This window comes from Rugamonas rivuli (assembly GCF_009380165.1).
Lineage (GTDB): Bacteria > Pseudomonadota > Gammaproteobacteria > Burkholderiales > Burkholderiaceae_D > Rugamonas > Rugamonas rivuli.
Window position 1 is genome coordinate 515,689 of record NZ_WHUF01000002.1, and the last position, 54,797, is coordinate 570,485.

Here is a 54,797-nt window from a genome sequence, read left to right on the forward strand (position 1 = left end):
GCTGCGCTTCGTCACCGGCGTCGGCCTCGGTGCCATCATGCCGAACGTGATGGCGCTGGCCGGCGAATACAGCCCGCTGCGCCGCCGCGTCACGCTGATGATGCTGGTGTCCTGCGGCTTCACGGTGGGCGCCGTGGTGGGCGGCCTGGCCTCGGCCGCGCTGATTCCTTCGTATGGCTGGCAGTCGGTGTTCTACGTCGGCGGCGTGCTGCCGCTGGCGATCGGCGTGCTGATGATCTTCATGCTGCCGGAGTCGATGCAGTACGTGGTCCTGAGCGGCAAGCGTGTCGAGCGCGTGGCGCAGTGGCTGCGCCGCATCGATCCAACGTCCACCGTGCATGCGGGCAGCCGCTACCTGGTGCACGAGAAGACCGGCAAGCGCGGCTCGGTGGCGGAGCTGTTCCGCGAAGGCCGCGCGCGCACCACCGTGCTGCTTTGGCTGGTCAACTTCCTCAACCTGCTCAACCTGTACTTCCTGTCCAACTGGCTGCCGACCATCCTCAAGGACGCCGGTATGTCGACCAGTATGGCGGTATTGGCGGGCACCATCCTGCCTGTCGGCGGCACCATCGGCACGTTGATGATGGGCCAACTGATCGACCGCTCCAGCTTCGGCCGCGTGCTGATACCTGGCTTCCTGGTGGCGTCCGTGGCGATCGTGCTGATCGGCCGTCCGGAGGCGTCGCTGGCCTTCCTGTTCCTGGCGATTTTGGTGGCGGGCTTCTGCATCGTCGGCGGCCAGCCGGCCGTCAACGCGCTGGCGGCCAACTACTATCCGACCACGCTGCGCTCGACCGGCATCGGCTGGAGCCTGGGTGTGGGCCGCGTCGGTTCCATTATCGGCCCGGTGCTGGGCGGTGAACTGATACGCATGAACTGGCCGAACAGCACCATCTTCGTGATCGCCGCTGTGCCGGCGCTGTTGTCGGCGCTGATGTTGTGGATGATGGACCGTCCGCAGCCGGCTCAAATTTTTGAACGAGAACTTGCATGAAGCTTTATACCTACTTCCGTAGCTCCGCCGCCTACCGCGTTCGCATTGCGCTGAACCTGAAGGGGCTGGCCTACGACGCCGTGCCGGTCCACCTGCTGCGCGACGGCGGCGAACAGCTCACCGATAGCTACCGGGCGCTCAATCCATCGGCGCTGCTGCCGACGCTGGACGACGACGGCAGCGTGATCGGCCAGTCGCTGGCCATCATCGAATATCTGGAGGAGACGCGTCCGCAAGCGCCGTTGCTGCCGTCCGGCGCAGCCGACCGCGCCCGCGTGCGCGCGCTGGCGCTGACGGTGGCCGCCGACACGCACCCGCTGGGCAACCTGCGCGTGCTGAAGTACCTGAAAGGCCCATTGAAGGTAAGCGAAGAGGTCAAGCTGCAATGGCAGCAGCACTGGCTGCAGATCGGCCTGGAGACACTGGAGCGCCTGCTGGCCGATGACGCGCGCACCGGCCGCTACTGCCACGGCGACACGCCGACGCTGGCCGATTGCTGCCTGGTGCCGCAAGTATTCAGCGCCCAGCGCTTCGGCGTGGACATGGCGCCGTATCCGACGATCATGCGCATTCACGCCGCCTGCGCCGAGCTGCCTGCCTTCCAGCAGGCGCACCCGTCGCAGCAGCCGGACGCCGAATAAGCGCCCGTTGGATCAGAACCGGCTGGTCAGCGTCACGCTCGCATTGCGCGACGCGCCCGGCTGGATCTGCACGTTGTTGATGGCCGATTCGTAGAAGCGCGCATTGCCGACGTTATTCAACTTGAAGCGCACCTCATACTGCTTGCCGTGATAGCCTATCGCCGCATCCACGCGGCCGTAGCCTGGCAGCCGCACGGCGTTGTCCGACAGCGCGAACTGGTCGCCGCTGAGCAGCACGCCCAGGCCCGCGCTCCACGCGCCGCCCAACTCCTGGTCCACCCACAGCGATGCGCGATGGCGCGGCGTCATCTCCGCCCGGTTGCCGCTCGGGATATCGTTGGATGCGACGATGCGCGCATCGTTGTAGGTATAGGCTGCGTTCAAGCGACCGCCTTGCCACAGAGTGCCTTGCAGCTCCAGCTCCACACCCTGGTTGCGCTGCTTGCCGACTTGCAGCTGGCGCAGGCCGGCCGGATCGCTCGGGTCCAGCGTCAACTGATTGCGCTGTTCGATGCGGAACAGCGCGGCGGTGGTGGAGAAGCGTCCGCCCAGCCATTCCTGCTTGTAGCCCACTTCCTGCAAATCCGTCTGCAACGGCTTGACTTGCGACAGCGGCGTGCTGCCGGTGTACAGCAGGTCGCCGCCGCCCGGCTGCGACGAGCGGCTCAGGTTCAGATACCACGACTGGCCGTCCAGCGGCTGGTACACCAGGCCCGCGCGCGGCGAGACGACGTTATCGGTGCGCTCGCTGAACACCTTGGTCAGGCGATTGTCCTGCTCCTGCTGGAAGCGGTCGAAGCGCACGCCCGCCAGCGCCTTCCACTTCGGCGCGATGCTGATCTGGTCCTGCAGGTACAGCGCCTGCGTCTTGGCCGTGAACGCGTTGTTCAGCGAGACTGGCAGGGTGCTCAGATTCGGTGCAGGCAGCACATGCTGCGGCGCGTACAGGTTCACCGGAAAGGCGATGCCGGTCTGCGCGGTGACGACATCGCGCTTCTGGTCCGACAGCTCCAGTCCCACCAGCAGCGCATGCCGGTCCAGCGTGTACGCCAACTCGGTTTGGTTGATCAGGTTGCGCTGCGTCTGCGGGAAGTAGGTGATCTGGCGCGACACGGTCTTGTCGGCGTTGACGCGGCGGTTGCGTGTATTCACGCCTTCAAGCTCGGTGCGGCTGTACTGGAAGGTGTTTTCCAGCCTCAGGCGATCGTTGAAGCGGTGTTCCAGCTTGGCCTTCGCCATGTCGCTGTCGGTGCGGGTGTAGTCGTAGCTTTCGCCGTAGTAGGTCGAAGGCGATACATCGACCGGGCGGCCCGCCAGCGACGGCACGCCGCGATCCGGCGTGCGGTCTTCGCGCTGCACCTCGGCTTGCAGCAGCAGCGAGGTGTCCGGCGACAGCGCAAACTTCAGCGAAGGCGCCAGCAGCTTGCGCGTGTGTTCGACCACGTCGCGATAGCTGTCGCCGGTGTCGTACACGGCGATCAGGCGGCCGTTGATGCCGCCGCCCAGCGCACCGCCGGCGTCGACGCTGATGCGCCGCTCGTTGTCCGACGCCAGCGTGGCGGAGACTTCGGTTTCCTGTTTGGCGCGCGGCTGCTTGCTGACGCGGTTGATCAGGCCACCGGCCGAGCCGCGTCCGTACAGCGCCGCAGCGGCGCCCTTGATCACTTCGATCTTCTCGACCGTCGCCAGGTCGCGCGAATACAGCGTGTCGTCGCGCACGCCATCGAGGCTGGTGTCGCGCAGCGAGTAGAAGCCGCGGATGTAGAACTCATCGCGCCGGCCTTCGCCCTGGCCGGCCACCACGCTGCTGACGTAGTCCAGCGCATCCTTGCTGGTGAGCGCGGCGCGGTTGCGCAGATTTTCCTGGTTGACGATGCTGACCGATTGCGGCGCGTCGAGCAGGCTGCCCTGAGTCTTGGCGCCGGCCGCGCCGCTGGCCAGGCCATCGCTGGCGCCGGTCACGACGACCTGCTGCATGGTCTGGATGTCTTCCGCATGGGCGTTGAAAAAGAGGCCTGCCAGCAGCAGGGGCACTGGTTTGAGAACAGTTTTCATTGAACGGGAACGTGGTTGTGTAAAAAGCGGCACAACCTTATCTTGCAAAAACGCAAATGTCAACGCAAATGATAATGATTCGCGTTAATTTATTGCAGCGAGACGGTCTGGCGCGGCCGCCGTGTCAGGCGCTCACCACCCGGTCGCGGCCTTCGTGCTTGGCCTGGTACAGCGCCTTGTCGGCCCGCGAGATCAGCGAGGAGGCGCTGTCCGGCGGCCCCTCCGGCAGCGATGCCGCCACGCCGATGCTGACGGTGAGCGCGATCTGCTCGCCGTTGTCGCCCTCGATGCGCAGCGCCGCCACATCGCAGCGCAGCCGTTCGGCGGCGCCGCTGGCGACATCGACATCGGTCTCCGGCATCAGCAGCACGAACTCCTCGCCGCCGAAGCGCGACGCCATGTCGATATTGCGCATGCCGCCCGCCAGCGCCCGCGCGACCGCCACGATGGCGCGGTCGCCCGCCTCGTGGCCATAGATGTCGTTGACGTTCTTGAAGTGGTCGATGTCGACCATCAGCAGCGACAGCGGATGCTTGAAGCGGCGGCTGCGTTCCAGCTCCTTGTTGATCTGCTCCGTCATGCGGCGGCGGTTGCCGATGCCGGTCAGCGGGTCGGTGGTGGCCAGCTGTTCGAGCTTGGTGTTGGCCACCATCAGTTCCAGCGTGCGCTGAAGTACGCGTGCTTCCAGCTGGTTGCGTTCATCATGCAGCGCGCACAGCGTCTGGCGGCGGCTGCGCAGCGCCACGATCAGCGCCGAGATCAATATCCCTTCCAGCACGATCAGCGTGGCGCCGGCCAGGATCTGCCACAGGTATTGTTCGAACATGCTCTGCGGCCGGTTGACCCACTGCGCGGTCGGCGGAATATTCTGCAGATGGAAGCGCTGCACCGCGCCGTAGTCAAACAGGTAGCCGGGGATGCCGGCGATGTCGGGCGGCTGCTGCATCAGGATCTTGGCGATGGCGCGGCCGATGCGCTCGGCGCTGACCACATAGCCGCCGACCACGCCGGGCACCACGATGGCTTCCCAGTTGGTGAAGATCGGCACCTGCGTGGTGGCCGCCAGCTGGCGTGCGATGTCCACCGGCCGGCGCCGTGCGCCGGTGCTGTCGTGATAGGTCGGCAGCAGGAAGATGGCGCTGCCCGGCCGCAGCAGCGCGGCCTGGCGGAAGATCTCGGCGTAGCTCAGCTGGTCCCAGTATTCAAAGCTCATCTGCCTGGCGTAGTCGCCGGCCACCTGGCGCACGCCGTTCACCGACTCCTGCATGCGCTCCGTGCTGTCGCCGATCACCACCACGTGCCGCACATCCGGCGCCACCTGCGGGATGATGCCGATGGTGCGGCCGAAGTCTGCCTGCACCTGGTAGGCCGTGCCGTCGGGCGGCTGCCAGTTCAGGCGCCCGTGGTTCAAGTAGTGGCGCGGCACGCCGCGGAACAGGTCGGGGCGCTCGCTGAGGAAGCGGGCCGCCACATAGTTTTCGGTGATGATGGCGTCGAACTGGATGTGGGCGTACTTGGTGCGCAGGTACTGCTCCATGCCGGCCTGCGCCTGCTCGTCGCCGACGCGCACGGCGTCGAAGCGCTCTTCGAAGACGCCCAGCACCGAGGTCAGGTTCTTGTCGGCCAGTTCGGCGGACAGGCCCTTGTGGATCAGGCGCTGCCAGGCCGACGCCGAATCGGCGCCCAGCGAATACAGCACCAGCACCTTGCGCTCCCTGGCCGCCCACGACGGCGCCGGCAGCGCCAGGATCAGCAGCGCGCAGCACAGTAGCAGCCGGTGCCAGAGCTGGTGCGGCACGGCGGCTTGCGGGGCAGGTGGGCGGTCCCGGGGAGGCATGATCGGCGGCGTATCCGAAGGCAAAAAAGCATGAATAGCGAAATTTGCATTCAGGCAAGTCTAGCATGCTTTCTTTTCACTACTGTTGCTTGGCCGGTACATATCGCCCCGCCTTTTTTTCATGCCGCCCGCAGTGCATCGACGATTTTCATGCGGGCTGCGCGCAGCGCCGGCAGGAAGCCTCCGACCACGCCCATCGCCAGCGAAAACATGAGCGTTTTGACCACGATGGCGGGCGTCAGCCGGAAGCCGAAGGCCAGTTCGGAGAAGGACTGGAAATTGGTGGTCGAGAAGGACAGGAACTGCATCAGCGAGGCGCAGGCCAGGCCCAGCGCGCCGCCCACCACCGCCAGCAGCATGGACTCGGCCAGGAAGGCGGCCAGGATGCTGCGGCGCTGGAAGCCCAGCGCGCGCAAGGTGCCGATCTCGCCGACGCGGTTGGCGACCGAGGCGTACATGGTGATGGTGGCGCCTATCATCGCGCCGATCGAGAAGATCACCGACAGGATCAGCCCCAGCACGCTGATGAAGGTGGACAGTGCCTTCGACTGGTCGGAGTAGAAGGTCTGTTCGCGCTTGGCGTCCAGCGTCAGGCGCGGATCGCTTTCGATGTCCTTCTTGAAGCCGTCGAACAGCGAGGTGCCGGCCAGGCGCAGCACCATGGCGGAGTAGGCGTTGCGGCGGAAGGCCGGCATCAGCTGGTCGGCGTCGCCCCAGATCTCGGAATCGAAGCCGCTGTTGCCGGCGTCGAACAGGCCGACCACGGTCCATTCGCGCTGGCCGAAGCGCAGCGTCTCGCCGATGCCGGCGCCCTCGAAGCGGCGCGCGATGCTGGCGCCGGCGATGATCTCGGAAGCGCCGGGCCGGAACATGCGGCCGGCCGTCAGCTTGACCTGCGGCCGCAGCATCATGCCGCGCTCCGAGATGCCGCGGATGATGACGTTGGACGGCTTGGCCGAACCGCGCTTGTTGAGCGAGATGAGCACCACGGTCTCCTTCGACAGCAGCGGCTGGCCGTCGGCGCCGCGCGCGATGGCCGGATGGCTGGAGGCCACGCTGGCCTGGGTGCGGTCGATGCCGCTCTGGACTTCGGTGTCGGCGGAGCGGCGTATCAGGATCACGTTGTCGTATTCGCCGGTCGTCACCATGGTGTTGCGCAGGCCTTCGTCCAGCATCAGCACCGTGGCGAACACGAACACCACCAGCGCCAGGCCGGCGCCGGTCAGCGCGGTGGTCAGGCGGCGGGCCCACAGGTTGCGCGCTACGTAGGAAAGAGGAATCTTCAACCTATGCTCCTCAAGCCGTCGACGATGTTGATGCGCACCGCGCGCACGGTCGGCGCGATGGCGGCCACGGCGCCGATGGCCAGCGCCGCCAGCACCTGCTGGATCACCGTCAGCTGCGACACTTCGAACACCGGGAACATGGTGCCCATCACCTTGCCGAGGAAGGCGGCGAACGGGAACAGGATGACGATGCCGATGGCCGCGCCGAAGGCCGACAGCAGCAGCGATTCGCCGAAGATCATCAGCGTGAGGAAGCCGGGGCCGAAGCCCAGCGCCTTCAGCGTGGCGTATTCGCTCAGCCGCTCACGCGCGCTCATGGCCATGGTGTTGGCCATCACCGCCGCGATAATGATGATGACCACGAACGACACCACACGGATCGCCACCACGATCGCCTCCGACATCGACACAAAGCCCAGCTGGAAGGCCTTCTCGGTTTCGGTCAGCGTCTCGGCCAGCGAGTTGGCGAACTCATTGTCGACCGCGGCCGAGATTGCGGCGGCGTTCTCGGGCTGGTCGATCTGCACCACGTATACGCCGATCTGGTTGGCGCGGCGCGGCACGGTCCTCTTGACCGTCTCGTTGACGTAGTCCCAGTGGAAGAAGAGAGTGGCGGTGTTGGTGGTGCTTTGCTTGCCGTCGTAAATGCCGCGCACCACCAGCTCCCAGTTGCCCGGATAGATGGTGCCCTTGAGCGGAATGATGTCGCCGACCTTGAAGCCGTATTGGTCGGCCAGCTTGCGGCCCACGATGCAGCCCTTGCGGTCGCGCAGGAAGGCAGCGCGGTCGTCGGGCGGCAGCAGGTAGTCCGGGTAGATGTTCAGGTAGGTCTCGCCGGAGATGGCGAACTGCGCGAAGAAGTTCTTCGGATCCTTGTACGTCCCCTGGAACCAGTTGGCGAAGCCGACGCCGGATACGCCCGGCACCGCGCGGATGCGCGCCTGGTAGGACAGCGGCAGCGGGAACACCAGCGAGGTCTTGTTGCGCGTGACCAGCGTGGTGTTGGATGCGCCCTCGGCGCCGGCGTACCATGCATCGACCACCGTCTGCAGCAGGCCGAAGGAAAAGATCGCCACCACCAGGCCAAGGATGGTCAGCGAGGTGCGCAGCTTGTGGCGCATGGTGTTCTTGAAGATCAGCCGCAGCGTGTACATGGCGTTGGTGGCGTTACGCGTGCACGGCCGGCAGGCCGTCGAGCAGTTCGCCCTTTTCGAGATGGATCATGGTGCGCGCCTGCGCCGCCGCGTGGGCGTCGTGCGTCACCATGATGATGGTCTTGCCCAGCTGCTGGTTCAGCTGCTGCAGCAGGGCCAGGATCTCGGAGGCCGAGTTTCGATCCAGGTCGCCGGTCGGTTCGTCGGCCACGATGATGGTCGGATCGGTGACGATGGCGCGGGCGATGGCCACGCGCTGCTGCTGGCCGCCGGACAGTTCGTTCGGCGTGTGGTCCATGCGGTCGGCAAGGCTGACCATCTCCAGCGTCAGCTCGACGCGCTCGCGCCGTTCGCGCCGCGACAGGGGCGTGAGCAGCAGCGGCAGTTCGACGTTCTCGAACGCCGACAGCACCGGCATCAGGTTGTAGAACTGGAAAATGAAGCCGACGTTGGATGCGCGCCAGCGCGCCAGGTCGGTCTCGCCCATGCCGGCGATATCGAGGCCGGCGATGCGCAGCACGCCGCGGTCCGGTTTGTCGATGCCGGCGATCAGGTTGAGCAGCGTGCTCTTGCCGGAGCCGGAAGGCCCCATCAGCGCGGTGAAGTCGCCGGCCGGTATCGCCAGGCTGATATCGCGCAGCACCTCCACCACCTGGTCGCCACGGCGGTAGGATTTGACCAGGTGTTCTATCAGTACCAGAGGATCACTCATGTCATTTCTTCGCCAGGCTGACAAGGGCGCCGTCGTGCAGCTTGGCGTCCGGTGCCAGCACCACCTTGTCGCCGGGCTTGACGCCTTTGACTTCGGTGAGCTCGCCGATCTTGCGGCCCTGCGTGACGGCGACCTGCCTGACCTTGTCGCCTTCGAGCAGGAACACCACCGGCTTGCCGTCGCGCGTGACGATGGCGGCCGGCTGCACGGCGGTCACGGCTTGCTTGTCCTCAGGCGGCACGGCCTTGGACAGGAAGGCCACCTTGGCGCTCATGTCCGGCAGCACGCGCGGATCGCGGTCGACGAAGCGCACCTTGACCAGCAAGGTCGCCTTGCTGCGGTCCATGGTCGGCACCATGCGCGAGACGGTGCCGGCCAGGTGCAGCTCGGGGAAGGCGTCGAGCAGGATTTCGGTCGGCTGGTCCACGCGGATCTTGCTCAGGTTGGACTCGGAGACGTCGGCTTCCACCTCCAGCGTATCCATGTCGGCGATGGTGACGACCGCGCCCTTGCTGTCGGCGGCTGAAGAGAAGGGCGTGATGTTGTCGCCGACGTTGGCGTTCTTGGTCAGGATCACGCCGTCGAACGGGGCGCGGATCACGGTCTGGTCCAGCGCCACCTGGGCCGCCTGCGCGTTGGCCCTGGCGGCGGCGATGGCGGCGTTGTAGCCGGAGATGTTGGCCTTGGCCTTGGTCAGCCGCGCCTGCGCGGTGTCGTAGGCGGAGGCGGTGATGAATTTTTGGTTCAGCAGTTCGGCCGTGCGTTTGAAGTTGGCCTGGGCGTCGAGCAGCTCGGCCTGGCCCTGTTCGAGGTTGGCCTGCGCGACCTTGACGTTGGCCTGTGCCTGGCCCAGCGTGGCGCTGACGTCGCGGTTCTCCAGCCGCGCGATCACTTCGTCCTTCTTGACCTTGCTGCCTTCGAGCACGCCCAGCCACTCCAGCCGCCCGGTGGCCTTGGACGACAGCGCCGCCTTGCGCTGCGCCACCACGTAGCCGGTGGCGTTGAGCAGGGTGTAGCTCTGCGACGGCCAGGTCTGCGCGACGGTGACGGTGTCCACGCTGGCCTTGCCGCTGAACTGGCCCATGGCGACCTTGCCGCCGATGCCGGCGACGATCACCACCAGCGCGATCTTGATCCAGCGGCGGCGCTTGGATCGCTGGCCCGGTACCTGGGTGGTCGCGCCGCGCTCGATTTTCAGCCGGGAGATGTCGGGAGTCGCCACAAAAGCCTCGCAAGGTTTGGGTTGCACATAAGTTGACAGGAAGGTTAGCAAATAGTGCTAGAAAATTTCAATCGCTGCAAGTTGAATTGCAGTAACATATCGTGCATGACTTGGAATACTTTGACTCTGCTGCGGGCCCTGCTGCTGTCCCTGCTTTTGTTTCTGGTTTTGTCGCTGCATGGCGCGGCGCAGGCCAACGATATCGTTGATGCCAGCGCGCTCCCGCGCGGCATGCTGGTGCTGACCTCGCATCTGGATGTGCTCGAAGATCCGGCGCAACAGCTCTCCATCGATGACGTGCTGGCCGCCGGCGCCCGCTTTCAGGCCAGCGGCCAGGCCGACGAGGCGCTCAGTTTCGGCTACACGCGTTCGGCTTACTGGTTGCGGTTGGATCTGCGCAATCCCGGCGCCGTGCCGCTGCAGCGCATGCTGGAGATCAGCAACGCCCGCCTGAGTTCGATCACCTTGTACACCCTCGGCGCCGACGGCCGCTACCAGGCGCTGCACACCGGCAGCGCGCAGCCGTATGCGACGCGGCCTTATCACAACCGGTATTTCGTTTTTCCGCTGGAGCTGGCGGCGCATACGCAGCAGGTGGTTTATCTGCGCATCGCCTCCAACGGCGCCAAGCTGATCCCCGCGCGCTTGTGGTCGCCCGAGGCTTACCTGGCCTACGAGGGCCAGGACTATCTGCTGCAAGGCGTGTACTTCGGCATGGCGCTGGCCATGATGATGTTCAATCTGGTGCTGTTCGCCACGCTGGGCGACCGGCTCTACCTGATGTATGTGGCTTTTGTCGGTTGCGTCGCGCTGGGCCTGGCGGGGCAGAACGGCCTTGCGCATGAGTGGCTGTGGCCGGGCGCGCAGGGGGCGTGGCCGAACCTGTCGGCATCCATCCTGTTCTCGCTGTCGGCCGCGCTGCTGCTGGTGTTCATGCGCAGCATGCTGGGCACGCGCACGCTGGTGCCCCGGCTGGACAAGGTGCTGCTGGCCTTGCTGGCTTTCTTCGTGCTGTCGCCGGTGGCCATGGTGGTGTTCTACACGCACGTCGCAAGGCCGATCACCACCATCTGGAGCGTGGCGTCGCCGCTGATCATGATCGTCAGCCTGGCTTGTGCGTTCAAGCGGTCGCGCAGCGCCTACTATTTCAGCGGCGCGTTCTTCGTGCTCCTGATCGGCAACATGAGCAGCTCGCTGGCGGCGATGGCGCTGCTGCCGCACAATCTGCTGACCAATCACGGCAGCCAGATCGGTTCGGCCTGCGAGATGATGTTGCTGGCCTTTGCGCTGGCCGACCGCGTCCACGTGATGCGGCGCGAGAAGGCCGAGGCCCAGCGCGCCGCCTACGAAGCCCAGTCCAGCCTGATCGCCAGCCTGCAATCGTCGGAGCGGCTGCTGGAAGAGCGGGTGGCGCAGCGCACCTCGGAGCTGAACGAAGCCAATGCCCGCCTGGCGGAGTTGAGCATGACGGATAGCCTGACCGGCATCGCCAACCGCCGCCGCTTCGATGCCGTTCTGGCGACGGAATGGTCGCGCGCGGCGCGGCTGGAGCGGCCGTTGGCGGTGGGCTTGCTGGATATCGATTTCTTCAAGCGTTACAACGATCACTACGGCCATCAGGACGGCGACGAATGCCTGCGCCGCGTGGCTGCCGAATTCGCGGCCCAGTTGCAGCGCACCGGCGACATGGTGGCCCGCTACGGTGGTGAAGAGTTCGCGTTCATCGCCCCGGCCACCGACGCCGACAGCGCGCTGACCATCGCCCGCCGCGTGTGCGAGGCGCTAGAGGCGCTGGCCCTGCCGCACGCGCAGGCGCCGGGCGGCATGCTGACGGTCAGCATCGGCGTGGCCGCATGGACGCCCAAGGCCGGCGAATCGGCCGAACAACTGCTGCGCGCAGCCGACGCCGCGCTCTACCGCGCCAAGCAACTGGGCCGCAACCGCGCCGAGCTGGATGCCTGAGATGGTGTGGTCGACCGATTACAGATAAGCTGTCTCTGACTGCACGAAAGCACTAGCTCTAGCTGAAGGAGGTTACGGTGAAAAAAAGTATCCTCGCCGCTGAAGTACCCACGTATGACGTTGGCGTCTTTGTCTTCGGCTACCGGCCAATACCTGACGCTCACTTGAGAACACCAGGGCAATAATTTAACCCAAGTTGCCAGAAAGCCCGAAATAATGGTAAAGCTCCGAATTCAACTTCAACTGATACTAGCAACTCTATTTTTCCTGGCCTCCACAGTCAGCGCGGGGCAGGCCAATGAAGATTCGTTGATCGCGACAGCAATTTGCGACGAGGCTAAGTCCAGAGCAACTGCGATAAAGCTGTTCGACTATTCCAACAAGCTATTCGCCAAATACAAGAAAGTGAAGCCGCGTAACGAACAGATTTCAGTTGGAAAAATGTACGAAGAAGATGCCGAATTTCATGACGCGACCTTTGATACTTTCCAGGCCACCTTCATTCTTGAACCAAACGGCGATAAGAATCTTTTGACGCTTTCAAGCAAATCTGCCAAATTTAAACTGCCGTGGGGTTTGAGATTTGCTCAATCCATGGAACAAGTCCGTAAGATCCTGGGGCCGCCCAGCGCTATCAACTCCAACACCCTTCTGTATCAAATTACCGGCGAAGCCATCAGTGAAGTGTTTTTCAATTTTGAACGTAATAAGTTGATTGAAGTGAACTGGAGTTACGGCTGGGCTGACTAGCTCTTTCGGTAATCATGTCAACGCCCACTTCTGGGTGGGCTGGACATTATGGGACAGGCCGAATCGCCGATTTGCTTCTCGCGTGGAGCAATGGGACTGGGCGTTCACCGGAGTTACACCGGCTGCTGTTGCGTGGCGCAATGGATGCCGCCGCCACCGGCCGCGATGGCGTCGATATTCAACTGCACGATATCGCGCCCGGGGAATTGCTCGCGCAGGATGGCTTTCGTGTTGCGGTCGGCCTTGGCGTCGCCGAATTCCGGGCACAGCACGGCGCCGTTGCAGACATAGAAATTGATGTAGCCGGCGGCGAACTCCTTGTTGCTGTATTGCGGGCGAATGTCGGCCGGCCCCGGCAAGACCACCACCTGTAGCGCACGACCTCGAGCATCGGTGGCCTTGCGCAGGATGGCGAGGTGGCGCTGGGTAACGGCGTGTTCAGCCGAGGACGGATCGCTTTCGAAACCGGCCACGACCACGCCGGGCGCGCAAAAACGCGCATAGAAATCGGTATGGCCATCGGTGATATCCTGGCCGGCGATGCCGGGCAGCCAGATGACCTTGTCGATGCCCAGCACGCGGCGCAGCTCCTGCTCGCACGCCACCTTGCCGACGCCGGGATTACGGTTGGCGTTCAGTACGCAGCTTTCCGTGATGATGGCCGTGCCACGGCCATCGACTTCGATGCCGCCGCCTTCAAGCACCAGGCTGCTTTCCAGCGCGACAGCGCCGACGCGCGTGGTGACGAAAGCGGCCACCCGCGCATCGTCCCGGTAGTCCTGCTTTTCACCCCAGCCATTGAAGTTGAAGTTCACGCCGGCCAGCGCGCCGCCTGGCTTCCTGACGAACACGGCGCCGGTGTCGCGCATCCACAGGTCGTCGATCGGCTGCACCAGCAGCTTGACCTTGTTGCCACACAGGCGGGCGGCCAGGTCGTAGTCCTCCTCGTTGACCAGCATGTGCACCGGCTCATAGTTGGCGATGGTTTGCGCGATGCGCGCCAGGTTCGCCTGGGCGCCGGCCTTCAGACGCTTGCCCCACACCTCGTCGTTGGCGCCGAAGGCCATCCAGGTGGCGGCATGGCGTTCGCCTTCGTCGGGCATGCGCCAGCCTTCGCCTGCGGCCAGGGCCGGCAGCGCGGGCAGGCCGATGGTGGCGCCTGCCGCCAGGCGCATCGCACGGGTGAGGAAATGTCGACGTAGCATGGTCTTCTCCTGGCTTATGCAATTTCCTGCTGCGTGGTGCAATGGATGCCGCCGCCACCGGCCGCGATGGGATCGATATTGATCTGGACGATCGCGCGCCCCGGGTACAGCTCAGCATATTGCGCCTTCGCTCTGGCATCGGCCTGGGCATCGCCGAACTCGGGTATGAAAATGGCGCCCCTGGTCGCATAGTAATTGATGTAGCCGGCGGCGAAGGTATTTGGATTGTTGCCCGGCCGGATCCGGCCGGGACCATCGACCACGACGATCTGCAATGGCTGGTTGTCGGCATCGGTGGCGGTACGCAGGATGTCCAGGTGGCGGCGGGTCAGCGCGTAGTCGTACGAGTCCGGGTCCATGTCGCGGTGTGCCGCCACCACGCCGGGGCGTACGAAGCGCGCGTAAAAGTCGGTGTGGCCGTCCGTGATGTCCTTGTTCATGATGCCGGGCAGCCAGATCACCTTGCGGATGCCCAGCAGGCGGCGCAGTTCCGCTTCGCACTCGGCCTTGCTCCAGCCGGGGTTGCGGTTGCTGTTCAACACGCAGCTCTCCGTGATGATGGCCGTGCCTTTGCCGTCGACTTCCAGCCCGCCGCCTTCAAGCACCAGACGCGTGGACAGCAGCGGCACCTGGGTACTCGCGCAGACCAGGTCGGCCACCCGGCCGTCTTTGCCGAACTGCTGCTTGTTGCCCCAGCCATTGAAGTTGAATTTGACGCCGGCCCGCTCGCCGCCAGGCTTGCGTACGAAGACCGGGCCGGTATCGCGCATCCACAGGTCGTCCAGCTCGGCGGGAATCAGCGTGACGCGTGCGTCGAGCAGTTGCCGCGCGCTAGCCAGTTCGTCCTGGCGCACCAGCATGTTGACGGGTTCGTAGGCGGCGATGGCGTTGGCGATACGCGCCAGCGCCAGTTGCACCTGCGGCACCTGGGTCCGCGTCCAGATGGCGCTGGAGGCGCCGTAGGCCATCCACGTCGCCTTGTGGGCTTCGGCCTCGTCGGGCATGCGCCAGTTGTCGGTGTTGCTTGCCGAGCCGTTGTTGCCGCCGCCGCTGGTTGCCGGCGGCGTGACCGGTGCGGTGCCGTCGCCGCCACCGCCGCAGGCAGCCAGCAGACCGCCAAGAGCCACTGCGCCGCCGCCAGCCACGCAATGACGCAAGAAGTATCGACGTGTATTCATCATCTATCCCTTTATTGAGTAACAAGAACGGCATTGTGGATGGATAGAGGCATGAGAACAAATGATATGATTTGCTTTAATCTATTAAGTTTCCTCATATGTCAGAACATCGCATTCCTTCGCTGAAATTATTGATGGGCTTCGAGGCAGCGGCTCGTCACGGCAATTTCTCGCGTGCTGCCGACGAATTGCATGTGACACAGTCGGCCATCAGCCATCAGGTACAACTGCTGGAAGAGCAGATCAAACAGCCATTGTTTCGCCGGGCGGGGCGGGGCGTCGAGCTGACGGTGGCCGGCGAGGTGCTGCTGCGCAGCGTGCAGCGCTCGCTGACCATCCTGCGCAGCGGCCTGGGGCGCATCGCCACTTACCTCGATCCGGGGCTGGTCGTACTGGTGTGTCCGGCGCCGCTGCTGCATGGCTGGCTGCAGCCGAGGCTGCGCGCGCTGGAAGCGCAGTTGCCTGAGCTGTGCCTGTTGCTGTCGGTGGATGAGAGCGCGCGTTTTGTCGACGAAATCGATGTCGACATATCCATCAGCGACCGGCCCATCCTGCAGCCAGACTTGCAGGAAATCCCGCTGTTGCAGGATGAATGGTTGCTGGTGGCGAACAGTGAGCTGGCGGCGCGGCTGGACGGCGTGCCGCAGGCGCAGCACCATCTGCACGTGGATCTGGTCTGTCTGGAGGAAAGCCTGACCGGCGACGCCACTGCGCCGCTATTTCTGGGGCCGTTGGCGCACTTTCGCAAGCGGGCGATTTATGACGATGCGCGTCTGCTGCTGGACGCCACCCTGGACGGGCGCGGGATTGCCTGCCTGCCGCGCCTGCTGGCGGACGCCGGCCTGGCGTCCGGCCGGTTGCACGTCCTGCCCGACTACCCGCGCGTGCCCGGCACTACTTGGTGGCTGTCCGGCGTGGCGGAGCAGCCCCGTTCGGAGATCGTCGGGCAGGTCTTCGAATGGCTGCGCGCACAGGGGGCGTCGCAGAAGGAGGCATGAGCCGTCGCATTTAGATGTTGGGCTGCGGTGCCGTTCGGCGCTACAATCTCGCCTTTCCCCAAAAGCTTTCCTCTCATGACGATCCCGACTTCGATCCTCGATGCGCTGGCGCGCGCAGATGCTTCCTGGCGTCCTTTGCTGGTGCAAGGCCTGGAGGCGATGATGGCCGCCACGCCCGACTACCTGCCGCAACTGGCCAGCGACCAGTACCTGCCGACCGAGCAGCGCCTGTTCGCCGCCTTCGCGCTGCCGCTGCAGCAGGTGCGCTACGTGCTGGTCGGCGAAGGCCCGTATCCGCGCGCGGAAAGCGCCACCGGCGTCTGCTTCATGGACGGCGCCGTCGGCAGCCTGTGGTCGAACGAGGAGGGCGGTGGCCTGTCCAAACCGGTCAACAAGGCCACCTCGCTGCGTAACTTCATGAAGATGCTGCTGGTGGCCGATGGCCAGCTGAGCCTGGAAAACACCGCCGGCGAAGCGATGGCCGCCGTTTCCGCCCGCGCCCGCAGCGGCGCCGGCAGCCACATCCAGACCCTGGCCGACATGCAGCAGAAACTGACCGAACAGGGCTTTTTGCTGCTGAACGCCTCGCTGGTGTTCCGCAGCCACGTGGCTCCGGCCAAGGATGCCAAGGCCTGGTTGCCGTTCTTCGAGACCGTGATGGCCGGCTTGGCCGCGCAGGCGTCGACGACGCCGACGATGATTCTGTGGGGGAAGATCGCTGAGTTGCTGAGCAAGTTGCCGGTAATGAAAGAATTCCCGCAGATCGCTGCGGAACATCCTTACAACCTAAGCTTCATCGGCAATCGGGACATGCACCAGCTGTTTAAACCGATGGAGTTGTTGAAAAGCTAAGCAACCCTTTGGGCACAAGGGGCTCCGGGCAAACTTTGTTAAAGTTTGGTATACTTGACTAAATCGATCAACTAATCAGCCTTTGTGATTAGCGACAAGGTCGATATTTTAACCCAGTTGAACCGAGGTAGTGATGCGTCTGACCACCAAAGGCCGTTTTGCTGTGACTGCGATGATCGATCTGGCTTTGCGCCAAGGCAAAGGCCCGGTCACGCTCTCCGGCATCAGCCAGCGCCAGGCCATTTCGCTGTCCTACCTGGAACAGTTGTTCGGCAAGCTGCGCCGCCATGAGATCGTCGAGTCGATCCGCGGCCCGGGCGGCGGCTACAGCCTGGCCCGTCGCGCCGACAAGGTCACGGTGGCCGACATCATCATCGCCGTGGACGAGCCGCTCGATGCGACCCAGTGCGGCGGCAAGGAAAATTGCCACGGCGCGGACGCCGCCAGCGGCGCGCGCTGCATGACTCACGAGCTGTGGGCCACGCTGAACGAAAAAATGGTGGATTACCTGGATTCCGTTTCGTTGCAGGATCTGGTCGATCAACAGAAGCAAAAGAATGCTGAACAAAACGTGGTCGTGATGCACCGTAACCACGCCGCGCTTGGTTAAGAGATTACACAGAAAACCCGGAGTTACCAGATGAATGCCCCAGAAAAAAACATCGCGCCAGTGAAGTTCCAGACCGCCCCGCATTTCCCGATCTACATGGACTACTCGGCCACCACGCCGATCGATCCGCGCGTTGCCGACATGATGATTCCTTACCTGCGCGAGCAGTTCGGCAATCCTGCGTCGCGCAGCCACATGTACGGCTGGACGGCGGAAAAGGCGGTGGAAGAGGCACGCGGCCACGTCGCGGCCCTGGTCAATGCCGACCCGCGCGAAATCATCTGGACCTCCGGCGCCACCGAGTCGAACAATCTGGCGATCAAGGGCGCGGCGCAGTTCTACAAAACCAAGGGCAAGCACATCATCACCGTCAAGACCGAGCACAAGGCTGTGCTGGACACGGTGCGTGAACTGGAGCGCGTCGGTTTCGAAGCGACCTACCTGGAACCGCAGGACAACGGCCTGATCACCATCGAGCAGCTGACCGCCGCCATCCGTCCGGACACCATTCTGGTTTCCGTCATGCTGGTCAACAACGAGATCGGTGTGATCCAGCCTATCGACGAAATCGGCACGCTGTGCCGTTCGAAGGGCATCATCTTCCACTGCGACGCCGCACAAGCGACCGGCAAGGTGGTGATCGACCTGCAAAAAACCAAGGTCGACCTGATGACCTTCACCGCGCACAAGACCTACGGCCCTAAAGGCATCGGCGCGCTGTACGTCTGCCGCAAGCCACGCGTGCGCATCGAAGCGCAAATGCACGGCGGCGGCCACGAGCGCGGCCTGCGCTCCGGCACCCTGCCTACCCACCAGATCGTCGGCATGGGCGAAGCCTTCCGCCTGGCGAAAGTGGAAATGGACAGCGAGATCGCCCGCATCAAGGGTCTGCGCGACCGCCTGGCCACCGGCCTGCAAGAGATCGAAGAAACCTACATCAACGGCGACATGGAACACCGTGTGCCGCACAACCTGAACGTCAGCTTCAACTACGTCGAAGGCGAGTCGCTGATCATGGCCGTGAAAGACCTGGCCGTATCGTCCGGTTCGGCCTGCACCTCGGCTTCGCTGGAGCCATCGTATGTGCTGCGCGCGCTGGGCCGCAGCGACGAGCTGGCACACAGCTCGATCCGTTTCACCATCGGCCGCTTCACCACCGAAGAGGACATCGACTTCGCCATCAACCTGATGAAGTCCAAGGTACACAAACTGCGTGAGCTGTCGCCACTGTGGGACATGTTCAAAGAAGGCATCGACATCAGCTCGATCCAATGGGCAGCCCACTAATTTTTAAGATTACAGGAGCATCAAAATGGCTTACTCGGAAAAAGTGTTGGACCACTACGAAAATCCACGCAACGTGGGCGCGTTCGAAAAGGGCGATGAAACCGTCGGCACCGGCATGGTCGGCGCACCGGCATGCGGCGACGTGATGAAGCTGCAAATCAAAGTCGGCGCCGATGGCCTGATCGAAGATGCGAAGTTCAAGACCTACGGCTGCGGTTCGGCCATCGCTTCCAGTTCGCTCGTGACCGAATGGGTCAAGGGCAAGACGCTGGATCAGGCGCTGGCCATCAAGAACACCCAGATCGCTGAAGAACTGGCGCTGCCGCCAGTGAAAATCCACTGCTCGATCCTGGCGGAAGACGCCATCAAGGCAGCGGTACTGGACTACCAGACCAAGCACCCAGTCGCGGCCTAAGTCTGTTTTACACCGGCGGCGCATGTCGCCGCCGGTACGGAGAATCAAATGGCAATCACCCTGACCGAAAAAGCAGCCAAGCATATCAACCGCTACATCGAACGCCGTGGTAAAGGCGTCGGTTTGCGTTTTGGCGTGCGTACCACCGGCTGCTCGGGCCTGGCCTACAAGCTGGAATACGTGGACGAAATCGCGGAAGAGGACAGCGTCTTCGAATCGCATGGCGTGAAGGTATTCGTCGATCCGAAAAGCCTGCCGTACATCGACGGCACCGAGCTCGATTTCGCGCGCGAAGGCTTGAACGAAGGCTTCAAGTTCCATAACCCGAACGAGAAAGACGCTTGCGGTTGCGGCGAAAGCTTCCGCATCTGATAAGCCATGCAAAATCACTTTGAGCTGTTCAATCTGCCGCAGCAGTTTGCCGTAGACGCGGGGGCGCTGGACAGCGCCTACCGCGACGTGCAGAGCCGCGTTCATCCCGACAAATTCGTCAATGCCACCGACGCCGAAAAGCGCGTGGCGATGCAGTGGGCCACCCGCGCCAACGAAGCCTACCAGACCCTGAAGAATCCGCAGAAGCGCGCGCAGTACCTGTGCGAGTTGAATGGCGTCGATTTGCAGACCGAGTCGAATACGGCGATGCCGATGGCCTTCCTGATGCAGCAGATGGAGTGGCGCGAAGAACTGGGCGACGCCCGCGCCGCCAAGGACAGCGACGCGCTGGACGCGCTGGACAAGCAGCTGCGCAACGAGCGCAAGGCGCGCCTGGCTGATATCGAACAGCAGATCGGCGGCGGCGATTTCCACGCGGCGGCGCAAGGCGTGCGCGCGTTGATGTTCCTTGAAAAATTCGGCGAAGAAGTCCGCTTCGCCTTCGAAGCAATCGAAGCCTGAGCGCCGCGCCTCGTGCGCGCACCCTCAGCAGACAAGATAAGAATACAGGTCCATCCATGGCACTTCTGCAAATCTCCGAACCAGGCATGTCCACCGCACCGCACCAGCATCGGCTGGCGGTAGGTATCGACCTGGGCACCACCAATTCGCTGGTCGCCACGGTGCGCAACAGCATTCCAGAAGTGCTGAACGATGAGGATGGCCGCCCGTTGCTGCCGTCCGTGGTGCGCTATCTGCCGAACGGCCATGCCAACATCGGCTACAAGGCGCAGGCCGCCCAGACCACCGATCCGAAGAACACCATCGTTTCCGTCAAGCGCTTCATGGGCCGCGGCCTGGCCGATATCGCCTATGCGGAAAACATGCCCTACGATTTCCAGGACACCCCTGGCATGGTGCAGCTGAAGACCATCGCCGGCATCAAGAGCCCGGTCGAGATCTCGGCGCAGATCCTGGCCACGCTGCGCCAGCGCGCGGAAGATTCGCTGGGCGACGATCTGGTGGGCGCGGTCATCACCGTGCCGGCGTACTTCGACGACGCGCAGCGCCAGGCTACCAAAGATGCGGCGCAACTGGCCGGCATCAACGTGCTGCGCCTGCTGAGCGAGCCGACCGCCGCCGCCATCGCCTACGGCCTGGATAACGGTTCGGAAGGCCTGTACGCCGTCTACGATCTGGGTGGCGGCACCTTCGACATCTCCATCCTCAAATTGAGCAAGGGCGTGTTTGAAGTACTGTCCACCGGCGGCGATTCCGCGCTGGGCGGCGACGACTTCGACCACCGCCTGTTCTGCTACATCCACCAGCAGGAAAAACTGGCGCCGCTGTCGGACGAAGACACCGCCGTGTTGATGGTCAAAGCGCGCGAAGCCAAAGAACAGCTGTCGACCAAAAACGATGTGACCGTCGACGCCATCCTCGGCTCCGGCGAAGAAGTGCATCTGAAGATCACCGCCGAGACCTTCCAGGAGATCACCAAGCACCTGATCGACAAGACCATGAAGGCCATCAAGAAAGCGCTGCGCGACGCGAACGTCGATGCGGACGATGTCGATGGCGTGGTCATGGTCGGCGGCGCGACGCGCATGCCGCACGTGCAGCGCGCGGTCAGCGAATACTTCCACACCATCCCGCACGCGAACATCGATCCGGACAAGGTCGTGGCGCTGGGCGCTGCCGTGCAAGCCAATCTGCTGGCAGGTAACCGCGCGCCGGGCGACGACTGGCTGCTGCTGGACGTGATCCCGCTGTCGCTGGGTATCGAAACCATGGGCGGCCTGGTCGAGAAGATCATTCCCCGTAACTCCACCATCCCTTGCGCCCGCGCGCAGGAGTTCACCACGTTTAAAGACGGCCAGACCGCGCTGGCGGTGCATGTACTTCAGGGCGAACGTGAGCTGGTATCCGATTGTCGTTCGCTGGCGCGCTTCGAGCTGCGCGGCATTCCGCCGATGGTGGCCGGCGCGGCGCGCATCCGCATCACCTACCAGGTGGATGCGGACGGCTTGCTGTCGGTATCCGCACGCGAGCTGCGCTCCGGCGTGGAAGCATCGATCACCGTCAAGCCGGCCTACGGCTTGGGCGACGACGACGTTGCGCGCATGCTGCAAGATTCGTACAAATCCGCCGATACCGACATGGTCGCCCGCGCACTGCGCGAAGAGCAGGTCGAGGCCGAGCGCATCATCCTGGCCACGCAGTCGGCGCTGTATGAAGACGCGGGCTTGCTGTCGGACGAAGAGCGCGTTGCGGTCGACGCCTTGATGAACAAGGTGCGCGACGTGGTCGCGCAATCGCAGACCGGCGCAGCCGATCACGCGGCGGTGAAGTCGGCCGTCGAGGCGCTGGCGCACGGCACCGAAGAATTCGCATCGCGCCGCATGGATCGCAGCGTGCGCAGCGCACTGGCCGGCAAGACGCTGGACCAGGTAGTTTAAACAAAACCTAGAGGTTACAAGTGCCACAAATCGTATTCCTGCCCCACGCAAAACTGTGCCCGGACGGCGCCGTCGTTGAAGCCGAAGTCGGCAAGACCCTGTGCGACATCATGCTCGAAAATGACATCCACATCGAGCACGCCTGCGAGAAGTCCTGCGCCTGCACCACCTGCCACGTGCTGGTGCGCGAAGGCTTCAACTCGCTGAGCGAAGCCAGCGAGACCGAAGAAGACCTGCTGGACAAAGCCTGGGGCCTGGAAGCCGTGTCGCGCCTGTCGTGCCAGGCCGTGGTCGCGAACGAAGACCTGGTCGTCGAGATCCCGAAATACACCATCAATCACGCAAGCGAAGGCGGGCACTGATATGAAATGGACCGACATCACCGCGATTGCGGAAGCGCTCTACGATAAGCATCCGGACATCGATCCGCTGACTATCCGCTTCACTGATCTGCACAACTGGATCGTCGACCTCGAAGAGTTCGACGACGACCATACGCGCGGCGGTGAAAAGGTTCTTGAAGCGGTACAGCAGGCGTGGATCGATGAAGCCAAGTAAGCAAGCCACCAAGATCGGCGCCACCGTCACCGGCGCCGACAACATGCCGGAAATCCGCGAAGGCCAGACCGTCGCGCTGCTGCAAGAGCTGCACATCCTGACCCGCGACGGCAAGATGAACCAGGACAGCCGCCGCAAACTGAAACAGGTCTACCACCTGTACCAGTTCATCGAACCGCTGCTGAAGGAAGTGCTGGCCGGGAAGGACAGCGTATCGCTGGTCGACCACGGCGCGGGCAAGTCCTACCTGGGTTTCATCATCTACGACCTGTTCTTCAAGGCGTTGGGCGATAACTCGCACATCTACGGCATCGAGACCCGCGAAGAGCTGGTGGCCCGTTCGCAGGAACTGGCCAAGCAGTTCAACTTCCCTGGCATGTCCTTCCTGCCGCTGTCGGTGGCCGAGTCCACCGAATCGAAGCTGCTGCCGGAGCAGATCGACGTCGTCACCGCTCTCCACGCCTGCAACACGGCGACCGATGACGCCATCCACTTCGCGTTGAAGAAGAAGGCCAAGTACATGGTGCTGGTGCCGTGCTGCCAGGCGGAAGTCGCGTCGGTGCTGAAGAAGAACAAGGGCAAGTCGCTGGCCAAGTCCGCGCTGACCGAGATCTGGCGCCACCCGATCCACACGCGCGAATTCGGCAGCCAGATCACCAACGTGTTGCGCTGCCTGCAACTGGAGGCGCACGGCTATCACGTGAACGTGACCGAGCTGGTAGGCTGGGAGCATTCGATGAAGAATGAGCTGATCATCGCCACGTACAAGAACCTGCCGCGCCAGCGTCCATCGGAGCGGCTGCAGGAAGTGCTGGAGACATTGGGGCTGGAGGAGATGGGCAACCGCTTCTTCACCGAACAGGTAGCTAAACAGTAAATCGAAAAGGGTGACGGAACGATGAGTGAGCTGAACGAAAAATGGTTGGACCTCCGCAGCGACACCATCACCCGCCCCAGCGCGGCGATGCGCGCTGCGATGAATGCAGCGGACGTCGGCGACGATGTCTACGGCGATGACCCTACCGTCAACCGCTTGCAGGAATACGCGGCCGATTTGTTCGGCTACGAGGATGCGCTGTTCGCGCCGTCCGGCACGCAGAGCAATCTGCTGGCGTTGCTGGCCCACTGCGGCCGCGGCGACGAATACCTGGTCGGGCAGGAAGCCCATACCTACCGCTACGAAGGCGGTGGCGCCGCGGTGCTGGGCAGTATCCAGCCGCAGCCCATCATCAACCAGCCTGACGGCAGCATCGCGCTGGCCGACATCGAAGCCTATATCAAGCCTGACGATTTCCACTTCGCCCGCAGCAAGCTGCTGGCGTTGGAGAACACCATCGGCGGCCGCGTGCTGAGTCTCGATTACCTGAAGCAGGCGACCACGCTGGCGCACGAGCGCGGCCTGGCCACGCACCTCGACGGCGCGCGCGTCTGCAACGCCGCCGTCAAGCTGGGTGTGAGCCCGCGTGCAGCAGTCGCCGGCTTCGATTCGGTTTCCGTGTGCCTGTCCAAAGGCTTGGGCGCGCCTATCGGCTCCGTCCTGTGCGGCAGCAAGCCATTGATCGCCGAGGCGCGGCGCTGGCGCAAGATGCTGGGCGGCGGCATGCGCCAGGCCGGCATGATCGCGGCGGGCGGCATGTACGCCTTGCAGCACAACTTCACGCGGCTGGCGGAAGATCACGACAACGCCGCCTACTTCGCGGGCGAGCTGGCCAAGCTGAAAGGCATCAAGGTCAGCACGCCGCAAACCAATATTTTCTACGTCGATATCCCGGCCGATACCTGCCGTGCTTTGAACGACGTGCTGCAACTGACCCGCATACGCGTATCGATGTCGCCGCACCTGCGCATCGTCACGCACATGGATGCATCGCGCGAGGACATCGACCGCGCCATTACCGTTTTTGGAGATTTTTTCGGATGACCGATACCACCGCCGATAGCAGCACCGATAACACCGTCCGCCTGGCCAAGCGCCTGTCGGAGATGCGCCCTTGCTCGCGCCGCGAAGCCGAACTCTATATCGAGGGCGGTTTCGTCAGCGTCGATGGTGTTGTGGTGGAAGAGGCGGGCGCCCGCGTGACGATGGAACAGCAGATCGTGGTCGCACCGGATGCCACCTTGTTCGAAATCCTGCCGGTCACGATACTGCTGCATAAACCGGTGGGCGCTAACGGTGGCATCGGCAAGGACGGCTCGCCGGCCGTGCATCTGCTGAACCCTGCCTCGCTGACGCGCTCCGCGCCGGGCCAGCGCTTCCTCAAGCGCCACCTGGTCAACCTGACCTTGACCACGCCGCTGGAAACGCATGCTAGCGGCCTGCTGGTGTTCACGCAGGACTTCCGCGTCAGCCGCAAGCTGGTCGACGAAGCGGCCAAGATCGAGCACGAGATCATCGCCGAAGTGACCGGCGATATCATGGAAAACGGCCTGGCGCTGTTGAACCACGGCCTGCCGTTCAACGGCAAGCCGCTGCCGCCGATGAAGGTCAGCTGGCAGAATGAGAACCGTCTGCGCTTCGCGCCGAAGAACCCCAAGCCGGGTCAGATCGAACATATGTGCAAGCTGGTTGGCCTGACCGTGGTGTCGCTGAAGCGCATCCGCGTCGGCCGCATCGCGATGTCCAGCCTGCCGGTAGGCGAGTGGCGCTACCTGCAGGCTCACGAGCGCTTCTGATTACTTCCCTGTCGTCTGCGACAGGATGAAGGCGTAGGTATCCGCCGCTTCGACATCCTGCTGTGCGCGGGTCGAGCCCATGCCGTGGCCGGCGTCGAAGTCCACCCGCAGTATTACCGGCTTGCCGCTGGCCGTTGCGGTCTGCAGACGGGCCGCCATCTTCGCCGGATGGAACGGCGCCACACGCGGATCGGTCACACCGGTGGTCAGCATGATGGCCGGGTACTTGGCGCCATCTGCCACCAGTTGGTAGCTGTCGATGCTCTTCAGCGCCTTGAAGCCGGCCGGATCGGCAATCGCACCCCATTCAGGTTCTTCACCATAGCCGTTCTGTTCCGCCACGTAGCGCAGCGGATTGTGCCAACCCACTCCCGATACCACGGCCGCAAACAGGTCCGGACGCTCTTCCAGTGCGCGGCCCATGGTGATGCCGCCCGCCGAACGGCCGCCGATCGCCAGGTTCTGCGGCGAGGTGTAGCCTTTTGCGTTCATGTCCTCGCACACGGCGATCAGATCGCGCCAGGTGTTCGGCTTGTTTTCCAGCTGGCCGGCGCGGTGCCACTGGCGTCCGAACTCGCCGCCGCCGCGCACATTGGCGTAGCCGACGATGGCGCCCTGGTCTGCCAGTGCCAGCGTGCGGCCGGCGAACGACGGCGTGTACGCGGCCGAGCCGTAGCTGCCGTAGGCCGAGATGAAGGCCGGATTTTTGCCATCGAGCTTGATGCCCTTTTTGTAGATCAGGCTATACGGAATCTGCGTGCCATCCTTGGCGGTGGCGTAGCGGCGTTCGGTGGTGTAGGCGCTGGTGTCGATAGCCGGCTTCGGCGTGATGCCGGTGTCGACTACCTTGCCGTCGGCGCCCACGCTCCAGATGCCGGCAGGTTCCAGCCAGCCGGTCAGCACGGTCAGCACGCCCGCCGCAGCCGGATCGGCTTCGACGGCGCGCAGCGTGCCTTCGAAGGGCAGGGCGATGGTGGTCAGCTTGCCGTCGTTGCCCAGGCGTTGCAGCGTGCTCGGGCCGCCGTCCATCGCCCGCAGGTACAGGCCGTCCTTGGCGCGCGTTATGCCTTGCAGGACCAGTTTCGATTCCGGCACGACCTCGGTGGCCTTGGCCAGCGACGGTGCGCTGGCCGAGGTTTTCAGCAGGCGTCCGCGCGGATGGTCCTTGGTCGACAGCAGGTACAGATTGTCGCCGTCCAGGTCCAGGTTGGTGATCTCGTCGGCGAAGTCGGCCACCACCTGCCACTTGGCTTTGCCCTTGATGACGTCGCGCAGCGGCGCGGCGTAGATGCGCTTCTCGGGACGCACATCGCTCAGAATCAGCAGCGCGGTGGCCGAGTGCAGCGCGGTGCCGATGGAGGGCGCCTGGATGTTTTCATACTTCACCGCAGGGTCGAGGCCGCGCTTCATCAGCAGCGGGTCTTTGGCGGGATCGGTGCCCAGCTTGTGGAAGCGGGCCACCGAATCGAGGTAGCGCTCGGGCGTGTTGTTCTTGCCGGTCAGCTGGTTGTAGAAGAAGCCGGAGCTGTCGTCCAGCCAGTTCGGATCGGCCCCCTGCGTGTCGGCGATGCGTTCCTTGAGGATGGCGCCGGTGCGTACGTCCATGATCTGCAAGACCGAGTCTTCGCTGCCGTCCTTGGACAGGCCGTAGACCAGCTTGCTGCCGTCCGGCGAGGCTTGCCACCAGTCCAGCGAAACGTGGCTGGTCTTGGTGTCGAGCTTGGTCGGGTCGACCAGCACGCGGTCCTTGCCGCTGTTTTTGCCGACCTCGCGCACGAACAGCTTGAAGTTGTTGGCGCCGGCCGGGCGCTGCTGGTAGAACAGACGGGCGCCGGCTTTCTGTATGCGCGACGGCGTGGCGACGTCGCCGGACAGTTGCTGGATGCGGGTCAGCAGCACATCGCGTTTCGGCAGCGCGTCCAGCACACCGCGCGCATGGGCGTTCTGTTGTTTGAGGTAGGGCAGCCAGTCGGGATCTTTGTCGTTTTCCATCCAGCGATAGCGGTCGACCACGGTTTCGCCGAAGTAGGTATCGGCGACGGGTTCAACCCGCGCAACGGGCGCGGCGGGAATGTCGGCCGCGAACGCGGCGGAGACTGACAGGGCAAGGACTGCCCCGTACATCAAACGAACAGCTTTGGTCATGTGCTACCCCCTGTGGCAAAAGTCCTATTCTGCCACAGAAGATTGCAAGAATTACACTGCGGGTACGGCCTTCTTTTTCTTTTCCGGCGGCGGCAGCTGGACCAGGCGGGTGCCGGTCAGTTTGTCGTGCAGGAACTGGCGGTCCTTGTCGAGGAAGGCCGTAAGCGACCACAGCAGGATGCCGGCGCCGACCGCGCCCAGCGCCTGCCAGCGGTGCAGGTCCAGCACCAGCGACAGCAGCAGCGCCGGCAGCACCCACATCCAGCTCAGCAGGTAGCGCACGGCGGCGGTCTGCAGCGACAGGTGGGCGTGGCCGGGACGGACCAGCTGCAGGCGCCAGGTTTTCATTGCCAGCGTCTGGCCGTCGCGGCTCCACTGGTGGATGAAGTAGGCGCCCAGCACCAGGAAGGCCAGCGCCTGACGCATGTGCTCGGCGGTAGGCGTGTGGCTGGCGTGGGTGGCGAATTCAAAAATCAGGAAGGGCAGGAACAGCACGGCAAAGCCCAGCAGGGTTTCGTAGACCATCGAAATCAGACGGCGTTTGATGGTCGGTACGGTCACAGGCGGCTTATTTGACATTGCTGCTGGCAGGCTGGGCGGGTGGAGAGGAGGCGGGCGTGACGGCAGGCGCGATCACCGGCGCCACGTTCGATGCGTTGGGTATTGCTGCGCCGGTGGCGGGATCGATGCCGGGCGCGGCGGCAGGCGTGGCGCCTGCGGTGGCCGTCGTCGCAGCTGGCGACGTGGCAGGGCCGCCGCCGGTGGTCGGCACGGCGGGCTTGATCGGCGCCACGGTTTTCAGCTTGCTCTGCGCGGGCGTAGGCAGGTTGGCGACCTGTTTCTTCATCGCCGCCTTGGCTGCTAGCTCCTGTTTCTGTTCCTCCGACAGCTGCTGGTAGGATTCCCACTGCGTGGATTTCTGCGACGGGTCGATCTTCTGCGCGCGCGTGAAGTTCTGGCGCACCTGGCGGCGCTCGTCCGGCGTCATCTTGACCCATTCGCGCATGCGTTCCTGCACGCGGGCCTGCTCGTCCGGCTTCATCGAGTTGTAGCGCTTGACGATGCCCAGCCATTTCTGTTTGCGGATAGGCTCCATCTGGTCCCACTCGGGCGCCAGCGGCTCCAGCGCCTGCTGCTGCGCGGGCGTCAAATCCTTCCACATGGTTTTTTCCGGCGACTTGGCCGACGCGCGCTTGCCCGCCGCTGCGCCGGGCAGGGCGCCGGCGGCGGAAGCTTGTTGCGCGGCAGGCTGTGCCGGCGTGTCAGAGTTGCTGCAGCCGATCAGGGCACTTGCCGCTGCTACCGCTAACACCACCGTTCCTGCGCCCCATTTTGCGCGACCGCTCAATGCCATGCTGGTTACTCGCTTTGGGTCAGGTAGGCGTTAAAACCGTGGTCCAGGTAGGCGGACAGCGGCAATTCGTCGGACAGCACGGCGGCGTCGAGCTCGGCCAGGTCGGCAACGCGCTGTTCCTGCTCGTACTGGTAGATGCCGGCCAGGCCGCCGACCAACACCAGCAATGGCAGCGCCACGCTCATGCGGGTCATCCAGGAGAACGAGAAGAAGCCGCCGGCCGTCGCCAGCCCGGCCTTGGTGGCGCGCACCTTCATCGGCGCCTCCACATGCGCCTTTTTACGGGCGAGCGCCAGCTTGCGCGCCTGAGCCAGGCGGTCTGTGGTCGATGCAGGCAGATCGTCCAGCTTTTCATTGAGCGCGTGGCGCACTTTGTAAGCGAAATTCAGATCGTCGGTATTCATAGTGTTATTCCCAAGGCTTTTAGCGACTCCGCGAGTGTATGTGTTGCACGTGAGCAATGTGTCTTCACGCTCCCTTCGGAACACCCCATCGCTTCGGCTGTTTCAGCCACGTCCATGTCCTGCCAATAACGCATAAGGAAGGCTTCTCGTTGACGTGCCGGAAGCTTTTGTACTTCGGCATCGATCAAAGACAGCATTTGCTGGCGCTCGACCTTGTCTGCGCTCGATTCGGAAGCCTCGGTTCCGTCTTCGGCGGCATAGGATTCGAGTATATCAAAGTCCTCATTCTCACCGCCCGAGGGGGCCATGCCCGAGAACAGGCTGACCCAGGTGTTGCGGACCTTTTCCCTGCGGAAATAATCGAGGATGGTGGTTTGCAGGATGCGCTGGAACAGCATTGGCAGCTCGGCGGCCGGCTTGTCGCCGTATTTTTCGGCGAGTTTGATCATCGCGTCCTGCACGATGTCCAATGCGGATTCGTCCTTGCGCACTGCGTAGACGGCTTGTTTAAAGGCACGCCGCTCGACGTTTTCGAGAAAGTCGGATAATTCTTTGTCTGTGGCCATGCGTCGGGTGTGGATACTGCCGGAAAAGCCGGCGCTGGGCCGCTAGGTGGCGGCTCGTGAACTGAGCGCATGCTAGCAAAAATTAGCCATTTCTGCATGGTTTTTGCGGCTTTGACGATGCAAAATGCACCGCATCGGGGATATTTTCGATATTTCACTTGCCCAAACGGGGGCGCCGGGTGTACCGTATGGGACGCTTTGAACACCCCGAAGCTCTATGGTCTGGTCGCAGCAGGCACACAACGCCGCAATCGACGAGACGCGCTTTCATATGTCAGCAGTTTGCTCTAACCCGTGCCACAAGCGCGAGAGGTACGCAGAACCGCTACAGACAGATCCAGCCAAACGAGAGTTTGCAGCTAGCACTGCTTTGCACGTCACTACGGTTGACGGAAGAGGCAGGTGTGACTGCAGAAAAAAAGGGAAGCAGGGCAAAGCTGTAGAGGTGGGCCTACTTCGTTAGGAAAGAGCATCCGATCAATCTCCTATGGACCTTGAAAGGAATGTTTCATGAATACCGAAGCAACCGCATCACAAGGAGCGAACACGCTCACAGGCGCTGAAATACTGGTGCGCTGCCTGGCCGAGGAAGGCGTAGAGCACGTCTTTGGCTATCCGGGCGGAGCCGTACTGTATATCTACGACGCCATCTTCAAGCAAGACAAATTCCAACACGTCCTCGTGCGTCACGAACAGGCCGCAGTGCATGCCGCCGATGCGTACTCGCGCAGCTCGAACAAGGTTGGTGTCGCGCTGGTCACGTCCGGTCCGGGCGTCACCAATGCCGTGACAGGTCTTTCCACCGCTTACATGGATTCCATCCCCATGGTCGTGATCTCGGGCCAGGTGCCTAGCCACGCCATCGGCCAGGATGCCTTCCAGGAATGCGACACGGTCGGTATCACCCGTCCCGTGGTCAAGCACAATTTCCTCGTCAAAGACGTCAAGGATTTGGCGGAAACCGTCAAGAAAGCCTTCTTCATCGCCCGCACCGGCCGTCCAGGCCCCGTGCTGGTCGACATCCCGAAGGATATCTCGATGCACAAGACGACGTACTCGTACCCGAAAGAGGTCGAGATGCGTTCGTACAAACCGGTCGACAAGGGCCACTCCGGCCAGATCCGCAAGGCAGTCCAGCTGCTGCTGCAAGCCGAACGCCCGATGATCTACACCGGCGGCGGCGTGATCCTGGCCAATGCCTCGCCCGAGCTGAACAGGCTGGTCGACAAGCTGGGCTTCCCGGTCACCAACACGCTGATGGGCCTGGGCGCCTACAAAGCGTCGAGCGAGAATTTCGTCGGCATGCCCGGCATGCACGGCACCTACGAAGCGAACATGGCGATGCAGCACTGCGACGTCCTGATCGCCATCGGCGCCCGCTTCGACGACCGCGTGATCGGCAACCCGAAACACTTCGCCTCCAACCCGCGCAAGATCATCCACGTGGACATCGATCCATCGTCGATCTCCAAGCGCGTGAAGGTCGACATCCCGATCGTCGGCAACGTCAAGGACGTGCTGATCGAATTCCTGGCCCAGCTCGACGCTGCGGACGCCAAGCCGAACGCGCCCGCGCTCAAGGACTGGTGGAAGCAGATCGGCGAATGGCGCGGCCGCGATTGCCTGAAGTATCCGACCTCGGACCTGGTGATCAAGCCGCAAGCCGTGGTGCAGAAGCTGTGGGAAGTGACCAAGGGCGACGCCTTCATCACCTCCGACGTCGGCCAGCACCAGATGTGGGCCGCGCAGTACTACCCGTTCGACAAGCCTAAGCGCTGGGTCAACTCGGGCGGTCTGGGCACGATGGGCGTGGGCCTGCCGTACGCCATGGGCGTGCAGATGGCCAACCCGGACGCCACCGTCGCCTGCATCACCGGCGAAGGTTCGATCCAGATGTGCATCCAGGAACTCGCGACCTGCAAGCAATACCATCTGACGCCGAAGATCATCATGTTGAACAACCGCTTCCTGGGCATGGTACGCCAGTGGCAGCAGATCGACTACGGTTCGCGCTATTCCGAGTCCTACATGGATTCGCTGCCGAACTTCGAGAAGCTGGCGGAAGCCTATGGCCACGTCGGCATGCGCATCGAGAAACCGGGCGACGTCGACGGCGCGCTGCGCGACGCCTTCGGCATGAAAGACAAGCTGGTCTTCATGAACTTCATTACCGATCAATCGGAAAACGTCTGGCCGATGGTGAAAGCGGGCAAAGGGCTCTCTGAAATGCTGTTGGGTTCGGAGGACTTATAACATGCGACACATTATCTCTGTTTTGCTGGAAAACGAAGCCGGCGCGCTGTCGCGCGTGGTAGGCCTGTTCTCGGCCCGCGGCTACAACATCGAAACGCTGACCGTGGCGCCGACCGAAGACGCGACCTTGTCGCGGATGACCATCGTCACCACCGGTTCGGACGACATCATCGAACAGATCACCAAGCACCTCAACCGTTTAATTGAAGTGGTGAAGGTGGTCGATCTGACCGAGGGCCAGCACATCGAACGCGAACTGATGTTGATTAAGGTGCGCGCGGTGGGCAAGGAGCGTGAAGAGATGAAGCGCACGGCGGACATCTTCCGCGGCCGCATCATCGACGTCACCGAAAAGACCTACACGATCGAACTGACCGGCGCCAAGAGCAAGCTCGACGCGTTCATCGACTCGATCGACCGCGCCTCCATTCTGGAGACGGTACGTACCGGCGGTTCCGGCATCGGACGCGGCGAACGCATCCTCAAAGTTTAAACAAATTCAAAAATACTACTAAGGAAATACCATGAAAGTTTTCTACGACAAAGACGCTGACCTCTCCCTCATCAAGGGCAAAAACGTTGCCATCATCGGCTACGGTTCGCAGGGCCACGCCCACGCGCAAAACCTGAGCGACTCCGGCGTCAACGTGACCGTCGGCCTGCGCAAGGGCGGTTCTTCGTGGAACAAGGTTGAGAAAGCCGGCCTGAAAGTGGCGGAAGTGAACGACGCGGTCAAGGCCGCCGACGTCATCATGATCCTGCTGCCGGACGAGAACATCGCCCAGGTCTACAACGAAAACGTCGCGCCGCACGCCAAGCAAGGCGCGGTACTGGCCTTCGCCCACGGCTTCAACGTGCACTACGGCCAAGTCGTGCCGCGCGCCGACCTGGACGTGATCATGGTCGCACCGAAGGCCCCAGGCCACACCGTGCGCGCTACCTACACCCAGGGTGGCGGCGTGCCGCACCTGATCGCCGTGTACCAGGACAAGTCCGGCATCGCCCGTGACATCGCGCTGTCGTACGCATCGGCCAACGGCGGCGGCCGTGCCGGCATCATCGAAACCAACTTCCGCGAAGAGACTGAAACCGACCTGTTCGGCGAACAGGCTGTTCTGTGCGGTGGCGCGGTCGAGCTGATCAAGGCCGGCTTCGAAACCCTGACCGAAGCGGGCTACGCTCCGGAAATGGCTTACTTCGAGTGCCTGCACGAACTGAAGCTGATCGTCGATCTGATCTATGAAGGCGGCATCGCCAACATGAACTACTCGATCTCGAACAACGCCGAATACGGCGAGTACGTGACCGGTCCTAAGGTCGTCACCTCGGCCACGAAGGATGCGATGCGTCAGTGCCTGAAGGACATCCAGACCGGCGAGTACGCCAAGTCCTTCATCCTGGAAAACAAGGCAGGCGCTCCGACCCTGATCTCGCGCCGTCGTCTGACGGCCGAGCACCAGATCGAAGAAGTCGGCGCAAAACTGCGCGCGATGATGCCTTGGATCGCCAAGAACAAGATGGTCGATCAATCGAAGAACTAAGCTTCATCTTCGATGCAAAAAAAGCCGGCGCGAGCCGGCTTTTTTTATTCGTCCCAGCGTTGCTCGTTCATCAGCGCATCAAAGCGCTTAAGCGCTGGCAGGGCCTCGCCTTTGCCTTCGAACGTGAAATAAAACATTGCGTTCTCGGAGGCCAGCAGATACTGGATGAAATAATATTTTCCGAACATGCGGGAAGACTCTGACGCCGATGAGTAAGCAGTTTTCCCTTCCGGCACAGGGAACTCTTCGACTGCACGTACTACGAGTTTGCCGTTGCGGCTGGCCACGTCTTTCAGGACGCCCTGTGCAAACGCGTGCGCGTCTTCCCTGGCCGTGGTGGTCTTGTTCGGCAGGGCGCGGGCTATCGTCACCATCATCTTTTCGCCATCCGGTCCCTTGCCTTCCATCGGCCGCCTGGCCGAGTCGAGCGTCCAGGTCGACGGCAGTTGCAGGTGCAGCGGTGGCGCATCGACGGTCTGGGCCTGGGGCAAGCTGGCGGCGACCAGCAGCAGGAAGGTAAGTGCGGCGCGAAGTGGAATCATATTTTAATGACATTAATGGTTAATGCTTAACTGTAGCACGGCAACAATGTGTAGCACATATGTGCTACATTTAAATGGAAAAGGAGGTTTTCATGCCAACTACAACAATACGTTTGCCCGATGAGTTGAAGGCGCGCGTTACCAGTGCCGCCGAACGGACGGGGAAAACACCTCACAGTTTTATTCTTGAAGCCATAGCTGAAAAGGCGGAGCTGGAGGAGCAGCGCGCCAGTTTCGAGGCCGAGGCCGATGTGAGGTTTGCCAATCTATTGGAAACCGGAAAGACTATACCTTGGGCTGATATGCGCCGGTATATCGAAGAGCGCGTTGCAGGGATTTCAGCACAACGCCCTGTAGCAAAAAAAAGGCGAGGCTGAATTGACGCGCATCGAGTTTGCGCCCGAGGTTGCAGAGGACCTGGATCGCATCATCGAGCATGTCGGGCACTCTGCATCCGGGGAAGCTGCTGCCCGCATTAATGAAATTGTCCAGGCGATCGAAGTTCTGGCACACAGCCCTTTGATTGGCAGGCCGACGGCAGGTGGCAAGCGAGAACTCATCATCGGCCGCAAGGGCCGAGGGTATGTCGCGCTATACCGATTTGTCGACCAGCTCGACACTGTGTACATACTCGGTATCCGCAGCCAGCGTGAAGCAGGGTATGCGCGGTAATTTTTTTATACGATATAAATCATTTTTTTTGACCTGAGCTGTGATTCCAACATGCGGAGAATATCAGCTTTTCTGACGATGTCCGGCGACTGCTGCCGACCGTGTATTCATGCTTTGATCGATGATCAGCAGTTGGACAGGCTTGAGTCTATTGTTCCGCCAGCGTTTCAGCGAGGGGATGTGCTGCCGAACTTGAACGAGGTGTTTCACCAAACTCTTCGGCAGGCTTGGTCCTAAGGGCATGTATGCTTGCCAGCGCCGGCCTCCGCACTTGCGCGCTGGCTGAGGATTGCGGCACCTATGGCGCCCAGCGCGATCAACGCTACCGCGATGATCTCCGCCTGGGTGGCATGCAGGCCTGCGACATTGAACACGGGATTGACGCGGATCTGCTCGATCAGCAAACGCTCCACGCCGGCCAGCACCAGATACACCGAGAACAGCCAGCCGATGCGGAACGCATGCTTGCGCAACGCCCATAGCACGGCGAAGCACAGCAGCGCCATCGCCGTTTCATACATCGGCGTCGGATACACGCCGGGCAAGGCGATCAGCTCGCCGTAGATGTTGTTGTCGTAGGTTTGCGTCCACAGCCAGGTCGGCAGCCACTCCGGCTTCAGCGCCATGTTGGCGGCGATGCCCCAGTCGCCATCGCCCGAAACCTGACATCCGATGCGGCCGATCGCATAGCCGATCATCATCGCCGGCGCTGCCGCGTCCAGCAGCGGACGCACCGGCAAACGCCAGCGCCGCACGCACACCATGCCTGCCAGCGTGCCCAGGATCAGGCCACCGAAAATGCTCAGGCCCGAACGCGTGAAGATCATGCCCATCGGATCGGCGGCAAACTGGTCGGTATGTTCCAGGATATGGAACAGGCGGGCGCCGAGCACGCCGGCCACCATCACCACCACCATGAAATCGCTGACCACATCCTGCGGCGGCATATCGGCGCCGCGCACGCGCGCCGGCCCGATCTTGCCCGCTTCGTACAGGCGTTGCAGCTCCGCGCGGAATAGCGCGCCGGCCACCAGTGCGCCCAGCGCCACGAACAGGCCGAAGGTCGCCAGCGGCAGCGGCAGGTCGATGCCGGCCCAGGCCTTGATAACGTCACTCAAATACGGATACGACATGGCAGCTTTCGAAAGTGATTGAATCCGGCGGCAACTTTAGCACATGGGACTTTGTTACAAACACTCACCATGTCTTACAGGTCTCGGCGGCAATTTCAGGTAAAGTTCGTCTTGTTGTAATTTTAATTTTTGGAGCCCGCAATGACCGTCATGAAAACTATCGCCGCAGCCGCTGCCGCCTCCTTCGCGCTCGCCGCGCACGCCGCCCCGCTCGAATCGCTGCCTACCACCGGCACGCTGGTCGTGGTGCCGGCCTTCGGCGAAGTCAAACACGCCAACGATCAAGCGGTCGCCACCCTGGCGATCGAAGAGCAGGACAAGGACAAGGCCGCCGCCGCTTCGCGCGTCAACCTGAAAATGAAGCAGGGCCTGGACATCGTCAAGAAAGAAGACCCGAGCGCCAGCCTGAAAACCCAGGGCTACTACACCTATCCCGTGTACCCGGAAGACCGTCCGACGCCGAACGGCCAGTCGTCCAAGCCGCGCGTGCCGACCGCCTGGCGCGTGGGTCAGTATCTGGAAGTGACCACGACCAATCTGGAAAAACTGCCTAAAACCGTGGCCGCCGCACAAAAGATCCTGACCCTGAACGGCCTGCAATTCGGCCTGACGCCGGAAACCACCCGTCAACTCGACGACCAGCGCATCGCCGCCACCTACAAGAACCTGAACGAGCGCATCAACTCGATCGCCGGCGCCATGGGCCGCAAGGTCAGCGACGCCGTGCTGGACACCATCGACTTCGAAGGCTCGGGCAACTACGCCCAGGAACGCATGGGCGGCGCACCGGCGCCGATGATGATGCGTTCGGCCAAGATGATGGATAGCGCCGAAGTGGCGGAACCTAGCTTCGAACCGGGCGAAACCACGCTGCAAATGAACGTGGTGGGCAAGGTACGATTCAAGTAAGTCTATGCGCGGCGGCGTGCGCTGAGGTACAGTTGCGATTGCTTTTATACCAATCACGGAGTATGCAATGACTGTAATGAAACATCTGGCTGCCGCCGCCATCACCGCCTGCGCTTTGTCCGCGCAGGCGGCTCCGCAGGAATCCCTGCCGACCGCCGGCGCCCTGGTGGTCGTCCCCGCATTCGGCGAAGTCCGCCACGTCAATGACCAGGCCGTTATCACCTTGTCCGTCGAAGAAGTCGACAAGGACAAGGCGGCCGCAGCCTCCCGCGTCAATCAGAAGATGAAGCAGGGGCTGGAGATCGTCAAGCAGGAAGATCCCCAGGCCAGCCTGAAGACCCAGGGCTACTACACCTACCCAGTCTATCCGGAAGAACAGCCGCAGCCGCTGAACGGCCAGCCGCGCAAGCCGCGCGTGCCGACCGCCTGGCGCGTGGGGCAGTCGCTGCAAGTGACCACCGTCAACCTGGCCGGCCTGCCGAAAACCGTGGCCGCCGCCCAGCGCACGCTGTCGCTGAACAATCTGCACTTTGGCCTGGCGCCGGAGACCACCCGCAAGCTGGACGACCAGCGCATCGCCGCCACCTACGCGAACCTGACCGAGCGCGTCAACTCGATCGCCCGCGCGATGGGCCGCAAGGTCGGCGACGCCGTGATCGATACCATCGATTTCGAGGGTTCGGGCAATTACCAGGACCGCGTCAACGTCACGGGCTCGTCGCGCGTGGCGATGGCGATGGCCGGCAGCTCGCCGCCGCCTCCGGTGGAGGAACCCAGCTTCGAACCGGGCGAAACCACGCTGCAGATGCGGCTGGTAGGCAAAGTGCGCTTCAAATAAGCGAACCTGGGCAGAATAGGGGGATGGCTCGCCATCCCCTTTTTTATGGGCGGCTCCACTATAATGATGGCGCAACATGACCAGTTAATCAGAAACGGAACCCTATGGCCAAATTCCCCCGCCGCCGAGCCAAGAACGGCGTAGCCCAAGGCAAAACGCCCCAGATGTCGCGCTTCAGCCGTTTTGCCCGCCGCGCCCGGGGCGAAGACCTCGACCGGCCGCGCCATCGCGGGATCTATCTGCTGCCGAACGCTTTCACCACCGCCGCGCTGTTCTGCGGCTTCTACGCCATCGTCATGGCGATGAACCAGAAATTCGAACACTCGGCCTGGGCGATCTTCATCGCCATGGTGCTGGACGGCCTGGACGGCCGCGTCGCCCGCCTGACCAACACCCAGAGCGAATTCGGCGCCCAGTACGACTCGCTGTCGGACATGGTGTCCTTCGGCGCCGCACCGGCGCTGGTGATCTACGAATGGTCGCTGCGCGGCCTGGGCAAGCTGGGCTGGATCGCCGCCTTCGTCTACTGCGCCGGCGCCGCGCTGCGCCTGGCCCGCTTCAACACCAATATCGAAGTGGTCGACAAGCGCTTCTTCCAAGGCCTGCCATCGCCGTCGGCCGCCGCGCTGGTGGCCGGCTTCGTGCTGCTGATGGTGGACCAGGAAGTGTCCGGCCTCGAACTGCGCTGGGTCTCGTGGAGCATCGCCGTGTTCGCCGGCCTGACCATGGTGACGAACGTGCCGTTCTACAGTTTCAAGGATGTGAACTTCCGCAAATCGGTGCCGTTCATCGCGGTGTTCCTGATTGCGCTGGTGTTTGCGCTGGTGTCGATCGATCCGCCCAAGGTGCTGTTCCCGATCTTCATCGCCTACGGCCTGTCGGGCTACGCGGTATCGGCGTGGCGGCTGGCCAAGGGCAAAAAGGTCAGCCTGATCCAGACCGACGAACACTCCAGCGACCCCAGCGAGCGGCGCTAACCGGCAAGGGCGGTAGGCCCTGAGAATTCAAGCAACGAAGCATCAGCCACGGAGCTATCATGAGCAACTCATCCAACCGCCTCATCATCTTTGACACCACCTTGCGCGACGGCGAGCAATCGCCGGGCGCGTCGATGACGAAAGACGAAAAAGTCCGCATCGCCAAGCAGCTGGAGCGCTTGCGCGTGGACGTCATCGAAGCCGGCTTCGCGGCCGCCTCGCAAGGTGACTTCGAGTCCATCAAGGCGATCGCCTCGGTGGTGCGCGAATCGACCATCTGTTCGCTGTCGCGCGCCAACGACCGCGACATCTCGCGCGCCGCCGAAGCGCTGGCGCCGGCCGAACGCAAACGCATCCACACCTTCATCGCCACCTCCAAGCTGCACATGGAGATGAAGCTGCGCATGCTGCCCGACCAGGTGCTGCTACAGGCGCGCAACGCCGTGCGCTTCGCCCGCCAGTTCACCGACGATATCGAATTCAGCCCGGAAGACGGCAGCCGCTCGGACGAGGACTTCCTGTGCCGCGTGCTGGAAGGCGTGATCGAAGAGGGCGCGACCACCATCAACTTCCCGGACACGGTAGGCTACGCGGTGCCGGAGATTTTCGGCGAAACCATACGCCGCCTGCGCGAACGCATACCCAATTCCGACAAGGCCATCTGGTCGGTGCACTGCCATAACGACCTGGGCCTGGCCGTGGCCAACTCGCTGGCCGGCGTGATGATAGGCGGCGCGCGCCAGATCGAATGCACCATCAACGGCCTGGGCGAACGGGCCGGCAACACCGCGCTGGAAGAGGTGGTGATGGCGCTACGCACGCGCGGCGGCTACTACAACCTCGACGTCGGCATCGACACCACGCAGATCGTTGCCGCGTCCAAGATGGTGTCGCAGATCACCGGCTTCGCCGTGCAGCCGAACAAGGCGGTGGTGGGCGCCAACGCGTTTGCGCACGCTTCCGGCATCCACCAGGACGGCATGCTGAAATCGCGCGAGACCTACGAGATCATGCGCGCCGAGGACGTGGGCTGGACCGCCACCAAGATCGTGCTGGGCAAGCTGTCCGGCCGCAACGCCTTCAAGCAGCGCTTGCAGGAACTGGGCATCGACCTGGAATCGGAAGCGGAAGTCAACGCCGCCTTCGTGCGCTTCAAGGAGCTGGCCGACCGCAAGTCCGACATCTTCGACGAAGACATCCTGGCGCTGGTGTCGGACGAAGAGCAATCGCATGAGAGCGAGTACTACCGCTTCATCTCGCTGTCGCAACAGTCGAACACCGGCCACACGCCGAGCGCGAAAGTGGTGTTCACGATCGACGGCGAGGAGCATGTGTCCGAAGGCCGGGGTGACGGGCCGGTCGACGCCACCGTCAACGCCATCGAATCGGAAGTGGGCAGCGGCGCGGAGCTGGTGCTATTCTCGGTCAACGCCATCAGCACCGGCACCCAGTCGCAGGGCGAGGTGACGATGCGCTTGTCGAAGGAAGGGCGCATCGTCAACGGCGTCGGCGCCGATCCGGACATCATCGTCGCTTCGGCCAAGGCCTATCTGTCGGCGCTGAACAAGCTGCACTCGAAGATCGAGCGCGTCAATCCGCAGCCCTGATGCAGATACGCACGCCCTATACATATTGCATGAGGCTAGTCGCCTTGCTTGGGTTGCTGCTTGTCTGCATGATGGCAAGCGCCCAGGTCGACACCGAGCTCAGGGGATTGGAGCCGTTGCGGCTGGCGATCGATCAGCGCCTGCTGCTGGCGCAAGCCGTGGCGCGCGCCAAATGGAATGTGCAAGCGCCTGTTGAAGACCTGGGGCGCGAAGCGCAGGTCATCCAGGCTGCCGTGAAGGAGGGGGGCGCGCTAGGCCTTTCCAGCGCGTGGATCGAGACGGTGTTTCGCGCGCAGATCGAGGCGTCTAAAACCGTGCAGCGGGAGTTGTTCGCTCAATGGAGCGCGCAACACGCCGGCAAGTTTGATGACGCTCCCGATCTCGCCAAGACCGTACGCCCCGAACTCGACCGGCTCTCCACGCAGCTGCTGCGGTCCATGGCCGACAATCAGGCGGTGCTGAACGACGAGTCGCGAAAAGCCGATGTGGCTCGCGCCATGCGCTTGCTTGAAGCGAGGACGCTCAGTCCACGGGCGGCTACGCAAGCGCTGGCGCCATTCTCCACGCCCAGGTGAATGCGCTGTAAAGATGCGCCTTCTTCGCTGCGGTCTGCATTGGCAATATGATACTATTGTCAATTATTCCACGATCATTCTTCCTCATGCGCTCACTCTCCTTCGCTGCTGTAGGGCTATTAATTTCCTTTGCCTGCACTCCCCAGTTCGCGAATGCGAATTCGGTTAAGCCCACCAAGGCTGTCTCAAGCGCCGAACTCGAATTCAGAGATCAAATGGCTTTGACGGACTATCAGAAGATTGAATACCAGGATACGAATGGCTCCTCAATCACCTTTGTGCAGTTCCAGAAAAAGCTCTCCGAATCGGGATTCAGCATGGAGAAGAGCAAGGTGGGTGAGCAAGCCACGGCGATCGTCAAGCTCCAGTCCGGGAAAACCAAGGCGCCCAAGGTTAAGTACAAACTTGCTGCAGGCTCGCCTTTCCCTGCTTTTAAACTCCATGCGACCGATGGCAATGTTGTCGACAATGAGGCGCTGCGTGGCAAGTACACCGTCGTGAGCTTCTATTTTTCTGAATGCGCACCTTGTATCAAGGAGGTGCCGATGCTCAATGCATTCGCCGAGCGCAATAAGGAATTCTCTACCCTCGCAGTCACTTTTGATTCGCCTGACGAGGCCAAGAAATTTGCCCAGCGAACGCGACTAAGCTGGCGCACTGTCGCTGGCGCGGAGGAATTGATCGGCCAGATAGGCGTAAAGAGTTACCCGACTTTTGCATTGCTTGACCCTAACGGTGTTCTTGTCACGATCGAAAATGGATTTGACGCTGCCGGCAAGGGCACGACCTTGGACAAGTGGGTTAAGAGCGCTATCGCTAGCCGTACGCAGTAGTTGATAAAGCACGCCAGCGATTTTGCAACGTTCCGCCCGTGATTGCTTGCTTAGAATTTCAGCAAACAACCACGGGCGGCCCCCATTACGACATCTGCGCGCGCGTATTGCGGCGGATCGCCCCGACCAACATGCCCATGCCCAGCAAGAGCATCGACGCCATGCCCGGTTCCGGTACCGGGCTGGTAATCTCCCGAGCGATGAAGGACAGGTTATCCGCGTAGCCATCGTTGTCGTTCGAAGCGAGTCGCTCCATCGACAGCCAGAACGACAGTTTGCTGGTGCCAGCAGGCATGATTCCCACGGACTCCCGATAGAACAGGCCGGTCTGGTTGCCCCGATCCTGCGGGGTGACGGGACCGATCGCGGCGTTTCCTATCGCATTGTTCGACGCATCGAGAAACTGCACATAGAACAGTGCGTTGTCGCCCTGGGCGGCCCAGCCGCCGAGCCATCCGCTCAGGGAAAAGGAACTGTTCTGGGCCGTCGGCACGCCGAAGTCCAGGGTTTGATAGCCCACCGCATACTGCCCGAGGCCGGCGAACATCTTCGCTCCGCGATTGACCGGGCCAGGCTGGGTGGGAAGCACCCAGTTGCTGCCATAGTCGACCGATTGGACCATGTTGTAACCCGGGTAGTCGGTCCAGCCGCTCAGGCCTGCTTCGGCATCGCCGTTGACAACGAGGTTCTGACCGTAGATGACGTCAGCCTTGCCACTACACGCCACGGCGAACAAGGCCGCGGCAAGGAAAAATCTGCACTTCATGAAAAGCTCCTTATAAAAATCAAATGACGCGGTACTGGTCAAGTTGCGCTGCCCCGCGCATCGCAGGGTCGCTGATGGACGGCAAGCCGTTTTCCAGATGGCCGGCGAAGCGGCGCATCCAGCCCGGCAAGCCAGCCACACGCAGGCTGTAGTCGTACCAGTTGGAACTTGATGCCAGGGGAAGCCGGACGGCGCTCCTCGAGCGTGCGACGACGCGCACTTCCAGCGGCTTGTTCGCGTAATACTTGTTGGCGGTGAGTACGAAGGTGCATGGCTGTGCGCCATTGTTGACCAGCTCAATGAGCAGCTCGCCGGCGCTGCGTTCGGCGCGCAGGCTCATTTCCGGCCAGGCAGCGTTGCCGTCACCGCGCACGTCCCCAACGATGTGGCGATGGAAGCCGTTCGGTCCCAGTACCCAGAGATCGTAGGCAGATGCGGTGTTCCAGCGGCCTTTGAGCTGTTTGCCAGGTTCGACCGTATAGCGGCGCGGGACCTGATCCAGCGCCAGGCGGTCGTACACATGAAACACCGCCCCGGCTTCGCCCTGGTTGTCGAAACTGAGCTCCACCTGGCCGCCTCCGACCGGCACCTGTGCCTGCACCTGGAGTTCGTAGGGCAGGGCGCGTGCCGGACGCACGCCGGCAGCCTGGACCGGTGCCGTCAGGGTGGTCGGCGTTGCGGGTACCTTGGTGTTTGGCAGGCTCAGCGCCATCGAACGCCGCGCAGCCGTTTCCGGCAGCAGTTGTGTGAAGCCGTTGTCGTTCGGGTTGGCGAAGTCGAAACAGGACAACAGGTTGCCGCTCACCGCACGGCGCCATGGGCTGATCAGCGGCTCGCGCACACCGAAACGCGCCTCGATGAAACGCACCACCGAGGTGTGGTCGAAGACCTGCGAATTCACCCAGCCGCCCTTGGTCCACGGCGAGATGACATACATCGGAACGCGCGGCCCGAGACCGTAGGGGCGATGGTGCGTCCGTGCATCGGCGCCGTTGAGCACGTGATGGTACTCGCCGGTCGTGTCGACGGTCGACGCACCGGCGAGCTGCGACTGCGCCGGATTGCTGCTGTAGCTCGTGTATGCAGGAACGGCCGGCGGTGGCATGTGGTCGAAGAAGCCGTCATTCTCGTCGAAGTTGATGATCAGGACCGTCTTGCTCCAGCTGTCGGGATTGGCGGTCAGGGCGTCCAGCACGCGCGCGATGTAGTCGGCGCCCGACGCCGGACTCGAGGGGCCCGGGTGTTCGGAGCCTTCGGCGGTCGCGACGACCCAGCTGACCTGCGGCAGGCGGTTGGCCAGCACGTCGGCCTTGAGCAGGTCGATGTCGCGCGTGGTGGTGCCGCGATCGCGCAGGGATTGCGAATAGCCCGGCCGGCGATACCACGCGTTGCGGAAGGAGCGGAATCCGGCCAGCGAGTTATCGGTGAAGTTGTCCGCCATGTTCTGGTAAACCTGCCAGCGGATACCCGCCGCTTCGAGCCGCTCCGGATAGGTGGTCCACAAGTAGTCGGTGGACATGTCCGGATTGAAGTCGTCGCGGCTGTTGTCCGTCGACGGGCCGCCCGCAGCCGCCAGGGGATCGTTGTGACCGCTGAACAGAAACAGCCGGTTGGTGTTGGTGCCGGTCTGGGTTGCGCAGTGATAGTGGTCGCAGATGGTAAAGGCACGCGCCAGCGCGAACTGGAAGGGAATGTCGGCGTCAGCGTAATAGCCCATCGCGCGGTTCTGCTTGACCGTGCACCAGTCATTCATACGTCCGTGGTCCCACGCCAGCTGGGCGTCGAGCCAGGCATGGGGCGTCCCGGCCACGCGCATGACTGGAAAGTCCTGCACCGTGTTGAGCCGGAACGGCGCGATGGCGCTGCCCTGTGGCCAGTTGGGCCGGCCAGGCACCGGCGCCCCACCGACAGAGCGCTGCACGAAGACCGATTTGCGATTGAAGAGATTTTGCCGGTCCATCACCGGAATCGGAAAGGGATCACCGAATCCCCTGACCCCTTCCAGGGTGCCAAAGTAATGGTCGAAACTGCGGTTCTCCTGCGTCAGCACGACGATATGCTCAACATCCTGCAGGCTGCGAGTGCGTTGGTTGGCGGGGAGGGCCAGCGCCTTTTGGATGGATGGTGGGAAGGTCGCAAGCACGGCGCTTGCGCCGGCCGACTTGCCCATTTTGCGGAGGAAGTCACGTCGGCTCATGCACACACCTGCGTGCGTGCGAGCGCGAATTTGAAAATATGCATTTGATTGATCCAGGTCGATTGTCAGGGAAACATGAAAACTGTAGTAATGCAGGCAACAATTTACGTAACAATGATGAAATGTTGATGACATGGCATTCAATCGAACGCACTTCTGGACGCCGCCTATGCTTCGCTCCACGCCGAAGCGTGCGTCGATTCAAACAGCTATCTTGTCGATTCGATGACAGGAGGCTTCAATGATCAAACTGATGGAAACGCCGATGCTGGCGCTGCAGGTGCGCCGCGCCGCCCGCGACCTGGGCGATGTGATCTACGTACACGGCTCCACGTTCGGCGCCGATCTCTCGGTATTCTTCGCGTTCGATGGCCGCAGCTGGGCCGATGAATTGAACGACGCCGGTTTCAACGTATGGGGTTTCGACTTCGCGGGCTACGGCGCTTCGGAGCGCTATCCGCAAGACGACGCCATCCCCGCAGGCCGCCTGCATGACGTGCAGGCGCAACTGCACCGCGTGGTCCGCGCCGTCCGCGAGCGCAACGGCGGCCGCCCGGTCATGCTGCTGGCGCATTCGTGGGGCGGCTCGGTGGCGGCGCGTTATGCGGGCGATTATCCGCAAGAGCTCAGCGCGCTGGTGCTGTTCGCGCCGATTGTCACGCGCAGCGCCGCCATGGTTGCCGGTGCCTACGTGCCTGCCGCGGCAGGCATGGCGTCGCATTATCCGCTGACCGCGTGGGCGCAGTACCGGCGCTTTGTCGAAGACGTCCCGCGCGGCCTGCCGCAACTGCTGTCGGAGGCGCATTTCCAGCACTGGAGCGCCGCATTCCTGGCCTCCGACACCGGCGCCGCCACCCGCACGCCGCCAGCCGTGCTGACGCCGGCAGGGCCGCAAATCGACGTGCGCGCGCTGTGGTCCGGCCATGCGCTGTACGACCCGGCGCGCATCGGCACGCCGACGTTGCTGGTGCGCGGCGAATGGGACAGCGTCTGCTCCGAAGCCGACGCCGTCCGCTTGCTGACGGAACTGGGCGGCAGCATCAAAGTCTGCAAGACCATCCCGCGTGCCACGCACCTGATGCATCTGGAGTCGTCGCGTGGGCTGCTCTACAATGCCGTCAATGCCTTTTTGCTCAGGAGCTCGACATGATTGCCGTGATATTCGAAGTCATTCCCAGCAGCGAGGGCCGAGCCGAGTACCTCGACCGCGCGGCCCAGCTGGCGCCGCTGCTGGAAAAGATAGACGGTTTCATTTCCATCGAGCGGTTTGAGAGCCTGAAGTCGCCCGGCAAGCTGTTGTCGCTGTCGTTCTGGCGCGACGAGGATGCGGTGCGCGCCTGGCGCGAGCAGGAGCTGCATCGCGAGGCGCAAAGCGCCGGCCGCGCCGGCGTGTTCGACGACTACCGCCTGCGCGTAGCCAGCGTCATCCGCGATTACGGTTTGATGGAGCGCGACGAAGCGCCGCCGTATCATCCACCGGTGGCCGCGCGATGAGCACGCCGCAACCGCGCTTCGCCCGCGTGGCCGCCGCAATCGGCGACCCGACCCGCGCGCTGATGCTGTCGCGCTTGCTGGACGGCCGCTTCTACACGGCCACCGATCTGGCGCAGCACGCAGGCGTATCCGCACCGACCGCGTCGCAGCACCTGAAGCTGCTGGTCGATGAAAACCTGGCGCGGGTGCGCGCGCAAGGCCGCCACCGCTACTACATGCTCGCCGACGGCAACGTCGCCCATGCACTGGAAGCCTTGCTGCGTGTTGCCGATGGCGCGTTGCCCGAGACCACGCGCTGGCAGGCGCCGGCCATGCGCGGCCTGCGTCATGCGCGCAGCTGCTACGGCCATCTGGCGGGCGTGCTGGGTGTGGACCTGTGCCGCCGCTTCGTCGATAACGGCTGGGTCAAGCCGGGGGAGGGCGATGGGCACGAGTACCCATTGACGCCTCTGGGTGAGGCGCAAATGCGCGAGCTGGGCATCGTGCTGTCGGAAGGCGCACCGGCGCAGCGCCAGTTGTACGGCTGCGTCGATTGGTCAGAGCGCCGCGATCACTTCGCTGGGCCGCTGGCGGTGGCGCTGCTCGATAACTTCGTCGAGCGCGGCTGGCTGCACCGCAACGACGACACGCGCGTGCTGGGCGTTTCAGCCAGCGGCAAGACCGAACTGGCCGCGTGGCTCGGCAGCGGAGGTTGAACCTAAGCTACTCGTTCTCTTCAATACGCATGGCCAGCGCGGCCGCGATGAACATCGAGAGTCCGCCGAGCACCATCATCATCACGGCGCTGCCGTTGAACACATGCGTCAGGAAGTAGCCCAGGCAGACGCCGGACACCACCTGCGGAATCACGATCGACATGTTGAACATGCCCATGTACATGCCCATTTTCTTCGCCGGTATTTTGCCGGCGAGGATGGCGTAGGGCATCGACAAGGTGCTGGCCCACGCCAGCCCGACGCCGGCAAACGACAGCAGCAACGTCATCGGCGAGGTGATGAAGTAGATCGAGACAAAGCTCAGCCCGCCGACGGCCAGTGCCAGCGCGTGCGCGGTCTTGCGGCTGGTGCGCGCGGCGATCAGCGGCAGCACGAAGGCGAAGGCGATCGAGGCCGCGTTGTAGACGGCGCCGCACACGCCCCACCAGTTGGCCCCTTCGTTGTACAGCGCGGAGGTGGTGTCGGTGGCGTGGTAGATGTGCTGGGTCAGCGTGGCCGTGCCGTAGGTCCACATCGAGAACCAGGTGAACCAGGTGAAGAACTGCACCAGCGACAATTGCACCATGATCTTCGGCATGTTGAGGTAGTCGCTGATAAAGCCGCGCACGCCGGTCGATGCGGGCGCCGCCTGTTCCGGCTCGGGATGGAATTCACTGAGCTGTTCTGGCGAGTATTCGCGGGTGCGCAGCACGGTCCACAGCACGGCCGCCAGGTAGATCGCGCCGCCGATGTAGAAGGCGTAGACCACCGAGTCCGGCGTCTTGCCGGCGGCGGCGGTGTTGGCCACGTCGAACCAGTGCGTCAGCACCCACGGCAAGGCCGAGGCGCCCACCGCGCCCACGCCGATGAAGAAGGTCTGCACGGCATAGCCGGTGGTCAGCTGTTCTTTGGGCAGCAGGTCGCCGACGAAGGCGCGGAACGGTTCCATCGAAATATTGATCGCGACGTCGAGCACCAGCAGCATGGCGGCGGCGCTCCACAGCACGGTGGCGTTCGGCAGGCCCAGCATCGCCAGCGTGGCCAGCACGGCGCCGATGAAGAAGTAGGGCCGGCGACGGCCCCAGCGGCCCCAGGTGCGGTCGCTCAGGTAGCCGATGATGGGTTGCACCAGCAGACCGGCCAGCGGCGCGGCGGTCATCAGGAAGCCGATCTTGTCGAGCTCGGCGCCCATGGTCTGGAAGATGCGCGGGACGTTGCTTTGCTGGAGGGCGAAGCCGGCCTGGATGCCGAGGAAACCGAAGCTCATGTTCCAGATGGCCCAGAACGACAGCTTCGGCTTTTGTGCCGGCGTGGCCGGTTTCACTTTTGCATGCATGGGGGATCTCCATTTTTGTTGGCGTATTATCTACTCGTTAAAGTAGTTTGGCTACAAAAATGGGAGAATCCCTTGGTTTGAGGGGGTGTTTTTGTGTATCTTTGCTACATCTCTAGCGGCCGCGGCGCGATTCCCGTTCCGGATCCGGGCCGTTGACCATGGCCTGGACGATGCCGTTACGGTCGAATTCCACGTGCATCACGGAATCCCAGACGTTCTGCTCCTTGTAGCGGTAAACCCACACATCGCCGTCGACGCTGGCGTAATGCACCTGCTGAGCCGGCTTGCCGAAGGTGCTGAGGATGGTTTGCTTGCTGTCCTTGCGTGGTTTGACGGTGGCGAACTTCTCGCTGCTGAGCACCTGTTCGAAGGAAATCAGCTTGCCGTCCGGGCCGATGCGCGCCATGTAGGTGTACTGGCCGAACGGTCCGCCGGCGTATTCGAGCATGGTGTCGGCGCCGCTGGCATACGTGCCGGTGGGCTGGCCCAGCTTGTCCTTGACCGCGTCGGCGGGTTCGCCGGCCGCCAGTGGAGGGGTGCTCATGCTGGCGCAGGCGCTCAACAGGACTGGCAACATTGCCACAAATATCAGTTTTTTCATGACGAACCCCTCTGTAGAACTGGAAAGATACAAGAATTGTAGCCAACACAGGATACATGCGGGGGATTTTCCGCTATACTTCCGGGTCTGGTCTTCGGATCAGTTTTTTTTGAAGTTCACGGTGTGCAGGGTTCAGACTCCGCGCACCGCATGTTAAAGGTAAATATCATGACCGTAGAAAACATCAACAAAGCCGCGATCATCGCGGACAACGCCCGTGGTCAAAAAGACACCGGCTCCCCAGAAGTTCAAGTTGCGCTGCTGACCGCACGCATCAACGAATTGAACGGCCACTTCAAGGCACACAGCAAGGATCACCACTCGCGTCGTGGTCTGATTATGATGGTTAACCGTCGTAAGAGCCTGCTGTCCTACCTGAAGGGCAAAGATGCTACCCGTTATCGCGATCTGATCGCTAAACTGGGTCTGCGTAAGTAATTTTTGCGTCATCCGGCTTAATCGAAATGCCTGCGCCAGTTTGCTGACGCGGGCATTTTGTCATTTTGCCGGGAAAAACTTGCCAAGCGGAATAGCGTCTTGGCAGTGCGACATGGAATTCCTGGGTTTTAGCAGTTGCAGTAAAGACGGCGCATGCCGTCTGTGGTGAGGTGAACGACAGCCCCTGAAAATCTGTCGGCAAATAGAAAGGGATTACCCATGTTTAATAAAGTTACGAAAACCTTCCAGTACGGTCAACACACCGTGACGCTGGAAACCGGCGAGATCGCTCGCCAGGCCTCCGGTGCAGTCATGGTATCGATTGAAGATACCGTGGTGCTGGCTACTGTCGTCGCACGCAAAGACGCCAAGCCAGGCCAGGACTTCTTCCCGCTGACCGTCGACTACGTTGAGAAAACCTATGCTGCCGGTAAAATCCCGGGCGGTTTCTTCAAACGTGAAGGTCGTCCTTCGGAAAAAGAAACGCTGACATCCCGCCTGATCGACCGTCCTATCCGTCCGCTGTTCCCGGAAGGCTACCTGAATGAAGTGCAAGTCATCATTCACGTGCTGTCGGTCAACCCGGAAATCGATCCAGACATCGCCGCCATGATCGGCGCATCGGCCGCCCTGTGCGTGTCGGGCGTACCGTTCAACGGCCCGGTCGGCGCAGCGCGCGTCGGCTACGCCAACGGCCAGTACATCCTGAACCCTACCGTTGAACAACTGAAGACCTCGCAGATGGATCTGGTTGTCGCCGGTACCGAAACCGCCGTGCTGATGGTGGAATCGGAAGCGCAGCAGCTGTCCGAAGAAATCATGCTGGGCGCCGTGGTGTTCGGCCACACCGAAATGAAAGCAGTCATCGACGCGATCCACGACCTGGTACGCGACGGCGGCAAGCCTGAAGTTGAATGGGTGCCACCAGCGAAGAACGAAGCGCTGATCGGCCGCGTTGCGCATTTCGCATCGAGCAAAATCAACGAAGCCTACCAGACCAAAGACAAGCAAGAGCGTACCGCCAAGCTGAAGGCCGCCACCAGCGAAGTGCTGGCCGACCTGTCCGCTGAAGCCGCCGCTGCCGGCGCCGCGCCAGTCGACGCTGCCGAAGTGAACAACATCCTGTTCGACATGGAAGCCAAGATCGTCCGTACCCAGATTCTGGACGGCGAGCCACGTATCGACGGCCGCGACACCCGCACCGTACGTCCGATCTCGATCCGCACCTCGGTACTGCCACGCACCCACGGTTCGGCGCTGTTCACCCGCGGCGAAACGCAGGCGCTGGTGGTTGCCACCCTGGGCACCGCACGCGACAGCCAGAAGATCGATGCGCTGATGGGCGAGTTCACCGACTCCTTCATGCTGCACTACAACATGCCACCGTTCGCCACCGGCGAAACCGGCCGCGTCGGTACGCCTAAGCGCCGCGAAATCGGCCACGGCCGTCTGGCCAAGCGCGCGCTGATCGCCGCACTGCCATCGCCGGAAGAGTTCAGCTACTCCGTGCGTCTGGTGTCGGAAATCACCGAATCGAACGGTTCGTCGTCGATGGCTTCGGTCTGCGGCGGCTGCCTGGCGCTGATGGATGCCGGCGTTCCAATGAAAGAGCACGTCGCCGGTATCGCGATGGGCCTGATCAAGGAAGGCGGCAAGTTCGCGGTTCTGTCGGACATCCTGGGCGATGAAGATCACCTGGGCGACATGGACTTCAAAGTAGCCGGTACCCGCAACGGTATCACCGCGCTGCAGATGGACATCAAGATCATGGGCATCACCAAGGAAATCATGCAAGTGGCGCTGGCGCAAGCCAAAGAGGGCCGCGAGCACATCCTGGGCGAAATGCAAAAAGCCATGCCGCACGTGAAGACCGAACTGTCGGACTTCGCACCGCGCCTGATCACCATCAAGATCAACCCGGAGAAGATCCGTGACGTCATCGGCAAAGGCGGCGCAGTCATCCGCGCCCTGACCGAAGAGACTGGCACCCAGATCGACATCAGCGACGAAGGCGTGGTCACCATCGCTTCCGTCGACGCTGCTGCCGGCCAGGAAGCCAAGCGCCGCATCGAAGAACTGACCGCATCGGTCGAAGTAGGCAAGACCTACGACGGCGTTGTGCTCAAGCTGCTGGACTTCGGCGCGATCGTCCAAGTCATGCCAGGTAAAGATGGTCTGCTGCACATCTCGCAAATCGCCAACGAGCGTGTGAACGCCGTTGCCGACTACCTGAAAGAAGGCCAGGCAGTGCGCGTCAAGGTTCTGGAAACCGACGACCGCGGCCGTCTGAAACTGTCGATGAAAGCCGCTGCTGAAGAAGCCGCTGCTGCCGCTGCACAGTAAGCTGTAACCTGTTCGACAAAAAAAACCGCCGGAGCGCCCCGGCGGTTTTTTTTCGTCCTGAACTTTTAGCGCCGCGCCCGGTCAAACCAGATCATGGGCACCTTATACGAAGACGACGTCATCGCCTGGTCCGAACAACAGGCGGCCTTGCTGCGTGCTGGCCGTTGGGAACTGCTGGATCGTGACAACATCGCCGAGGAGATCGAGGATGTGGGCAAGAGCGAAAAGAGAGAGCTTCAAAGTCGTCAAACCGTACTTCTTGCACATCTCCTGAAATGGAAGTATCAGCCGGGCAGGCGAGGTAGCAGTTGGGTGAAGACAATCAGGGAGCAGCGCACGGCGGTTGCCGAGGATCTTGTCCAATACCCTCATTTGAAACCACTGCTGAGCAACCCTCAGTGGCTCAGGCAAGTCTACCGGCGAGCCAAGATGGATGCGGAAGCCCAAACACACTTGCAAGATTTGCCGGCTGTGCTGCCTTGGACAGTCGAGCAAATATTGGAGCCTGATTTTTTCCCGGAGTGATCATGGCTGCTTCCTACGAAAACGACTTTGCCGAATGGACTCGTGAGCAGGCGTTCTGGTTGCGCTCCGGTGATCTTGCGCTGCTGGATACGCAGCACCTTGCGGAGGAGGCCGAAAATATAGTCTGGAGTTGTCGGCGTGAGTTGGCCATGCGCTGCGTCGGATTGCAGGCTCATCTGGCTCGATGGCAGCGGCAATCCGGACATCGATGCGGCCTCTGGCGAAAGCTGATCGATTTGCAGCGGACACAAATTCTCCGCATGCTCAACCGCTCGCCCAGTTTGCGTAGAGCTGTCGGGGACGCAGATTTTGTTCAAGATGTTTGGCTGGATGCGTTAATGAGAGTGGTCGGAGAAGACCACTGCTTTGACTTGCCCGAAGCCTGCCCCTGGTCCCTGGAGCAAGCACTGGCTCAGGACTTCTTCCCCGACTAGCTGAGAGAGGATGCCATCATGACAGCGACATACGAAGACGATGTGGCCGAGTGGGCGCTGGAGCAGGTCGCCTTGCTGCGCTCAGGGCAATGGGCATTGCTCGATATCGAGCATATCGCCGAAGAAATCGAGGACATGAACATCAGCCACCGCCATCAATTGGCGCATCGGATGGCGATCTTGATGGCGCATTTACTGAAGTGGAAGTACCAGCCTGATCGGGGTGGTGCTAGTTGGGAAAAAACGATACGCGGCCAGCGCGAAAAAATAAAGCGCTTGCTGAAACGGATGCCTAGTCTGCGGCGTCTGCTCGCGAACCCGCAATGGGATCGCGATGTATGGGACGATGCCGTTGACATTGCTATCCACGAGGCCCATCTGCGCGACCTGCCCAACGCGCGGCCGTGGGACTTCGAGCAATTGCTGTCGGATGAGTTCTTTCCCGACGATTATTTGCCATCGTAAGTCACGCGGTACACGCGGCCGCCGTAGTCGTCCGATACGATCATCGACCCGTCCGGCAGCGTCGCCACATCCACCGGCCGGCCGACCACTTCCTCGCCGCGCAGGAAGCCGTCGATGAAGGCGGTGTCGGTGACGACCTTGCTGTTGTACAGCGTAATCAGGCGCACGCTGTAGCCGCTCTTGGTCGAGCGGTTCCACGAGCCGTGCTCGGCGATGTAGACGTTGTTGCGGTAAGCCTCGGGGAACTGCTTGCCCGTGTAGAAGGCCAGCCCCAGCGGCGCCACGTGCGGCCCCAATTTGGCCACCGGCGGCTCGAACTCTTCGCAGCTGCGGCCCTTGGCGAAGTCCGGGTCCGGCACCACGCCGCCGTGGCAGTACGGGAAGCCGAAATGCATGCCGGCCTTGGGCGCCACGTTGAGCTCGCACGACGGCGTGTTGTCGCCCATCTCGTCGCGGCCGTTGTCCGTGAACCACAGCACCTTGGTCGCCGGATGGAAGGCGAAGCCCACCGTGTTGCGCACGCCGCGCGCGTATTCTTCCAGCTGGCTGCCGTCGGCGTTCATGCGGTAGATCTTGGCGCTTTTGGTGTCTTCGACGTCGCACACATTGCAGGGCGCACCGACCGGGATGTACAGCTTGCCGTCCGGCCCGGCCTTCATGACCTTCTCGCCGTGCCACTTGTCGTTGGGCAGGCTGACCTTGACCACCTCGTAGGATGGCTTCTGCGCATAGCGCTGGTCGATCTTGTCGAAGCGGATCACGCGGCTGATCTCGCCCACGTACAGCGCGCCGTTGAGCAGCGTGACGCCGATCGGGTTTTCCAGGCCCTCGGCGACGGTGACGACATCGGCCGTCTGCTTGTCGGCGCGCGGTACCAGCGCGTACACCTTGCCGGCCTTGCGCGAGCCGACATAGACGATGCCGCTGTCCGACACCACCATGCTGCGCGCAGTGCTGACGTCATTGGCATAGACGCTGATGTGGAAGCCCTTGGGCAGCTTGAAGCCGGCCAGGTCGGGCACGTTCTGCTGCGCCTTGGCGGCTGCCGCTGCGGCCGCTGCGGCCGGCGATGGCGCGGCGGCGGGCTTGCCGGCGTTGGCGGCGATCAGGTCGGCCAGCAGCGCGATCTGGCTGGCGTTCAGGGCCGGCGACCAGGCCGGCATGTCCTTCTCCGGCACGCCCTTGCTGATGATCTTGACGAGGTTGGCCTTGGTCGGCGCCCCGTGCAGCCAGTTGTGCGCACGCAGCGTGGGGCCGACGGCGCCTTCCATCTTGCTGCCATGGCAGGCCGCGCAGTTGGCCTGGTAGAGCTTTTCCGCAGCGGACAGCGCCGGCTCGGCCGCCTGGGCGGTCAGCGTTGCGGCGGCCAGGCAGGCGAGGGCGGCGTGGTGGAAGGCAGGAGATTTCATGGGCGTGTCCTCGGGGTAGGCGAACCGGTATTGTGCCAGTCCCTGCCGCGAATGACCACGCCGGCCCGGCGCCGTCCATGAAAATTGTTCAGTACGCCCCTATACTCAGGTGTGCTTCGGGGTGGGCCGCGTGCTGCGTGGCGGCGGCGCGCGGACGGGGCGCGGGGATGGCATGCACGGCGGCCGTCTGGCCCGCACCGTCCACCGTGAACACGCTGACCAGCTCAGCCAGATGGCTCGATTGTCCCCGCAGCGATTCCGCCGCCGCGGCCGCCTGCTCCACCAGTGCGGCGTTCTGCTGCGTCGCGCCGTCCATCTCGATGATGGCCCGGTTGATCTGTTCGATGCCGGCCTGCTGCTCGGTGCCGGCGTGCAGGATCTGCTCCATGATGTCGCTGACGCGCCGCACGCTGGCGACCATGTCGGTCATGGTCAGCCCGGCCTCGTCCACCAGCGTGGCGCCGTTGGCGATGGTCTCGACCGACATGCCGATCAGCTGCTTGATGTCCTTGGCGGCGCCGGCCG

General features: G+C 62.7%; 57 protein-coding genes (2 of these 57 only partly in view). 36 read left to right on the plus strand and 21 right to left on the minus strand.

From position 1 onward, the window contains the following. Positions 1 to 994, plus strand: the 3' portion of a protein-coding gene (locus GEV01_RS07450) for an MFS transporter (RefSeq protein ID WP_152803070.1). The gene continues 344 nt to the left of window position 1, outside the view; 994 of the gene's 1,338 nt are visible here — the last part of the coding sequence; its start codon lies off the left edge, out of view; the stop codon is at positions 992 to 994. Then, positions 991 to 1,635, plus strand: a complete 645-nt coding sequence (gene maiA / locus GEV01_RS07455; protein ID WP_152803072.1) for a maleylacetoacetate isomerase — start codon at positions 991 to 993, stop codon at positions 1,633 to 1,635. Before GEV01_RS07450 ends, maiA begins: the two co-directional genes overlap by 4 nt. A gap of 12 nt (positions 1,636 to 1,647) precedes the next feature. Here the strand turns inward: maiA and GEV01_RS07460 are convergent, their stop codons facing one another. The 6 genes from GEV01_RS07460 to GEV01_RS07485 form a co-directional block, all read right to left on the minus strand. Continuing rightward, complete coding sequence (locus tag GEV01_RS07460; protein WP_152803074.1) at positions 1,648 to 3,690, minus strand: TonB-dependent receptor; 2,043 nt, start codon at positions 3,688 to 3,690, stop codon at positions 1,648 to 1,650. 124 nt (positions 3,691 to 3,814) lie between these two features. Further along, positions 3,815 to 5,527 carry a GGDEF domain-containing protein gene (locus tag GEV01_RS07465; RefSeq protein ID WP_152803076.1) on the minus strand — a complete coding sequence of 571 codons (1,713 nt, stop codon included), beginning with the start codon at positions 5,525 to 5,527 and terminating at the stop codon, positions 3,815 to 3,817. Positions 5,528 to 5,646: 119 nt separating this feature from the next. Then, positions 5,647 to 6,813 (minus strand): ABC transporter permease, encoded by a 1,167-nt coding sequence (locus GEV01_RS07470; protein WP_152803078.1) that lies wholly within the window; start codon positions 6,811 to 6,813, stop codon positions 5,647 to 5,649. Further along, the gene (locus GEV01_RS07475) at positions 6,810 to 7,967 is read right to left on the minus strand and encodes an ABC transporter permease (protein ID WP_152803080.1); all 1,158 of its coding nucleotides are present in this window, start codon (positions 7,965 to 7,967) and stop codon (positions 6,810 to 6,812) included. The genes GEV01_RS07470 and GEV01_RS07475 overlap by 4 nt, the downstream gene beginning before the upstream one ends. Before the next feature lie 13 nt (positions 7,968 to 7,980). Beyond that, positions 7,981 to 8,679: an ABC transporter ATP-binding protein gene (locus tag GEV01_RS07480; protein ID WP_152803082.1), complete on the minus strand. Its 699-nt coding sequence runs from the start codon at positions 8,677 to 8,679 to the stop codon at positions 7,981 to 7,983. Position 8,680: 1 nt separating this feature from the next. Continuing rightward, positions 8,681 to 9,901, minus strand: coding sequence for an efflux RND transporter periplasmic adaptor subunit (locus tag GEV01_RS07485; protein WP_408014822.1), 1,221 nt, complete (start codon positions 9,899 to 9,901; stop codon positions 8,681 to 8,683). Positions 9,902 to 10,006: 105 nt separating this feature from the next. On the opposite strand from GEV01_RS07485, the gene GEV01_RS07490 reads away from it, so the two are divergent. Together GEV01_RS07490 and GEV01_RS07495 are read left to right on the plus strand one after the other, a co-directional pair. Beyond that, on the plus strand, positions 10,007 to 11,863 hold the full coding sequence (locus GEV01_RS07490) for a sensor domain-containing diguanylate cyclase (protein ID WP_152803084.1): 1,857 nt from the start codon (positions 10,007 to 10,009) through the stop codon (positions 11,861 to 11,863). Between the two features lie 216 nt (positions 11,864 to 12,079). Next, positions 12,080 to 12,613, plus strand: coding sequence for a hypothetical protein (locus GEV01_RS07495; protein WP_152803086.1), 534 nt, complete (start codon positions 12,080 to 12,082; stop codon positions 12,611 to 12,613). Positions 12,614 to 12,726: 113 nt separating this feature from the next. Here GEV01_RS07495 and GEV01_RS07500 read toward each other — a convergent pair whose 3' ends face one another. Then, positions 12,727 to 13,818, minus strand: a complete 1,092-nt coding sequence (locus GEV01_RS07500) for an agmatine deiminase family protein (RefSeq protein WP_152803089.1) — start codon at positions 13,816 to 13,818, stop codon at positions 12,727 to 12,729. 14 nt (positions 13,819 to 13,832) lie between these two features. Next, complete coding sequence (locus GEV01_RS07505) at positions 13,833 to 14,996, minus strand: agmatine deiminase family protein (RefSeq protein WP_152803091.1); 1,164 nt, start codon at positions 14,994 to 14,996, stop codon at positions 13,833 to 13,835. Positions 14,997 to 15,094: 98 nt separating this feature from the next. On the opposite strand from GEV01_RS07505, the gene GEV01_RS07510 reads away from it, so the two are divergent. From GEV01_RS07510 to GEV01_RS07570, 13 genes are all read left to right on the plus strand, one after another. Beyond that, positions 15,095 to 15,994, plus strand: a complete 900-nt coding sequence (locus GEV01_RS07510) for a LysR family transcriptional regulator (protein ID WP_152803093.1) — start codon at positions 15,095 to 15,097, stop codon at positions 15,992 to 15,994. Positions 15,995 to 16,069: 75 nt separating this feature from the next. Then, positions 16,070 to 16,846 carry a uracil-DNA glycosylase family protein gene (locus tag GEV01_RS07515; RefSeq protein ID WP_152803095.1) on the plus strand — a complete coding sequence of 259 codons (777 nt, stop codon included), beginning with the start codon at positions 16,070 to 16,072 and terminating at the stop codon, positions 16,844 to 16,846. 133 nt (positions 16,847 to 16,979) lie between these two features. Beyond that, on the plus strand, positions 16,980 to 17,456 hold the full coding sequence (gene iscR / locus GEV01_RS07520) for a Fe-S cluster assembly transcriptional regulator IscR (protein ID WP_008450513.1): 477 nt from the start codon (positions 16,980 to 16,982) through the stop codon (positions 17,454 to 17,456). 30 nt (positions 17,457 to 17,486) lie between these two features. Next, a complete protein-coding gene (locus GEV01_RS07525) occupies positions 17,487 to 18,743 on the plus strand; it encodes an IscS subfamily cysteine desulfurase (protein ID WP_008450511.1) in 1,257 nt (418 codons plus the stop codon). 25 nt (positions 18,744 to 18,768) lie between these two features. Continuing rightward, positions 18,769 to 19,158, plus strand: coding sequence for a Fe-S cluster assembly scaffold IscU (gene iscU, locus GEV01_RS07530; RefSeq protein WP_008450509.1), 390 nt, complete (start codon positions 18,769 to 18,771; stop codon positions 19,156 to 19,158). Between the two features lie 48 nt (positions 19,159 to 19,206). Then, the gene (gene iscA / locus GEV01_RS07535; RefSeq protein WP_008450508.1) at positions 19,207 to 19,530 is read left to right on the plus strand and encodes an iron-sulfur cluster assembly protein IscA; all 324 of its coding nucleotides are present in this window, start codon (positions 19,207 to 19,209) and stop codon (positions 19,528 to 19,530) included. 6 nt (positions 19,531 to 19,536) lie between these two features. Beyond that, a complete protein-coding gene (gene hscB, locus GEV01_RS07540; RefSeq protein ID WP_152803097.1) occupies positions 19,537 to 20,052 on the plus strand; it encodes a Fe-S protein assembly co-chaperone HscB in 516 nt (171 codons plus the stop codon). Positions 20,053 to 20,108: 56 nt separating this feature from the next. Continuing rightward, on the plus strand, positions 20,109 to 21,989 hold the full coding sequence (hscA, locus tag GEV01_RS07545) for a Fe-S protein assembly chaperone HscA (protein ID WP_152803099.1): 1,881 nt from the start codon (positions 20,109 to 20,111) through the stop codon (positions 21,987 to 21,989). A 20-nt stretch (positions 21,990 to 22,009) separates the two neighbouring features. Beyond that, positions 22,010 to 22,351: an ISC system 2Fe-2S type ferredoxin gene (gene fdx / locus GEV01_RS07550; protein WP_008450501.1), complete on the plus strand. Its 342-nt coding sequence runs from the start codon at positions 22,010 to 22,012 to the stop codon at positions 22,349 to 22,351. A gap of 1 nt (position 22,352) precedes the next feature. Beyond that, a complete protein-coding gene (gene iscX, locus GEV01_RS07555; protein ID WP_008450499.1) occupies positions 22,353 to 22,547 on the plus strand; it encodes a Fe-S cluster assembly protein IscX in 195 nt (64 codons plus the stop codon). Continuing rightward, entirely contained in the window at positions 22,534 to 23,424 is an 891-nt protein-coding gene (locus tag GEV01_RS07560) for a class I SAM-dependent methyltransferase (protein WP_070268751.1), read from the plus strand. The genes iscX and GEV01_RS07560 overlap by 14 nt, the downstream gene beginning before the upstream one ends. Before the next feature lie 21 nt (positions 23,425 to 23,445). After that, a complete protein-coding gene (gene ltaE / locus GEV01_RS07565) occupies positions 23,446 to 24,468 on the plus strand; it encodes a low-specificity L-threonine aldolase (protein ID WP_152803101.1) in 1,023 nt (340 codons plus the stop codon). Then, a complete protein-coding gene (locus GEV01_RS07570) occupies positions 24,465 to 25,220 on the plus strand; it encodes an rRNA pseudouridine synthase (RefSeq protein WP_152803103.1) in 756 nt (251 codons plus the stop codon). Before ltaE ends, GEV01_RS07570 begins: the two co-directional genes overlap by 4 nt. On the opposite strand, the gene GEV01_RS07575 is transcribed toward GEV01_RS07570, so the two are convergent. Genes GEV01_RS07575 through GEV01_RS07595 form a run of 5 tightly spaced genes read right to left on the minus strand, consistent with a single transcriptional unit; the run spans position 25,221 to position 29,689 of the window. Then, on the minus strand, positions 25,221 to 27,365 hold the full coding sequence (locus GEV01_RS07575) for a prolyl oligopeptidase family serine peptidase (RefSeq protein WP_152803105.1): 2,145 nt from the start codon (positions 27,363 to 27,365) through the stop codon (positions 25,221 to 25,223). A 51-nt stretch (positions 27,366 to 27,416) separates the two neighbouring features. Next, on the minus strand, positions 27,417 to 27,926 hold the full coding sequence (locus tag GEV01_RS07580; protein WP_328595454.1) for an RDD family protein: 510 nt from the start codon (positions 27,924 to 27,926) through the stop codon (positions 27,417 to 27,419). A 7-nt stretch (positions 27,927 to 27,933) separates the two neighbouring features. Further along, positions 27,934 to 28,677 carry a DUF3106 domain-containing protein gene (locus GEV01_RS07585; protein WP_328595455.1) on the minus strand — a complete coding sequence of 248 codons (744 nt, stop codon included), beginning with the start codon at positions 28,675 to 28,677 and terminating at the stop codon, positions 27,934 to 27,936. A gap of 47 nt (positions 28,678 to 28,724) precedes the next feature. Next, positions 28,725 to 29,123, minus strand: a complete 399-nt coding sequence (locus GEV01_RS07590; protein WP_152803111.1) for a DUF3619 family protein — start codon at positions 29,121 to 29,123, stop codon at positions 28,725 to 28,727. Continuing rightward, positions 29,120 to 29,689 carry an RNA polymerase sigma factor gene (locus tag GEV01_RS07595; RefSeq protein ID WP_008450484.1) on the minus strand — a complete coding sequence of 190 codons (570 nt, stop codon included), beginning with the start codon at positions 29,687 to 29,689 and terminating at the stop codon, positions 29,120 to 29,122. The genes GEV01_RS07590 and GEV01_RS07595 overlap by 4 nt, the downstream gene beginning before the upstream one ends. 510 nt (positions 29,690 to 30,199) lie before the next feature. Between GEV01_RS07595 and GEV01_RS07600 the strand changes: the two genes are divergently transcribed. Genes GEV01_RS07600 through ilvC form a run of 3 tightly spaced genes read left to right on the plus strand, consistent with a single transcriptional unit; the run spans position 30,200 to position 33,483 of the window. After that, the gene (locus GEV01_RS07600) at positions 30,200 to 31,942 is read left to right on the plus strand and encodes an acetolactate synthase 3 catalytic subunit (RefSeq protein ID WP_152803113.1); all 1,743 of its coding nucleotides are present in this window, start codon (positions 30,200 to 30,202) and stop codon (positions 31,940 to 31,942) included. A 1-nt stretch (position 31,943) separates the two neighbouring features. After that, complete coding sequence (gene ilvN, locus GEV01_RS07605) at positions 31,944 to 32,435, plus strand: acetolactate synthase small subunit (RefSeq protein WP_008450481.1); 492 nt, start codon at positions 31,944 to 31,946, stop codon at positions 32,433 to 32,435. Positions 32,436 to 32,466: 31 nt separating this feature from the next. Beyond that, on the plus strand, positions 32,467 to 33,483 hold the full coding sequence (gene ilvC / locus GEV01_RS07610; RefSeq protein ID WP_152803115.1) for a ketol-acid reductoisomerase: 1,017 nt from the start codon (positions 32,467 to 32,469) through the stop codon (positions 33,481 to 33,483). A 44-nt stretch (positions 33,484 to 33,527) separates the two neighbouring features. Here the strand turns inward: ilvC and GEV01_RS07615 are convergent, their stop codons facing one another. Beyond that, positions 33,528 to 34,025 (minus strand): hypothetical protein, encoded by a 498-nt coding sequence (locus tag GEV01_RS07615; protein WP_152803117.1) that lies wholly within the window; start codon positions 34,023 to 34,025, stop codon positions 33,528 to 33,530. A 92-nt stretch (positions 34,026 to 34,117) separates the two neighbouring features. On the opposite strand from GEV01_RS07615, the gene GEV01_RS07620 reads away from it, so the two are divergent. Next, positions 34,118 to 34,402, plus strand: coding sequence for a ribbon-helix-helix protein, CopG family (locus GEV01_RS07620; RefSeq protein WP_152803119.1), 285 nt, complete (start codon positions 34,118 to 34,120; stop codon positions 34,400 to 34,402). Position 34,403: 1 nt separating this feature from the next. Beyond that, the gene (locus GEV01_RS07625; protein WP_152803121.1) at positions 34,404 to 34,697 is read left to right on the plus strand and encodes a type II toxin-antitoxin system RelE/ParE family toxin; all 294 of its coding nucleotides are present in this window, start codon (positions 34,404 to 34,406) and stop codon (positions 34,695 to 34,697) included. 233 nt (positions 34,698 to 34,930) lie between these two features. On the opposite strand, the gene GEV01_RS07630 is transcribed toward GEV01_RS07625, so the two are convergent. Beyond that, positions 34,931 to 35,815, minus strand: coding sequence for a prolipoprotein diacylglyceryl transferase (locus tag GEV01_RS07630; protein WP_235914274.1), 885 nt, complete (start codon positions 35,813 to 35,815; stop codon positions 34,931 to 34,933). 156 nt (positions 35,816 to 35,971) lie between these two features. On the opposite strand from GEV01_RS07630, the gene GEV01_RS07635 reads away from it, so the two are divergent. The 6 genes from GEV01_RS07635 to GEV01_RS07660 all read left to right on the plus strand — a co-directional run bounded on the left by GEV01_RS07635 (position 35,972) and on the right by GEV01_RS07660 (position 41,569). After that, on the plus strand, positions 35,972 to 36,739 hold the full coding sequence (locus tag GEV01_RS07635; RefSeq protein WP_152803125.1) for an SIMPL domain-containing protein: 768 nt from the start codon (positions 35,972 to 35,974) through the stop codon (positions 36,737 to 36,739). A gap of 67 nt (positions 36,740 to 36,806) precedes the next feature. Next, positions 36,807 to 37,577, plus strand: coding sequence for an SIMPL domain-containing protein (locus GEV01_RS07640; protein ID WP_152803127.1), 771 nt, complete (start codon positions 36,807 to 36,809; stop codon positions 37,575 to 37,577). Between the two features lie 104 nt (positions 37,578 to 37,681). Next, on the plus strand, positions 37,682 to 38,554 hold the full coding sequence (gene pssA, locus GEV01_RS07645; protein WP_152803129.1) for a CDP-diacylglycerol--serine O-phosphatidyltransferase: 873 nt from the start codon (positions 37,682 to 37,684) through the stop codon (positions 38,552 to 38,554). Between the two features lie 59 nt (positions 38,555 to 38,613). After that, a complete protein-coding gene (locus GEV01_RS07650) occupies positions 38,614 to 40,161 on the plus strand; it encodes a 2-isopropylmalate synthase (protein WP_152803131.1) in 1,548 nt (515 codons plus the stop codon). Positions 40,162 to 40,229: 68 nt separating this feature from the next. Then, positions 40,230 to 40,736 (plus strand): gamma subclass chorismate mutase AroQ, encoded by a 507-nt coding sequence (aroQ, locus tag GEV01_RS07655; protein WP_235914275.1) that lies wholly within the window; start codon positions 40,230 to 40,232, stop codon positions 40,734 to 40,736. 86 nt (positions 40,737 to 40,822) lie between these two features. Next, positions 40,823 to 41,569 (plus strand): TlpA family protein disulfide reductase, encoded by a 747-nt coding sequence (locus GEV01_RS07660; protein WP_175022976.1) that lies wholly within the window; start codon positions 40,823 to 40,825, stop codon positions 41,567 to 41,569. An 85-nt stretch (positions 41,570 to 41,654) separates the two neighbouring features. Here the strand turns inward: GEV01_RS07660 and GEV01_RS07665 are convergent, their stop codons facing one another. Both GEV01_RS07665 and GEV01_RS07670 read right to left on the minus strand, forming a co-directional pair. Further along, the gene (locus GEV01_RS07665; RefSeq protein WP_152803135.1) at positions 41,655 to 42,335 is read right to left on the minus strand and encodes a PEP-CTERM sorting domain-containing protein; all 681 of its coding nucleotides are present in this window, start codon (positions 42,333 to 42,335) and stop codon (positions 41,655 to 41,657) included. Positions 42,336 to 42,354: 19 nt separating this feature from the next. Further along, the gene (locus tag GEV01_RS07670) at positions 42,355 to 44,532 is read right to left on the minus strand and encodes a phosphocholine-specific phospholipase C (RefSeq protein ID WP_152803137.1); all 2,178 of its coding nucleotides are present in this window, start codon (positions 44,530 to 44,532) and stop codon (positions 42,355 to 42,357) included. 241 nt (positions 44,533 to 44,773) lie between these two features. Between GEV01_RS07670 and GEV01_RS07675 the strand changes: the two genes are divergently transcribed. Genes GEV01_RS07675 through GEV01_RS07685 form a run of 3 tightly spaced genes read left to right on the plus strand, consistent with a single transcriptional unit; the run spans position 44,774 to position 46,721 of the window. Then, positions 44,774 to 45,682 carry an alpha/beta fold hydrolase gene (locus GEV01_RS07675; protein ID WP_152803139.1) on the plus strand — a complete coding sequence of 303 codons (909 nt, stop codon included), beginning with the start codon at positions 44,774 to 44,776 and terminating at the stop codon, positions 45,680 to 45,682. Beyond that, a complete protein-coding gene (locus tag GEV01_RS07680; protein WP_152803140.1) occupies positions 45,679 to 46,026 on the plus strand; it encodes an antibiotic biosynthesis monooxygenase family protein in 348 nt (115 codons plus the stop codon). The genes GEV01_RS07675 and GEV01_RS07680 overlap by 4 nt, the downstream gene beginning before the upstream one ends. Beyond that, positions 46,023 to 46,721 carry an ArsR/SmtB family transcription factor gene (locus GEV01_RS07685; RefSeq protein WP_152803143.1) on the plus strand — a complete coding sequence of 233 codons (699 nt, stop codon included), beginning with the start codon at positions 46,023 to 46,025 and terminating at the stop codon, positions 46,719 to 46,721. The genes GEV01_RS07680 and GEV01_RS07685 overlap by 4 nt, the downstream gene beginning before the upstream one ends. A 7-nt stretch (positions 46,722 to 46,728) precedes the next feature. On the opposite strand, the gene GEV01_RS07690 is transcribed toward GEV01_RS07685, so the two are convergent. Together GEV01_RS07690 and GEV01_RS07695 are read right to left on the minus strand one after the other, a co-directional pair. Then, positions 46,729 to 48,057, minus strand: coding sequence for an MFS transporter (locus GEV01_RS07690; RefSeq protein WP_152803145.1), 1,329 nt, complete (start codon positions 48,055 to 48,057; stop codon positions 46,729 to 46,731). Between the two features lie 112 nt (positions 48,058 to 48,169). After that, positions 48,170 to 48,658, minus strand: coding sequence for a hypothetical protein (locus GEV01_RS07695; RefSeq protein WP_152803147.1), 489 nt, complete (start codon positions 48,656 to 48,658; stop codon positions 48,170 to 48,172). 168 nt (positions 48,659 to 48,826) lie between these two features. On the opposite strand from GEV01_RS07695, the gene rpsO reads away from it, so the two are divergent. From rpsO to GEV01_RS07720, 5 genes are all read left to right on the plus strand, one after another. Then, a complete protein-coding gene (gene rpsO, locus GEV01_RS07700; RefSeq protein ID WP_008450438.1) occupies positions 48,827 to 49,096 on the plus strand; it encodes a 30S ribosomal protein S15 in 270 nt (89 codons plus the stop codon). A gap of 219 nt (positions 49,097 to 49,315) precedes the next feature. Next, complete coding sequence (gene pnp, locus GEV01_RS07705; RefSeq protein ID WP_008450435.1) at positions 49,316 to 51,439, plus strand: polyribonucleotide nucleotidyltransferase; 2,124 nt, start codon at positions 49,316 to 49,318, stop codon at positions 51,437 to 51,439. Positions 51,440 to 51,532: 93 nt separating this feature from the next. Then, positions 51,533 to 51,964: a DUF29 domain-containing protein gene (locus tag GEV01_RS07710; RefSeq protein ID WP_152803149.1), complete on the plus strand. Its 432-nt coding sequence runs from the start codon at positions 51,533 to 51,535 to the stop codon at positions 51,962 to 51,964. Between the two features lie 2 nt (positions 51,965 to 51,966). Then, the gene (locus tag GEV01_RS07715) at positions 51,967 to 52,398 is read left to right on the plus strand and encodes a DUF29 domain-containing protein (RefSeq protein ID WP_152803151.1); all 432 of its coding nucleotides are present in this window, start codon (positions 51,967 to 51,969) and stop codon (positions 52,396 to 52,398) included. A gap of 18 nt (positions 52,399 to 52,416) precedes the next feature. Continuing rightward, complete coding sequence (locus GEV01_RS07720) at positions 52,417 to 52,863, plus strand: DUF29 domain-containing protein (protein WP_152803153.1); 447 nt, start codon at positions 52,417 to 52,419, stop codon at positions 52,861 to 52,863. On the opposite strand, the gene GEV01_RS07725 is transcribed toward GEV01_RS07720, so the two are convergent. Next, positions 52,848 to 54,272 (minus strand): PQQ-dependent sugar dehydrogenase, encoded by a 1,425-nt coding sequence (locus tag GEV01_RS07725; RefSeq protein ID WP_152803155.1) that lies wholly within the window; start codon positions 54,270 to 54,272, stop codon positions 52,848 to 52,850. The genes GEV01_RS07720 and GEV01_RS07725 overlap by 16 nt on opposite strands. 88 nt (positions 54,273 to 54,360) lie before the next feature. Continuing rightward, positions 54,361 to 54,797: the 3' portion of a methyl-accepting chemotaxis protein gene (locus GEV01_RS31410; RefSeq protein ID WP_152803157.1), read on the minus strand. The gene runs 1,225 nt beyond the window's last position; the window shows 437 of its 1,662 coding nt (coding positions 1,226-1,662); its start codon lies off the right edge, out of view — the gene reads right to left on this strand; its stop codon occupies positions 54,361 to 54,363.

What these genes read in the sequence shown, in the direction of transcription:
- maiA (WP_152803072.1), top strand. Translation starts at nt 991, where the DNA reads ATGAAGCTTTATACCTACTTCCGTAGCTCCGCCGCCTACCGCGTTCGC.
- GEV01_RS07460 (WP_152803074.1), bottom strand. Translation starts at nt 3,690, where the DNA reads ATGAAAACTGTTCTCAAACCAGTGCCCCTGCTGCTGGCAGGCCTCTTT.
- GEV01_RS07465 (WP_152803076.1), bottom strand. Translation starts at nt 5,527, where the DNA reads ATGCCTCCCCGGGACCGCCCACCTGCCCCGCAAGCCGCCGTGCCGCAC.
- GEV01_RS07475 (WP_152803080.1), bottom strand. Translation starts at nt 7,967, where the DNA reads ATGTACACGCTGCGGCTGATCTTCAAGAACACCATGCGCCACAAGCTG.
- GEV01_RS07480 (WP_152803082.1), bottom strand. Translation starts at nt 8,679, where the DNA reads ATGAGTGATCCTCTGGTACTGATAGAACACCTGGTCAAATCCTACCGC.
- GEV01_RS07490 (WP_152803084.1), top strand. Translation starts at nt 10,007, where the DNA reads ATGACTTGGAATACTTTGACTCTGCTGCGGGCCCTGCTGCTGTCCCTG.
- GEV01_RS07495 (WP_152803086.1), top strand. Translation starts at nt 12,080, where the DNA reads ATGGTAAAGCTCCGAATTCAACTTCAACTGATACTAGCAACTCTATTT.
- GEV01_RS07500 (WP_152803089.1), bottom strand. Translation starts at nt 13,818, where the DNA reads ATGCTACGTCGACATTTCCTCACCCGTGCGATGCGCCTGGCGGCAGGC.
- GEV01_RS07505 (WP_152803091.1), bottom strand. Translation starts at nt 14,996, where the DNA reads ATGAATACACGTCGATACTTCTTGCGTCATTGCGTGGCTGGCGGCGGC.
- GEV01_RS07510 (WP_152803093.1), top strand. Translation starts at nt 15,095, where the DNA reads ATGTCAGAACATCGCATTCCTTCGCTGAAATTATTGATGGGCTTCGAG.
- GEV01_RS07515 (WP_152803095.1), top strand. Translation starts at nt 16,070, where the DNA reads ATGACGATCCCGACTTCGATCCTCGATGCGCTGGCGCGCGCAGATGCT.
- iscR (WP_008450513.1), top strand. Translation starts at nt 16,980, where the DNA reads ATGCGTCTGACCACCAAAGGCCGTTTTGCTGTGACTGCGATGATCGAT.
- GEV01_RS07525 (WP_008450511.1), top strand. Translation starts at nt 17,487, where the DNA reads ATGAATGCCCCAGAAAAAAACATCGCGCCAGTGAAGTTCCAGACCGCC.
- iscU (WP_008450509.1), top strand. Translation starts at nt 18,769, where the DNA reads ATGGCTTACTCGGAAAAAGTGTTGGACCACTACGAAAATCCACGCAAC.
- iscA (WP_008450508.1), top strand. Translation starts at nt 19,207, where the DNA reads ATGGCAATCACCCTGACCGAAAAAGCAGCCAAGCATATCAACCGCTAC.
- hscB (WP_152803097.1), top strand. Translation starts at nt 19,537, where the DNA reads ATGCAAAATCACTTTGAGCTGTTCAATCTGCCGCAGCAGTTTGCCGTA.
- hscA (WP_152803099.1), top strand. Translation starts at nt 20,109, where the DNA reads ATGGCACTTCTGCAAATCTCCGAACCAGGCATGTCCACCGCACCGCAC.
- iscX (WP_008450499.1), top strand. Translation starts at nt 22,353, where the DNA reads ATGAAATGGACCGACATCACCGCGATTGCGGAAGCGCTCTACGATAAG.
- GEV01_RS07560 (WP_070268751.1), top strand. Translation starts at nt 22,534, where the DNA reads ATGAAGCCAAGTAAGCAAGCCACCAAGATCGGCGCCACCGTCACCGGC.
- ltaE (WP_152803101.1), top strand. Translation starts at nt 23,446, where the DNA reads ATGAGTGAGCTGAACGAAAAATGGTTGGACCTCCGCAGCGACACCATC.
- GEV01_RS07570 (WP_152803103.1), top strand. Translation starts at nt 24,465, where the DNA reads ATGACCGATACCACCGCCGATAGCAGCACCGATAACACCGTCCGCCTG.
- GEV01_RS07575 (WP_152803105.1), bottom strand. Translation starts at nt 27,365, where the DNA reads ATGACCAAAGCTGTTCGTTTGATGTACGGGGCAGTCCTTGCCCTGTCA.
- GEV01_RS07590 (WP_152803111.1), bottom strand. Translation starts at nt 29,123, where the DNA reads ATGAATACCGACGATCTGAATTTCGCTTACAAAGTGCGCCACGCGCTC.
- GEV01_RS07595 (WP_008450484.1), bottom strand. Translation starts at nt 29,689, where the DNA reads ATGGCCACAGACAAAGAATTATCCGACTTTCTCGAAAACGTCGAGCGG.
- GEV01_RS07600 (WP_152803113.1), top strand. Translation starts at nt 30,200, where the DNA reads ATGAATACCGAAGCAACCGCATCACAAGGAGCGAACACGCTCACAGGC.
- ilvN (WP_008450481.1), top strand. Translation starts at nt 31,944, where the DNA reads ATGCGACACATTATCTCTGTTTTGCTGGAAAACGAAGCCGGCGCGCTG.
- ilvC (WP_152803115.1), top strand. Translation starts at nt 32,467, where the DNA reads ATGAAAGTTTTCTACGACAAAGACGCTGACCTCTCCCTCATCAAGGGC.
- GEV01_RS07615 (WP_152803117.1), bottom strand. Translation starts at nt 34,025, where the DNA reads ATGATTCCACTTCGCGCCGCACTTACCTTCCTGCTGCTGGTCGCCGCC.
- GEV01_RS07620 (WP_152803119.1), top strand. Translation starts at nt 34,118, where the DNA reads ATGCCAACTACAACAATACGTTTGCCCGATGAGTTGAAGGCGCGCGTT.
- GEV01_RS07635 (WP_152803125.1), top strand. Translation starts at nt 35,972, where the DNA reads ATGACCGTCATGAAAACTATCGCCGCAGCCGCTGCCGCCTCCTTCGCG.
- GEV01_RS07640 (WP_152803127.1), top strand. Translation starts at nt 36,807, where the DNA reads ATGACTGTAATGAAACATCTGGCTGCCGCCGCCATCACCGCCTGCGCT.
- pssA (WP_152803129.1), top strand. Translation starts at nt 37,682, where the DNA reads ATGGCCAAATTCCCCCGCCGCCGAGCCAAGAACGGCGTAGCCCAAGGC.
- GEV01_RS07650 (WP_152803131.1), top strand. Translation starts at nt 38,614, where the DNA reads ATGAGCAACTCATCCAACCGCCTCATCATCTTTGACACCACCTTGCGC.
- aroQ (WP_235914275.1), top strand. Translation starts at nt 40,230, where the DNA reads ATGATGGCAAGCGCCCAGGTCGACACCGAGCTCAGGGGATTGGAGCCG.
- GEV01_RS07660 (WP_175022976.1), top strand. Translation starts at nt 40,823, where the DNA reads ATGCGCTCACTCTCCTTCGCTGCTGTAGGGCTATTAATTTCCTTTGCC.
- GEV01_RS07665 (WP_152803135.1), bottom strand. Translation starts at nt 42,335, where the DNA reads ATGAAGTGCAGATTTTTCCTTGCCGCGGCCTTGTTCGCCGTGGCGTGT.
- GEV01_RS07670 (WP_152803137.1), bottom strand. Translation starts at nt 44,532, where the DNA reads ATGAGCCGACGTGACTTCCTCCGCAAAATGGGCAAGTCGGCCGGCGCA.
- GEV01_RS07675 (WP_152803139.1), top strand. Translation starts at nt 44,774, where the DNA reads ATGATCAAACTGATGGAAACGCCGATGCTGGCGCTGCAGGTGCGCCGC.
- GEV01_RS07680 (WP_152803140.1), top strand. Translation starts at nt 45,679, where the DNA reads ATGATTGCCGTGATATTCGAAGTCATTCCCAGCAGCGAGGGCCGAGCC.
- GEV01_RS07685 (WP_152803143.1), top strand. Translation starts at nt 46,023, where the DNA reads ATGAGCACGCCGCAACCGCGCTTCGCCCGCGTGGCCGCCGCAATCGGC.
- GEV01_RS07690 (WP_152803145.1), bottom strand. Translation starts at nt 48,057, where the DNA reads ATGCATGCAAAAGTGAAACCGGCCACGCCGGCACAAAAGCCGAAGCTG.
- GEV01_RS07695 (WP_152803147.1), bottom strand. Translation starts at nt 48,658, where the DNA reads ATGAAAAAACTGATATTTGTGGCAATGTTGCCAGTCCTGTTGAGCGCC.
- rpsO (WP_008450438.1), top strand. Translation starts at nt 48,827, where the DNA reads ATGACCGTAGAAAACATCAACAAAGCCGCGATCATCGCGGACAACGCC.
- pnp (WP_008450435.1), top strand. Translation starts at nt 49,316, where the DNA reads ATGTTTAATAAAGTTACGAAAACCTTCCAGTACGGTCAACACACCGTG.
- GEV01_RS07710 (WP_152803149.1), top strand. Translation starts at nt 51,533, where the DNA reads ATGGGCACCTTATACGAAGACGACGTCATCGCCTGGTCCGAACAACAG.
- GEV01_RS07715 (WP_152803151.1), top strand. Translation starts at nt 51,967, where the DNA reads ATGGCTGCTTCCTACGAAAACGACTTTGCCGAATGGACTCGTGAGCAG.
- GEV01_RS07720 (WP_152803153.1), top strand. Translation starts at nt 52,417, where the DNA reads ATGACAGCGACATACGAAGACGATGTGGCCGAGTGGGCGCTGGAGCAG.
- GEV01_RS07725 (WP_152803155.1), bottom strand. Translation starts at nt 54,272, where the DNA reads ATGAAATCTCCTGCCTTCCACCACGCCGCCCTCGCCTGCCTGGCCGCC.